General features: G+C 69.9%; 52 protein-coding genes and 1 pseudogene (1 of these 53 only partly in view). 22 read left to right on the top strand and 31 right to left on the bottom strand.

Annotated features, from left to right (window positions below; translation table 11 throughout):
- Nucleotides 1-131 precede the first annotated feature (131 nt).
- The 5 genes from AB0L00_RS31500 to AB0L00_RS31520 form a co-directional block, all read right to left on the bottom strand.
- A complete protein-coding gene (locus AB0L00_RS31500) occupies nucleotides 132-1,091 on the bottom strand; it encodes an LLM class flavin-dependent oxidoreductase (RefSeq protein WP_364440704.1) in 960 nt (319 codons plus the stop codon).
- A complete protein-coding gene (gene asnB / locus AB0L00_RS31505; RefSeq protein ID WP_364440705.1) occupies nucleotides 1,033-2,850 on the bottom strand; it encodes an asparagine synthase (glutamine-hydrolyzing) in 1,818 nt (605 codons plus the stop codon). The genes AB0L00_RS31500 and asnB overlap by 59 nt, the downstream gene beginning before the upstream one ends.
- Nucleotides 2,851-2,862: 12 nt before the next feature.
- Nucleotides 2,863-4,218, bottom strand: a complete 1,356-nt coding sequence (locus tag AB0L00_RS31510; RefSeq protein ID WP_364440706.1) for a hypothetical protein — start codon at nucleotides 4,216-4,218, stop codon at nucleotides 2,863-2,865.
- On the bottom strand, nucleotides 4,215-5,285 hold the full coding sequence (locus tag AB0L00_RS31515; RefSeq protein WP_364440707.1) for a hypothetical protein: 1,071 nt from the start codon (nucleotides 5,283-5,285) through the stop codon (nucleotides 4,215-4,217). The genes AB0L00_RS31510 and AB0L00_RS31515 overlap by 4 nt, the downstream gene beginning before the upstream one ends.
- A 162-nt stretch (nucleotides 5,286-5,447) precedes the next feature.
- On the bottom strand, nucleotides 5,448-6,821 hold the full coding sequence (locus tag AB0L00_RS31520; protein WP_364440708.1) for a DUF6002 family protein: 1,374 nt from the start codon (nucleotides 6,819-6,821) through the stop codon (nucleotides 5,448-5,450).
- Between the two features lie 192 nt (nucleotides 6,822-7,013).
- Here AB0L00_RS31520 and AB0L00_RS31525 point away from each other — a divergent pair, with 192 nt between their 5' ends.
- Complete coding sequence (locus AB0L00_RS31525) at nucleotides 7,014-8,093, top strand: radical SAM protein (protein WP_364440709.1); 1,080 nt, start codon at nucleotides 7,014-7,016, stop codon at nucleotides 8,091-8,093.
- Nucleotides 8,094-8,148: 55 nt separating this feature from the next.
- Here AB0L00_RS31525 and AB0L00_RS31530 read toward each other — a convergent pair whose 3' ends face one another.
- Nucleotides 8,149-8,709, bottom strand: coding sequence for a GNAT family protein (locus AB0L00_RS31530; protein WP_364440710.1), 561 nt, complete (start codon nucleotides 8,707-8,709; stop codon nucleotides 8,149-8,151).
- Nucleotides 8,710-8,936: 227 nt separating this feature from the next.
- Between AB0L00_RS31530 and AB0L00_RS31535 the strand changes: the two genes are divergently transcribed.
- Complete coding sequence (locus AB0L00_RS31535; protein WP_364440711.1) at nucleotides 8,937-9,215, top strand: hypothetical protein; 279 nt, start codon at nucleotides 8,937-8,939, stop codon at nucleotides 9,213-9,215.
- A 204-nt stretch (nucleotides 9,216-9,419) separates the two neighbouring features.
- Here the strand turns inward: AB0L00_RS31535 and AB0L00_RS31540 are convergent, their stop codons facing one another.
- Nucleotides 9,420-9,650 carry a hypothetical protein gene (locus AB0L00_RS31540; protein ID WP_364440712.1) on the bottom strand — a complete coding sequence of 77 codons (231 nt, stop codon included), beginning with the start codon at nucleotides 9,648-9,650 and terminating at the stop codon, nucleotides 9,420-9,422.
- Complete coding sequence (locus AB0L00_RS31545) at nucleotides 9,647-9,952, bottom strand: hypothetical protein (RefSeq protein WP_364440713.1); 306 nt, start codon at nucleotides 9,950-9,952, stop codon at nucleotides 9,647-9,649. The genes AB0L00_RS31540 and AB0L00_RS31545 overlap by 4 nt, the downstream gene beginning before the upstream one ends.
- Nucleotides 9,953-10,083: 131 nt before the next feature.
- Between AB0L00_RS31545 and AB0L00_RS31550 the strand changes: the two genes are divergently transcribed.
- Together AB0L00_RS31550 and AB0L00_RS31555 are read left to right on the top strand one after the other, a co-directional pair.
- Nucleotides 10,084-10,884 (top strand): helix-turn-helix transcriptional regulator, encoded by an 801-nt coding sequence (locus tag AB0L00_RS31550; RefSeq protein ID WP_364440714.1) that lies wholly within the window; start codon nucleotides 10,084-10,086, stop codon nucleotides 10,882-10,884.
- Nucleotides 10,872-10,970, top strand: a complete 99-nt coding sequence (locus tag AB0L00_RS31555) for a DUF397 domain-containing protein (protein ID WP_364440715.1) — start codon at nucleotides 10,872-10,874, stop codon at nucleotides 10,968-10,970. Before AB0L00_RS31550 ends, AB0L00_RS31555 begins: the two co-directional genes overlap by 13 nt.
- Here the strand turns inward: AB0L00_RS31555 and AB0L00_RS31560 are convergent.
- A complete protein-coding gene (locus AB0L00_RS31560; protein WP_364440716.1) occupies nucleotides 10,960-11,541 on the bottom strand; it encodes a TetR/AcrR family transcriptional regulator in 582 nt (193 codons plus the stop codon). The genes AB0L00_RS31555 and AB0L00_RS31560 overlap by 11 nt on opposite strands.
- A 103-nt stretch (nucleotides 11,542-11,644) precedes the next feature.
- Between AB0L00_RS31560 and AB0L00_RS31565 the strand changes: the two genes are divergently transcribed.
- The 7 genes and pseudogenes from AB0L00_RS31565 (at nucleotide 11,645) to AB0L00_RS31595 (ending at nucleotide 18,980) form a co-directional block, all read left to right on the top strand.
- On the top strand, nucleotides 11,645-13,222 hold the full coding sequence (locus AB0L00_RS31565; RefSeq protein ID WP_364440864.1) for a carboxyl transferase domain-containing protein: 1,578 nt from the start codon (nucleotides 11,645-11,647) through the stop codon (nucleotides 13,220-13,222).
- Nucleotides 13,223-13,224: 2 nt separating this feature from the next.
- Nucleotides 13,225-15,210, top strand: a complete 1,986-nt coding sequence (locus AB0L00_RS31570; RefSeq protein ID WP_364440866.1) for a biotin carboxylase N-terminal domain-containing protein — start codon at nucleotides 13,225-13,227, stop codon at nucleotides 15,208-15,210.
- 3 nt (nucleotides 15,211-15,213) lie between these two features.
- On the top strand, nucleotides 15,214-16,143 hold the full coding sequence (locus tag AB0L00_RS31575) for a hydroxymethylglutaryl-CoA lyase (RefSeq protein WP_364440717.1): 930 nt from the start codon (nucleotides 15,214-15,216) through the stop codon (nucleotides 16,141-16,143).
- Nucleotides 16,143-17,291, top strand: coding sequence for an acyl-CoA dehydrogenase family protein (locus tag AB0L00_RS31580; RefSeq protein ID WP_364440718.1), 1,149 nt, complete (start codon nucleotides 16,143-16,145; stop codon nucleotides 17,289-17,291). The genes AB0L00_RS31575 and AB0L00_RS31580 overlap by 1 nt, the downstream gene beginning before the upstream one ends.
- A 96-nt stretch (nucleotides 17,292-17,387) precedes the next feature.
- Nucleotides 17,388-17,510: pseudogene (locus tag AB0L00_RS31585) on the top strand (hypothetical protein); the annotation flags it as partial.
- Nucleotides 17,511-17,559: 49 nt separating this feature from the next.
- On the top strand, nucleotides 17,560-17,967 hold the full coding sequence (locus AB0L00_RS31590) for a hypothetical protein (protein ID WP_364440719.1): 408 nt from the start codon (nucleotides 17,560-17,562) through the stop codon (nucleotides 17,965-17,967).
- Between the two features lie 422 nt (nucleotides 17,968-18,389).
- The gene (locus AB0L00_RS31595; protein WP_364440720.1) at nucleotides 18,390-18,980 is read left to right on the top strand and encodes a hypothetical protein; all 591 of its coding nucleotides are present in this window, start codon (nucleotides 18,390-18,392) and stop codon (nucleotides 18,978-18,980) included.
- A 168-nt stretch (nucleotides 18,981-19,148) separates the two neighbouring features.
- On the opposite strand, the gene AB0L00_RS31600 is transcribed toward AB0L00_RS31595, so the two are convergent.
- The gene (locus AB0L00_RS31600) at nucleotides 19,149-20,234 is read right to left on the bottom strand and encodes an RDD family protein (RefSeq protein ID WP_364440721.1); all 1,086 of its coding nucleotides are present in this window, start codon (nucleotides 20,232-20,234) and stop codon (nucleotides 19,149-19,151) included.
- Nucleotides 20,235-20,910: 676 nt separating this feature from the next.
- On the opposite strand from AB0L00_RS31600, the gene AB0L00_RS31605 reads away from it, so the two are divergent.
- Nucleotides 20,911-21,090, top strand: coding sequence for a hypothetical protein (locus tag AB0L00_RS31605; protein ID WP_364440722.1), 180 nt, complete (start codon nucleotides 20,911-20,913; stop codon nucleotides 21,088-21,090).
- A gap of 71 nt (nucleotides 21,091-21,161) precedes the next feature.
- On the opposite strand, the gene AB0L00_RS31610 is transcribed toward AB0L00_RS31605, so the two are convergent.
- From AB0L00_RS31610 to AB0L00_RS31630, 5 genes are all read right to left on the bottom strand, one after another.
- Nucleotides 21,162-22,331, bottom strand: coding sequence for a zinc-dependent alcohol dehydrogenase (locus tag AB0L00_RS31610; RefSeq protein ID WP_364440723.1), 1,170 nt, complete (start codon nucleotides 22,329-22,331; stop codon nucleotides 21,162-21,164).
- Nucleotides 22,328-23,260, bottom strand: coding sequence for an SRPBCC family protein (locus AB0L00_RS31615; RefSeq protein WP_364440724.1), 933 nt, complete (start codon nucleotides 23,258-23,260; stop codon nucleotides 22,328-22,330). Before AB0L00_RS31615 ends, AB0L00_RS31610 begins: the two co-directional genes overlap by 4 nt.
- Nucleotides 23,261-23,439: 179 nt before the next feature.
- Entirely contained in the window at nucleotides 23,440-24,204 is a 765-nt protein-coding gene (locus AB0L00_RS31620; RefSeq protein WP_364440725.1) for a methyltransferase domain-containing protein, read from the bottom strand.
- Nucleotides 24,205-24,224: 20 nt separating this feature from the next.
- Nucleotides 24,225-25,202, bottom strand: coding sequence for a hypothetical protein (locus AB0L00_RS31625; RefSeq protein WP_364440726.1), 978 nt, complete (start codon nucleotides 25,200-25,202; stop codon nucleotides 24,225-24,227).
- Nucleotides 25,203-25,454: 252 nt separating this feature from the next.
- Nucleotides 25,455-26,303 carry an SAM-dependent methyltransferase gene (locus AB0L00_RS31630; protein WP_364440727.1) on the bottom strand — a complete coding sequence of 283 codons (849 nt, stop codon included), beginning with the start codon at nucleotides 26,301-26,303 and terminating at the stop codon, nucleotides 25,455-25,457.
- A gap of 353 nt (nucleotides 26,304-26,656) precedes the next feature.
- Between AB0L00_RS31630 and AB0L00_RS31635 the strand changes: the two genes are divergently transcribed.
- A complete protein-coding gene (locus AB0L00_RS31635; protein WP_364440728.1) occupies nucleotides 26,657-29,461 on the top strand; it encodes a LuxR C-terminal-related transcriptional regulator in 2,805 nt (934 codons plus the stop codon).
- Between the two features lie 15 nt (nucleotides 29,462-29,476).
- Here AB0L00_RS31635 and AB0L00_RS31640 read toward each other — a convergent pair whose 3' ends face one another.
- The 10 genes from AB0L00_RS31640 to AB0L00_RS31685 form a co-directional block, all read right to left on the bottom strand.
- Complete coding sequence (locus tag AB0L00_RS31640) at nucleotides 29,477-31,060, bottom strand: FAD-dependent oxidoreductase (RefSeq protein ID WP_364440729.1); 1,584 nt, start codon at nucleotides 31,058-31,060, stop codon at nucleotides 29,477-29,479.
- Nucleotides 31,044-31,469 carry a thioredoxin gene (gene trxA / locus AB0L00_RS31645; protein WP_364440730.1) on the bottom strand — a complete coding sequence of 142 codons (426 nt, stop codon included), beginning with the start codon at nucleotides 31,467-31,469 and terminating at the stop codon, nucleotides 31,044-31,046. Before trxA ends, AB0L00_RS31640 begins: the two co-directional genes overlap by 17 nt.
- Entirely contained in the window at nucleotides 31,466-34,063 is a 2,598-nt protein-coding gene (clpB, locus tag AB0L00_RS31650; RefSeq protein ID WP_364440731.1) for an ATP-dependent chaperone ClpB, read from the bottom strand. The genes trxA and clpB overlap by 4 nt, the downstream gene beginning before the upstream one ends.
- A complete protein-coding gene (locus AB0L00_RS31655; RefSeq protein ID WP_364440732.1) occupies nucleotides 34,054-34,368 on the bottom strand; it encodes a chaperone modulator CbpM in 315 nt (104 codons plus the stop codon). The genes clpB and AB0L00_RS31655 overlap by 10 nt, the downstream gene beginning before the upstream one ends.
- The gene (locus AB0L00_RS31660; RefSeq protein ID WP_364440733.1) at nucleotides 34,365-35,339 is read right to left on the bottom strand and encodes a DnaJ C-terminal domain-containing protein; all 975 of its coding nucleotides are present in this window, start codon (nucleotides 35,337-35,339) and stop codon (nucleotides 34,365-34,367) included. The genes AB0L00_RS31655 and AB0L00_RS31660 overlap by 4 nt, the downstream gene beginning before the upstream one ends.
- On the bottom strand, nucleotides 35,323-35,820 hold the full coding sequence (locus AB0L00_RS31665; protein WP_364440734.1) for a nucleotide exchange factor GrpE: 498 nt from the start codon (nucleotides 35,818-35,820) through the stop codon (nucleotides 35,323-35,325). The genes AB0L00_RS31660 and AB0L00_RS31665 overlap by 17 nt, the downstream gene beginning before the upstream one ends.
- Nucleotides 35,813-37,753: a molecular chaperone DnaK gene (dnaK, locus tag AB0L00_RS31670; RefSeq protein WP_364440735.1), complete on the bottom strand. Its 1,941-nt coding sequence runs from the start codon at nucleotides 37,751-37,753 to the stop codon at nucleotides 35,813-35,815. The genes AB0L00_RS31665 and dnaK overlap by 8 nt, the downstream gene beginning before the upstream one ends.
- 67 nt (nucleotides 37,754-37,820) lie before the next feature.
- Nucleotides 37,821-38,273 (bottom strand): Hsp20/alpha crystallin family protein, encoded by a 453-nt coding sequence (locus AB0L00_RS31675; protein WP_364440736.1) that lies wholly within the window; start codon nucleotides 38,271-38,273, stop codon nucleotides 37,821-37,823.
- A 149-nt stretch (nucleotides 38,274-38,422) separates the two neighbouring features.
- On the bottom strand, nucleotides 38,423-38,872 hold the full coding sequence (locus AB0L00_RS31680) for a DUF1931 family protein (RefSeq protein ID WP_364440737.1): 450 nt from the start codon (nucleotides 38,870-38,872) through the stop codon (nucleotides 38,423-38,425).
- A gap of 120 nt (nucleotides 38,873-38,992) precedes the next feature.
- A complete protein-coding gene (locus tag AB0L00_RS31685) occupies nucleotides 38,993-39,838 on the bottom strand; it encodes an LLM class F420-dependent oxidoreductase (protein ID WP_364440738.1) in 846 nt (281 codons plus the stop codon).
- Nucleotides 39,839-40,112: 274 nt separating this feature from the next.
- Here AB0L00_RS31685 and AB0L00_RS31690 point away from each other — a divergent pair, with 274 nt between their 5' ends.
- A complete protein-coding gene (locus tag AB0L00_RS31690; protein ID WP_364440739.1) occupies nucleotides 40,113-40,544 on the top strand; it encodes a DUF2267 domain-containing protein in 432 nt (143 codons plus the stop codon).
- 59 nt (nucleotides 40,545-40,603) lie between these two features.
- On the opposite strand, the gene AB0L00_RS31695 is transcribed toward AB0L00_RS31690, so the two are convergent.
- Nucleotides 40,604-42,250, bottom strand: a complete 1,647-nt coding sequence (locus AB0L00_RS31695; protein WP_364440740.1) for a right-handed parallel beta-helix repeat-containing protein — start codon at nucleotides 42,248-42,250, stop codon at nucleotides 40,604-40,606.
- Nucleotides 42,250-43,383 (bottom strand): polysaccharide pyruvyl transferase family protein, encoded by a 1,134-nt coding sequence (locus AB0L00_RS31700; protein ID WP_364440741.1) that lies wholly within the window; start codon nucleotides 43,381-43,383, stop codon nucleotides 42,250-42,252. The genes AB0L00_RS31695 and AB0L00_RS31700 overlap by 1 nt, the downstream gene beginning before the upstream one ends.
- A gap of 417 nt (nucleotides 43,384-43,800) precedes the next feature.
- Between AB0L00_RS31700 and AB0L00_RS31705 the strand changes: the two genes are divergently transcribed.
- The 4 genes from AB0L00_RS31705 (at nucleotide 43,801) to AB0L00_RS31720 (ending at nucleotide 47,858) form a co-directional block, all read left to right on the top strand.
- On the top strand, nucleotides 43,801-44,727 hold the full coding sequence (locus tag AB0L00_RS31705; RefSeq protein ID WP_364440742.1) for an MEDS domain-containing protein: 927 nt from the start codon (nucleotides 43,801-43,803) through the stop codon (nucleotides 44,725-44,727).
- The gene (locus tag AB0L00_RS31710; protein ID WP_364440743.1) at nucleotides 44,724-45,662 is read left to right on the top strand and encodes an ATP-binding protein; all 939 of its coding nucleotides are present in this window, start codon (nucleotides 44,724-44,726) and stop codon (nucleotides 45,660-45,662) included. The genes AB0L00_RS31705 and AB0L00_RS31710 overlap by 4 nt, the downstream gene beginning before the upstream one ends.
- Nucleotides 45,663-45,799: 137 nt before the next feature.
- Nucleotides 45,800-47,287, top strand: coding sequence for an NAD(P)/FAD-dependent oxidoreductase (locus tag AB0L00_RS31715; protein WP_364440744.1), 1,488 nt, complete (start codon nucleotides 45,800-45,802; stop codon nucleotides 47,285-47,287).
- 133 nt (nucleotides 47,288-47,420) lie between these two features.
- The gene (locus AB0L00_RS31720) at nucleotides 47,421-47,858 is read left to right on the top strand and encodes a nuclear transport factor 2 family protein (protein WP_364440745.1); all 438 of its coding nucleotides are present in this window, start codon (nucleotides 47,421-47,423) and stop codon (nucleotides 47,856-47,858) included.
- Nucleotides 47,859-47,873: 15 nt separating this feature from the next.
- On the opposite strand, the gene tatA is transcribed toward AB0L00_RS31720, so the two are convergent.
- Complete coding sequence (gene tatA / locus AB0L00_RS31725) at nucleotides 47,874-48,170, bottom strand: Sec-independent protein translocase subunit TatA (RefSeq protein WP_364440746.1); 297 nt, start codon at nucleotides 48,168-48,170, stop codon at nucleotides 47,874-47,876.
- Between the two features lie 165 nt (nucleotides 48,171-48,335).
- Between tatA and AB0L00_RS31730 the strand changes: the two genes are divergently transcribed.
- From AB0L00_RS31730 to nrfD, 4 genes are all read left to right on the top strand, one after another.
- Nucleotides 48,336-49,142, top strand: a complete 807-nt coding sequence (locus AB0L00_RS31730; protein ID WP_364440747.1) for a polysaccharide deacetylase family protein — start codon at nucleotides 48,336-48,338, stop codon at nucleotides 49,140-49,142.
- A gap of 167 nt (nucleotides 49,143-49,309) precedes the next feature.
- Nucleotides 49,310-52,537 carry a formate dehydrogenase gene (fdh, locus tag AB0L00_RS31735; RefSeq protein WP_364440748.1) on the top strand — a complete coding sequence of 1,076 codons (3,228 nt, stop codon included), beginning with the start codon at nucleotides 49,310-49,312 and terminating at the stop codon, nucleotides 52,535-52,537.
- 1 nt (nucleotide 52,538) lies between these two features.
- Nucleotides 52,539-53,402 (top strand): 4Fe-4S dicluster domain-containing protein, encoded by an 864-nt coding sequence (locus tag AB0L00_RS31740; protein WP_364440749.1) that lies wholly within the window; start codon nucleotides 52,539-52,541, stop codon nucleotides 53,400-53,402.
- On the top strand, nucleotides 53,399-54,451 hold the full coding sequence (gene nrfD / locus AB0L00_RS31745) for an NrfD/PsrC family molybdoenzyme membrane anchor subunit (protein ID WP_364440750.1): 1,053 nt from the start codon (nucleotides 53,399-53,401) through the stop codon (nucleotides 54,449-54,451). Before AB0L00_RS31740 ends, nrfD begins: the two co-directional genes overlap by 4 nt.
- 436 nt (nucleotides 54,452-54,887) lie before the next feature.
- Here the strand turns inward: nrfD and AB0L00_RS31750 are convergent, their stop codons facing one another.
- The 3 genes from AB0L00_RS31750 to AB0L00_RS31760 form a co-directional block, all read right to left on the bottom strand.
- Entirely contained in the window at nucleotides 54,888-55,295 is a 408-nt protein-coding gene (locus tag AB0L00_RS31750) for a hypothetical protein (RefSeq protein WP_364440751.1), read from the bottom strand.
- A gap of 69 nt (nucleotides 55,296-55,364) precedes the next feature.
- Complete coding sequence (locus AB0L00_RS31755) at nucleotides 55,365-55,559, bottom strand: hypothetical protein (protein ID WP_364440752.1); 195 nt, start codon at nucleotides 55,557-55,559, stop codon at nucleotides 55,365-55,367.
- Nucleotides 55,560-55,598: 39 nt separating this feature from the next.
- Nucleotides 55,599-56,130: the 3' end of an aldehyde dehydrogenase family protein gene (locus AB0L00_RS31760; protein ID WP_364440753.1), read on the bottom strand. The gene runs 842 nt beyond the window's last position; only the last 532 of its 1,374 coding nucleotides appear in the window; its start codon lies off the right edge, out of view; its stop codon occupies nucleotides 55,599-55,601.

Here is a 56,130-nt window from a genome sequence, read left to right on the forward strand (position 1 = left end):
GCTACCCCCGGGGCCCCGCGCCCCCCGCCCGCCGGCCGCGCCCACTCCCCCAGGCCCGGGCCCGGCCGCCGCGCGGGCGTGTCTCGAAGTCCCGCTGTCCTACTGCGCGGCGGGGGACTTCGAGACACGCCCTAGCCGTTCGCGTGCGCGCTCATCGCTTCCTCGAACATGGCGGCGTCGCCGGCGAACACGCCCTCGCTCCGGGGGTAGGCGACCACCACATCGGTGAACCCCAGGCACGCGCAACGCCCTACGAGGTCGCCCAACCGGTCCACGGATGAGTAGGGGTCAGCCACGATCCGGCTGAGGTTGACCAGCTTGCGCAGGTCGGCAGGGTCCCGGCCGACCTCCTCGCAGGCCGCGGCGAGCCGCCCGAGCTGCGACCGTAGCGTACGGAACGCGTCGGCCTCGGGCTGCACGCCGGGGTGTTCCGCCGCACCGATGGTCACCCAGATCTCGCCGAATTCGGCGGCCAACCGCATGCCACGGCGGCCGGTACCGGCGATCGCGAACGGCATCCGCGGCCGCTGCACACATCCGGGAGTCACGGAGGTCTCCCGCGCCGTGAAGTACCGGCCACGGAACTCTGCCTTCCCATGACGCAGTACTTGATCGGTCAGTGTGACGAATTCCGCGAAACGGTCGGCCCGTTCCTCGGGCGACAGCATCGGTCCACCCAAAGCCGTGACGTCCGGTCCTGCCGCCCCACTGCCGATGCCGAGAACGAACCGCCCCCCGCTGATGTGGTCGATGGTCATGGCCTGGATCGCGGTCGTCACCGGATTCCGGAAATTGGGCGAGGACACGAGGGTTCCCAAACCGATCCGTTCGGTGACGGAGGCGGCCGCGGCGAGCGTGGTCATCGCGTCGAACCATGGTCGACCCGTCAACGATCGCCAGGACAGATGGTCGTATGTCCACGCGTGGTGTGCCCCCAGGCGCTCCACTCGTTTCCAGACCTGGACGCCGTCCGGCCCTGTGTGTTCGGGGAGCACCAGAACTCCCAGTCGTGCAGGCAGCGTCATGTCACGTTCACCGCAGGCTGACCCGGTATGCCCGCAGCCATCGGTCCACTTCCAGGAGCGGAACAAGGACGTGTGCTCCACTGACGTGGGTCACGGTGTTGTCGGTGCCGGTCGCGATCTCGCGGACACGGTCGCCGTCCAGCAAGCCGTACAGCGGCGATGAGGTGTCGTTCGGCAACGCCTGTACCGCGCGGCGTACTTCGGCGTCATGTGCCGGGTCGTGCATCGCCGGATAGCCGGACTTGGGGCGGGTGCGCACCTTGGCCGGCACCAAGTCGCCCGCGGCCATCCGCAGGAGGCTCTTCTCCCGGCCGTCGACGACCTTCATCGACCACGGAACGTTCCAGACGTACTCCAGCAGGCGGTGATCGCAGAATGGCACGCGCACCTCGAGACCGACCGCCATGCTCATCCGGTCGGCCGCGTCCAGCAGATACGCCAGGGGGCCGTGCAGACTGAAGAACAGCACCTCCCGCATCCGGGCGTCGAGGCCATCCTCGCCGGAGAGCCGGGGGACCTTGGCACGCAGGGTGGCGTACCGATCCCGCTCAGCCTCGTGCGGCTTGGTCCTCGCCCGCACATCCGGGGCGAGGCAATCGGCGAGCCTCGGTGCGTCGCCCAGCCATGGAAAGGTCTGCCGCCAGATCATCTCCGGGTTGTGGAACCAGGGATAGCCACCGAACAGTTCGTCGGCGGCCTCGCCGGAAAGCGCCACGGTCACCTGCTCGCGTACCGCCTTGAAAAGCAGATAGGCGGAGGAGTCGAATTGTCCGAGGGTCGGCAGATCCCGTGCACGCAGCGGCGCATCCATCCCGCCGGCCACCGCTGCGGGGTCCAGCACGACGTCGTGATGGTCCGTCCCCAGGTGTTCGGCGGCCAGCCTGGCGTACGGCGCGTCCTGCTCCGGTCGCAGCGCCGTCGGCCGGAAATCCGTCCCATCACCAGCGAACTGGACGGCGAAACTGTTCAGCGGACCGCCGTGGGCACGTGCGGCCAACGCCGTCAACACGCTGGAGTCGAGCCCGCCCGACAACAGCGACCCGACCGGGACGTCCGCTACGAGATGCCGGAGGACGACGTCTTCCAGCAGTTCACGGATGCTGCTCACGGTCGTGGACAGGTCGTCGGTATGCTCCCTGCTCACCAACTGCCAGTACGGATACTCGCGGCAGCCACCTCGGCCGATGCGCACGACGTGCCCCGGCTTCACCTCATGAAGCCCGCGCAGCGGCGTCTCCCCCGGCAGGGCCAGCTTCGGGTTGAGCAGGATCGGCAGCATCTGCTCGTCCACCTCCGGCCGGAACAAGGGATTGGCGAACAACCCTTTGGGCTCGGAGGCGAACAGCACACCGTCCGGCAACGGCACGTAGTAGAGCGGCTTGACGCCAAGCCGGTCACGTACCAGCAGCAACTCTTCGCGCGTCGAATCCCAGATCGCGAGGCCGAACATTCCGTCGAGCCGCTCGGCCACGGCCGCCCCCCATTGAAGGTATCCACGCAGCACGACCTCGGTGTCCGACCTGGTGGTGAACTCGTGACCGAGCCCCGCCAGCTCGGCGCGCAACTCGCCGAAGTTGTAGACCTCACCAGAGTGGATCAGCACCACAGGTTGCCGTCGCGGGCCCGCGGTGGCCGCCATCGGCTGCCCGCCGCCGTCGATATCGATGACGGCCAGCCTGCGCTGACCGAGCGCGATGTGCGGGCCGATCCATTCCCCGGCACCGTCGGGGCCCCGGTCGCGCATCGTCTCGACCATCGAGGCCAGGACGTCCCGCTCTCGGGTGAGATCCCGTGAGAAGTCCAGCCAGCCGACCACACCGCACATCAGTGATTCCTCTCATTCCCATGCGAACAGGCAGGTGAGGACGGCGCCGTCGGCGCAGCGGACCACGCCGGGCCTGTCGGCCGGGGCGAATCGGGCCAGACAACCCGCGGGCGCGCCACCCAGGCAGAACGGGCTGACCACGGAGTTCGCGGCGACTCGCACGATCTCGCCGGACTCGAGCATCACGTCCACCGGGCAGGTATCTGATTCGACGACCTCTTGGGCGATGGGATAGCCGGTACGGACCCCTTGCTCGATCATTCGTGCCCAGTCGTCCGGTTCGGTGCGTGCACCGAAAACGACCTCCTTGCCTCCGCAACCGGTGGCGCCTTTGAGGAGGAACGACTCCTGATGCTCGATCAGCAGGCGGGGCAGGTCGTAGCGGCGCCCTCGCCATCGCACGGTACGCGCCCCCATCGTTCTGCTCCACGGCACGTAGCGGTCGACCAGTTCGCGTTCCTCGGCGGTCAGCCACGGCGGTCCCTCGGACAATCGGGCGAGAGTCTTCTTCGAATGCAGCAACCAGGACGTCTGTGAGGGGATCAGCCGGAAGCCCGCGTCGAGCGCGGCCCGCGCCGGGCTGATGTCACAACCCACCTCCCGCGCGTCCTCGAGGTCGAACTCGCCGAGGCCGAGCGGCTCACGCAGCGGTCCGGGGAGGCCGATCCCGTCCAGCAGTTCGTCGAGTTCCAGGTGGCGCGCGCGAATCCCGTGCGCCCGTAGCCCGTCAACCTGCAAGCGCAGTGTGCGGGAGGTATTCGTCGGATCCCAGTCACCGAGGTGGTCGACGACTACCGCCGATGGTGGCACGCCGAGTTCGGCGCATGTCCGCTCGACCAGCGTGGCGAGCCTGGCCCAGACGTCCACGCCGACGAAGGAAGGCCGACCCGCCCGCTCCCTGATCCGCCGCCAGGCGTGCTGATAGGCATGGAAGTCCGCCATTCCGCCGAAGGCACCGCCGACGTTGAACTCGATGAACTTAGGCCCGTTCACTCCGATGACGACGTCGGCCCGGGCCATGTCGGCGCAGTGGCGCAACTCGAAGTCGTCGTCGGGAACGAACATCGGGCAGTCCGCACGATCGATGCCCAGCGCTGCGATTCGGCCATCGCGGTCCTCGGCCGTGTGCAACATCTCCTTGCGCAGCAGGACCAGGAGGTCAGCGGTCGCTCGCAGCAATTCCCAGAACGATTCCATCGGCAGGACGAGCGGTTGCAGCGCCAGCGGGAACACCGGGAGGCGCAGGTCACGTAGTTCGTGCCGCATGATCTCAGCGATCCGCTCGGGCTCCAATCCGATGTCCGGTGGCTGCTCCCAGCGGCCGAACCATGGCGTGCTCCCGGCGTGCGGCCTGATTACGGTGGTCATTCGTCGGCACTCTCCGAGCTTGCGCGAAGCGGCTGTGATCGGTGGGAGAAGAACTCGTCCAGATCCAGGGTGCGGTAGCCGTCCATGCCCTCTCGTGTCCGTGCGAGGTCGAGGCGGGGAGGTCGTCCCTCGTCATGGAAGTACACCGCGCGCATGCGATGGTCGTCCACGAGCTCCACCACGGGGTTGGCGACCAGGAAGTCGCGTACTGCGGGGGTGTCCCGACGTGCATGCCACCACAGCCGCAGGCTGCCGAAGTGGTTGCGGGCCATGATCGCCCTTGACCCGAGCTTTCGCTTCAGCCGGAAGATGCCCTGACTCAGGAAAGGCTCGGTGCCGCCGAAATCGACGTGCTGCACTCCCATTTTGCCGGCCCATTCCAGCAGCAGGTGGTCGGCGGTGCGCAGCGCGCCGTTCTCATAGTGCTCCCGCAGGCCGTCCAGCACTCCGACCATCCGGATAATGAGGAGACGTTCGGCCGGCTCCCACCGGCACACCATGCCGGCCACACGCTTTCGCCTGTGAGTCACGAACGCCAGGACACCATGGCGGAACAAGCATTCTCGCGCGGTGTCCCGCGACTCACTGCGCGCGCGCTCGCCGTGCCGGGCCTGCATGGTCGGGACGTGCATTCGGTCGTAGAAGTAGTCGAAGGACGCAGAGTCCTCAGCCACCTCCAGCGCCCAGGACCCGAGTTCGTGAAGCCTGTTGGACCAGCGTCGTTCGGACTTCGAAATCCGGCTTCGCCAGCCGTCCTCGCCGTCCCCCGTGTACGCCAGTACATGGAGTCGGAACGGCAGAACCAGCGCTGATCGCCGCGGCAGCATCCGAACCTGCGCGCTGGAACCCGCCACCGCGACGAGGTCCGCATCGGGCAGCCACCCACCGCGCAGCAGGGCCGTTCGGTTCGCCCCGCCACGCACCCTGGTGCTCGTGACGGCTCCCAGTGCCTCTCGGCGCTGCTCGAGCATCTGGTGGACCTTGATGATCCCGTACGGCGCACCGACGTAGGCGATACTCGGCGCGTCGGCACCGGCGGCCGATATCACGGTCGCCCACGACGACACCCGAGTATCCACGAAAGAGCGAGTGGCGACGACGTGACGGTTCGTGCTCTGTGACCAGACATAACCTGTCAGCGATCGCCACCGTCGCGTACTCTCCATGACTCCCATCACGGCCGCCTCGAGATCCTGGAATTTCTGGCCGTCAGGCCTGCAACCGGCTCCTCACACGCTCTTTCCTTCCGCCGCGTCAGCGGCGACCTTTGCGAGGTCCTCGACGCTTTCTACGGTTTTGAGGTGTGCATCCGGGACAGGCGTGAAATCGGTGACCTGATAGCTGCCCGAGCCGTGCACGAGGATGTCGGTTTCGCTCACCAGGCCACGATCGATCCCATTGAGAACGCCCGTGAGCGCCATCACCAGCGACCACTCGCGCAGATCATCCGGCACAGTCGGCAAGATGCACCCGGCCGGCTGCAGCATCTCTCGTAGCGCCGAGTAACGCTGGAGGCATTCATGTCGCGATACGACGATTCCGCCTCCTCCCTGTGACCGGATCAACGCGTTCATCTCGGCTGAGGTGGCCGGCTGTCTGGTGTAGAAAGTCGAGTCGAGGATCTCGTCCAGCGCAAACGTCGTCAGTGGAAATCGTGGATCGGTATCTTGCCGGTAGAACCCATTGGCATGATCCAACGTGTACGTGGGCATTGATCGTCGGTTTGTAGAACCGAAATACAGGCTGAGCACCATGTCGGGCGTGTCCAGATGCTGAACCAGAAAATAGCGCGCCGTCGACTCACCATGCCCATCCTCGGCGAATCGGCGTGCGCCGAGAGCATGCCCAAGAAGCCCGAACGCGCTGGACACCGCATGTACGTGAAGTCGTTCCTTCGCATGCGGCAGATAGTCCTGCTCTACGAACGCCCGCACGATGTCTGCCACTCGGTAGTTGTCGAGGTCGAGGGTGTACCACAACCGCACCCCGAAGCGCTTGTACATCTCTGTGCCGAAGCCGTCGACCAGGCCCGCAGCCAGCGTCTTGACCTCGTCGCGGCGCGCGCCGTGATAGACGGCCACCGGATTGCGCACACGTGCTCGCGCGTCCGAGGCCAACGGCGAGGACCACAACTTGGCTCGGGACGCCGTCGGCACGACGACCAGGATCGCCAGTTCCTCCGGCGTGGCCAGGCCCGTCTCATGCGCCGCCGACACGGCGTCGCGCAACGCGGTCGCCTTGTTCCCTGAGGACGGGGAGACGATCATCATCCGCTCGCCGGTCCGGCGAATGTGCTCGACCGCGCGGGCGACGATCAACCGCGAGGCGAACGTCTTGGTGGTGCGGGTGCGCTCGTTGCGCATGAGGTCGAGCAACCGCAGCCGGCGCCCGGCGTACTCGCCGAGGTCGGTGATGGCGATGTTCGAGGCCGCAAAGAATCTTGTCAGGTCATCGCCCGGTGCGGGCAGTACGTGACCCGCCTCGAACCGATCGCCGGAGCGGGATTTCCGGCTGAGTTCTTGGAGCGCGGCACGTATCGGCTCGTCATACCGAACAAGGGGGTTCTCGACGGTGATCGAGGGTTCGACATCGGCATGCCTCATGTCGCCATTGTCATCCACTGGCTTCGCCTGCAGTCAAGCCTCTCCGCGCATGACATTTACTACTTGAGTATCGTCGGGAGCTCAGCTAGATTGAACTCTCGCCAAACTGTTCTGACTCACCTATTGACACTCTGACCAGCGATAAGAGCCCTAGGCTACCGGAGCTAACACCAAGAACCTGTGCGAGAGGCCATGGAACTACTGGACTCGTCCGGACCGCAATTGGCCATACCGATCAGACGGTTCATCTGGGACCTGACCTACGCGTGTCCACTCCGCTGCATACACTGCTATTCCGAGTCGGGACGTCGCCCAGCCCGAACACTCGATCGCGAAAGCATGCTGCATGTCGTTGATACCATCATTGCGGCCGGCCCGGAGCGCGTGTCCTTTGCCGGCGGCGAGCCACTGCTCGTACCCTGGTGGGACGAGGCCGCACGTCTCCTTAATTCTGCCGGCATTCCGGTGACCATCTTCATCAGCGGATGGCTGATGGACGAGGAGATGGCCGACAAGCTCACCACGTCCGTGACCACGGTGACAGTGAGCGTCGACGGTCCGGACAAAGAAACGCACGATGCCATTCGTGGCCGCATCGGCTCCTTCGACCGCGCCATGGCCGCTCTCGATCGACTCATCCGAGTCAAACGACAACGCATGGCACGAAGCGAGACCTGCTATCAGCTCGGCGTTGATTACACGGTTACACGGACCGGTAAGCACAACATCGGCGATTTCGTAGAAAAGGTAACATCGCGTTTCGCGGAGCTCGACTACGTCCGCATTGGCGCGGCAATGCCGGTAGGGCTCGCCCAAGAGACTCAATTCGTGAGGAGCGAGCTACTCAACGACGAAGAGTTGGACGCGCTGGTCGATTCCGAGCCCGATCTCATGTCGCGCGCCAGAAACGGCGTGTCGGTCGAGGTCACGGACGTGCGAACCTTCCTGCCGACTTCACCGGACAGCATCGAAGGCGAGTCGATCGCACAGATCGAGCCGGATGGCGCGTTGCGGGCGTTCGCCATCTACGAGGCGAAGGTCGGCAACATCCTCGACGAGCCCCTTGATGTGCTGTGGGATCGAGCGATCGCATGGCGGAACGACCCGTTCGTGCTCGAGCAGAAGAATTCGATCAAGACTCTCGACGACTGGGCACGCGTCACCCGTGCCCTCGACCGCCGCTATGGCTCAGACGAGGACAAGGCAAGGATCGCCCGTCGAAATGCCGTGGTGCGGCAGTCCGGGAGCGCCGCTCGCCGAGACGGATCGTGACGCGGAACTTCGCCGGCGTACGGTGAGCCTGCCGACCGCAGCATGACGTGACCGGCTATCGCAGTTCGCCGGGCAGCAAGCTGAACACCACGGTGTCGCGCCGTTCGCCCTTGAACTGGATATGCGAGCGCAACACGCCCTCGCGTACGAACCCACAGCTTTCGGCGACACGTTGGGACGCGACGTTGTCAGGGGCGCATGTCAGTTCCAGGCGGGCGAGGGCGAGGCTGTCGAATGCCCATCGCGCCAGCAGGCGCAGTGCCCGCGTGGCGACGCCGCGTCCGCGCGCGTGCGACGCGAGCCAGCAGGCGACCGCCGCACGCGCCTCGCCCAGGTCGACGTCGTACATCGAAACCCTGCCCCAAACGTGATCGGGATCGGTTGCGTCGACTATGGCGAGGTCGAGTTCCTCGCCGCGAAGCCGCGCGTCCTCCTGCTCGTCGAAGGACTCGACCACATGCGCTTCGGTGAACGGCTCGACGAACGGCCAGGAGAAGCGCAGGCACAGCGGGTCGGAGAAGCCGGCGAACCGCTGCGGCGCGTCGGATCTACGCCAAGGGCGCAATGCAACGATGCCATCGGCGAGCGGGGGGTCGGGGAACGACAACGTCGGCACGCATGGAAGTTACACCCACAGGACGGGGCCGCTGAACCATTTCGGCTCGCTGCGGCATAAATGAGGTCCCGTCGACTCAACGGCCCGTAGCCATGTAAGTCTCCCCTGACGTACGCTCACGATCGCGGCTCAAACCGCGATCCTGATCTTCAGGTACCCATGCTGACTTGGGAGGATTCCATGGCCCGCAGCAGCAAGCTCCTGCCCTTCACCTTCAGTTCCGCACTGTGAGCAAGGACAAGGGACGACACAACGACTCCGACGACTTCGCGGGTATCAGCCGCGGGGGCGCGGCCTTCCTCGTGACCGTCGTGGCCTTGGGACACCCCTGGCGGACGCTCAAGGAACTGCTCCCAATGGTGCGTCGGCTGGGCCTTCAGGCGCTCAAACTCCCATTGGTCCCCTTCGCGCTGGTGGCCGCGATGCTGTGGTCGCGCCGAAAGAACCGAGGCCTCACCTTCGAGGACTACCTGCATGGCTTCGGCGAGGAAAGAGACCAGCCGTGACCGAGATCGACGAGCACGGCGCCGTTCGACCAGCAGTTGGTCGGACCCGTATGTCCGGCAGCCTGAGGCGATCACGCTCGCCTGGCTGGATCCGACGGGCATGTCCCCGATCAAGACAGGACGAACGCTGCCTGATGCGGAACTGGGCTCCCGCGTGTTTCCCACTGGATGAGTCTGTTCGGCCTCGGGCCTCCGAACGCGTTCTCAGCCCGAGGGTTGTCCGACTTCCCGCCCGGAACGCCTCTGACACTCGTACATCTCAAGGCTCTTACGGGCGGCATCCGGATATCTGCGGACGAGCCGGTCGAGCTGCGTCAGTTCGCACGCCGCCGTCGCGGCGGACAGCCCGAGCCGGTCGATCGCGGCGTTCAACGCCCGCACCGACTCGAGCGTCGCCCGCGCGATCGGGTCGGTGATCTCTCGCGCCTCCGTCACGGCCGCCGCCGGATCGGGATCGTGACGACCTGCCGGATGACGTCGACGAGGTCATCGACCTCGTCGGGGGTGAGAACGCGCGCCGAGTCGTGCCGGTCCGCGATCGGCTTGCCCCAGGACCACCACCACCGGAGGTTCCCGTCGCCGTCGGGGCGGCATTCCACTTCTTCCGTGAGAAAGTGGCTTTGCGCGATGATTCGGACCTTTGCTCCGTACTGCTCCGCGGTCAGACCGGCCTCCTGGCAGGCCTGCGTGAGCCACTTCGCGAATGCGCTTATCTCTTCGCTCGTGTGCGGCCTCATTGGCTTAATCTCCTAGCGTGAGATTGGTGCTACACAGCGTGGCCGCAAGGGGATAGCCTGGGAAGTGCGAACCCACCGTCGCTTGCGCGTGAAGTCCCGAAAACCATTCACATGAGGATGTGAACCCCCCGATGGCACCGAAACGAGAGACAGCGCTCGACGCGTGGGGTAGAGAGCTGGCCCACGCCTGCGAGGCGGCCGGTCTGACCGGCAAGCAATTCGCCGAGACACTGCACGTCGCCCCGTCGACCGTCAGCCAGTGGATTAACGGCCGCCGCACCCCCCACCTCGACGACGTCAACCGCTGCGACCAGGCGCTACGAACCAACGGCTACCTCGCCCGCTACTTCGATAAGTGGGTGACGCCCGAGATCCCTACGGTGTGGACCGACAGGTGGCTGTCCGCCGAGGCGCACGCCAACATGATCCAGAACTATGAGTTCGCTGTGATCCCCGGACTGCTCCAGACGTCGGATTATGCTCGCGCTGTCATCCAGCACAATCGGCACTCAGGGATCGACGTCGAAGAAATCGTTCGCCGTAGGATTGAGCGGCAGGCGATACTGGACGATGAGAACCCGCCGATGTGTATTTTCATCGTCGATGAGTACGTCCTTCGGCGCCCGATCGGCGGTAAGAAGGTCCTCCATGAACAATTAGTGCATCTTCACGCTATGGCGCAACGGTGGAACATCATCGTCAAGATAGTGCCCGCCGGTACCGAGTACTACGCTGGCTGCCCGTTCATGATCGCAAAGCTGGACGGGTTGGAGATCGCAAACCTTGACACCGCTCTTAGAGGGCAGGTCATCGAGCGGCCTGAGCAGGTGGCCCAGATCGGTCGAATCTGGGAGGATATTCGCGAACTGGCGTTGTCGCCAGAGGAATCGCTCGCGTTGATAAAGGCGGTGGCCCAAGAATGGCAGAATTGAGCTGGCGGAAGTCGTCATGGAGCGGATCCAACGGCGAACAGTGCGTCGAGGTTGTTGTCGTTGAGGGGTGGCCGTCTAGGAGCTGAAAGCGCCTGTCAGGGCGTCGGTGGCCATGGCGTGGAGGAGGGCGGCCATGGTGTCTCGGTTCAGTTCGCCGGTGCTGTGCGGGGTGGAGTTGAGGAGGCCGAACATCGCGTGGGTGGCGGCGCGGGCGCGGTCCTCGGCGGCGGTCGGGTGCATCAGGAGGAGCACTCGGACCCATTCCTCGGCGTAGGCGCGTTGCAGGCGGCGGATCTCGCGGCGTTCCGGCTGCGGCACGTTGCCCAGTTCGCGGACGTGGACGGTGATCAGGGCCGGGTTGTCCAGGGCGAAGTCGATGTGCCAGCGGAGCAGGGCGTCCAGGGCCACCTCCGGGGTGTCGGCGGCGGCGACGCGTCGGCGGCCCTCGGTCAGCAGGCGCTCGCTGATGTCGACGAGCATCTCGACGAGGAGGGCCTCCTTGCCGCGGAAGTGCCGGTACAGCGCCGGGCCGGTGAGGCCGACCGCGCGGCCGAGGTCGCCGATGGACACGCCGTGGTAGCCGCGCCCGGCGAACAGCTCCGCCGCCGCGGACAGGATCTCCAGTCGGCGGGTCGGGGGAGCGCTGACCTCTGCCATGCCACGAGTCTAGACGACTCCTGTTAACGTTGATTAACATCGGACTTGTTAACGATCGTTAACAGGAGGGCCTGTGTCGGAAGCTCCGCGGCTGGTGAGCCGCGTGGACGTGCGCGGTGCGGCGTTCGAGCGCAACGCCGAGGAGAACCTCGCGCTCGCCACCGAGCTGCGCGAGCGCCTGGCCCGCGCGGCCCAGGGCGGCTCCGAGCGCGCCCGCAAGCGGCATGTCGCGCGGGGCAAGCTGCTCCCACGGGACCGGGTGGACGCGCTGCTCGATCCGGGTTCGCCCTTCCTGGAGCTGTCCCCGCTGGCGGCCACGGGCATGTACGACGACGAGGCCCCGGCGGCGGGCGTCATCGCCGGCGTCGGGCGGGTGTCGGGGCGCGAGTGCGTGATCATCGCCAACGACGCGACCGTCAAGGGCGGCACGTACTACCCGATGACGGTGAAGAAGCACCTGCGCGGCCAGGAGGTCGCGCTGCACAACCGGCTGCCGTGCGTCTACCTCGTCGACTCCGGGGGAGCGTTCCTGCCGAAGCAGGACGAGGTCTTCCCCGACCGGGAGCACTTCGGCCGGATCTTCTACAACCAGGCGACGATGTCCCAGCAGGGCATCCCGCAGATCGCCGCCGTGCTCGGGTCGTGCACGGCCGGCGGCGCGTACGTCCCGGCGATGAGCGACGAGACCGTCATCGTCCGGGAGCAGGGCACGATCTTCCTCGGCGGCCCGCCGCTGGTGAAGGCCGCGACCGGGGAGGTCGTCAGCGCCGAGGACCTGGGCGGCGGAGACGTGCACTCGCGCGTCTCGGGTGTCGTCGACCACCTCGCCGACGACGACGCGCACGCGCTGTGCATCGTCCGGTCGATCGTCTCGACGCTGGAGCCGCCGGGCCCCGCGCCGTGGCCGACGATCCCGGCCGAGGAGCCCGCCTTCGACCCTGGGGAGCTGCGCGGTATCGTCCCGCCCGACTCCCGGACGCCGTACGACGTGCGCGAGGTCATCGCGAGGATCGTGGACGGCAGCCGGTTCCACGAGTTCAAGGAGAGGTACGGGCCGACGCTCGTCACCGGGTTCGCGCACATCCACGGGCAGCCCGTCGGGATCGTGGCCAACAACGGCATCCTGTTCAGCGAGTCGGCGCTGAAGGGCGCGCACTTCATCGAGCTGTGCGACCGGCGCTCGATCCCGCTGGTCTTCCTGCAGAACATCACCGGCTTCATGGTCGGCCGGGAGTACGAGGCCGGGGGCATCGCCAAGCACGGGGCCAAGATGGTCACCGCCGTCGCGTGCGCGCGGGTGCCGAAGCTGACCGTGATCATCGGCGGGTCGTTCGGCGCGGGCAACTACGCGATGTGCGGCCGCGCCTATTCGCCGCGCTTCCTGTGGATGTGGCCGAACGCCCGGATCTCCGTGATGGGCGGCGAGCAGGCCGCGTCGGTGCTGGCCACCGTGCGCCGCGACCAGCTCGGCGACGAGTGGCCGGCCGCGGAGGAAGAGGAGTTCAAGAAGCCGATCCGGGAACAGTACGAGCGGCAGGGCAGCCCGTACTACTCGACGGCGCGCCTCTGGGACGACGGCGTGATCGACCCCCTCGACACCCGCCGGGTGCTCGGCCTGGCCCTCGCCGCCTGCGCGAACGCTCCACTCGAACCCGTCGGCTACGGCATCTTCCGGATGTGACCATGTTCAACTCCGTCCTGATCGCCAACCGCGGCGAGATCGCCTGCCGGATCATCTCTACGCTGCGGCGGCTCGACGTCCGGTCCGTGGTGACCTACACCGACGCGGACGCGGACGCCCGGCACGTACGGGAGGCCGACGCCGCCGTACGGGTGCCGAGCTACCTTGACGTCGAGGGCGTCGTCGGCGCGGCCGTGCGGGCGGGCGCCGAGGCGGTGCATCCCGGTTACGGGTTCCTGGCCGAGAACCCCGACCTCGCCCGCGCGTGCGCCGACCACGGGATCGTCTTCGTCGGCCCGCCGCCGGACGCGATCAGCGCGATGGGCGACAAGATCCGCGCCAAGCGCACGGTCGCCGCCGCCGGTGTCCCGGTCGTCCCGGGCCGCGACGAGGCGGGGCTGACCGACGAGGAGCTGGCCGCCGCGGCCATGGAGGTCGGGCTGAACGCCGGCGCGGCCGTGCTGCTCAAGCCGTCGGCGGGCGGCGGTGGCAAGGGCATGCGCCGGGTCGAGGACCCGGCGGAGCTGCGGGACGCGATCGCGGCGGCCCGGCGGGAGGCGCGCGGGGCGTTCGGCGACGACACGCTCCTCGTCGAGCGCTACATCGACCAGCCCCGGCACATCGAGATCCAGGTGTTCGCCGACGCGCATGGGGGCGCCGTCCACCTCGGCGAGCGTGAGTGCAGCCTCCAGCGCCGCCACCAAAAGATCGTCGAAGAGGCGCCGTCCCCGCTGCTCGCCGGCCCGGACGGTGAGCGGATCCGGGCCGCGATGGGCGCCAGCGCCGTCGCCGCCGCGCGCTCCGTCGGCTACGTCGGCGCGGGCACGGTCGAGTACATCGTCTCCGCCGACCGCCCCGACGAGTACTTCTTCATGGAGATGAACACCCGGCTGCAGGTCGAGCACCCGGTGACCGAGGGCGCGATCGCGATCGACGGCCGGCCGGGCCTGGACCTGGTGGAGCTGCAGTTGCGGGTCGCGGCGGGCGAGCCGCTGCCGTTCGGGCAGGACGCCGTGGCGTTCGGCGGGCACGCGGTCGAGGCGCGGGTGTACGCCGAGGACCCCGCCCGCGGCTTCCTGCCCACCGGCGGCCGGGTGCTGCTGCTGGACGAGCCGTACGGCCTCGACGTGCGGGTCGACTCCGGGCTGGACGAGGGCGCCGTCGTCGGCGGCTCGTACGACCCGATGCTGGCCAAGGTGATCGCCTACGGGCCGGACCGCGCGAGCGCGCTGCGCCGGCTCGACCGGGCGCTGGCCGCGTACACGCTGCTGGGCGTCGGCACGAACATCGCGTTCCTGCGCTCGCTGTTGGCCGATCCGGACGTGGCCGCGGGCCGGCTCGACACCGGCCTGGTCGAGCGTCGCCCCGCCGACCCGGCGGACGGCGAGATCCCCGGGGACGTCCTGGCCGCGGCCGCGCTGGAGCGGATGCTCGCGCTGGAGGTGCCCGCCCCCGGCCCATGGGACGTCCTGGACGGCTGGCGGCTCGGCGAACCCGCCTGGACGACCTGGCGGATCGCCGGCCGCGAGGTGCGGATCCGCGGCCGCGCCGCCGACGCGCAGGTCTCGGTCGACGGCGGCGATCCCGTACGGGTCGCGGCCCGCCGCGACGGCGCGCACCTGATCGTCGACCACGCCGGGGACCGTACGCGCTTCACGTGCGTCCGCGACGGGGACGTGTGCTGGCTCGGCCGGGACGGGCGGGTCTGGTCACTGAAGGAGACCGAACCGCTCGCCGCGCGGACCGCCGAGACCACCGCCGCGGCCGGCGCCGTGCGCAGCCCCATGCCGGGCACGGTCGCGGCCGTCAAGGCGGCCGACGGGGACGAGGTCGTCGCCGGCCAGCCGCTGGTGATCGTCGAGGCGATGAAGATGGAGCACACCGTCACCGCGCCGGTCGACGGCGTGGTCGGCGAGCTGACCGTCCAGCCCGGCGCGCAGGTCGCCCTGGACGAGGTCCTCGCCGTCGTCACCCCGAAGGGAGACTGAACGATGCGCGTGCCACTCGACGGGCTGCCCGCCAGGGTCACGGTCTACGAGGTCGGAGCCCGCGACGGCCTGCAGAACGAGTCGGCGGTCGTCCCGGTCGAGGTGAAGCGGGAGTTCATCACCCGCCTCGCCGGGGCCGGGCTGCGGGTGATCGAGGCGACGAGCTTCGTGCACCCGAAGTGGGTGCCGCAGCTCGCCGACGCCGCCGAGCTGCTCGGCGGGCTGGAGCGCGCGGCGGGCGTTCGCTACCCGGTGCTGGTCCCCAACGAGCGCGGCCTCGACCGGGCCCTCGACGCGGGCGTCACCGAGATCGCGATCTTCGGCAGCGCGACCGAGACGTTCGCCCGGCGCAACCTCAACCGGACGGTCGACGAGTCGGTGGAGATGTTCGCGCCCGTCGTCGAGCGGGCCCGCGCGGGCGGCCTGGACGTGCGCGCGTACGTCTCGATGTGCTTCGGCGACCCGTGGGAGGGCGACGTGCCGATCGAGCAGGTCGTCTCGGTCGCCACCCGCCTCCTCGATCTCGGCTGCACGGAGCTGTCCCTGGGCGACACGATCGGCGTGGCCACTCCGGGGCACGTCACCGCCCTCATCGGCGCGCTGCTGGAGTCCGGCGTGGACGCCGGGCGGCTCGCCGTGCACTTCCACGACACCTACGGGCAGGCGCTCGCCAACACCCTGGCCGCGCTCCGCTGCGGCGTCACCATCGTCGACGCCTCGGCGGGCGGTCTGGGCGGTTGCCCGTACGCCAAGAGCGCGACGGGGAACCTAGCCACCGAGGACCTCGTGTGGATGCTCGACGGCCTGGGCATCGAGACCGGCGTCGACGTACGCCGCCTCGCCGAGACGAGCCTCTGGATGGCCGAACGCCTCGGACGCCCCAGCCCGTCCCGCGTCGTCCAGGCCCTGTCCCGAGAACAAGGGAGCGAATGATGATCGGATTCACCCTCGACGAGGAGTACGAGGCGCTGCGCCGTACCGTCGAGACGTTCGCCCGGGACGAGGTGGCGCCGGTCATCGGCGACTACTACGAGCGGGAGGCGTTCCCGTACGAGCTCATCGCCCGGATGGGGAAGATGGGGCTGTTCGGGCTGCCCTTCCCCGAGGAGTACGGCGGGATGGGCGGCGACTACTTCGCCCTGTGCATCGCGCTGGAGGAGCTGGCCCGCGTCGACTCCTCCGTCGCGATCACGCTGGAGGCCGGCGTCTCCCTCGGCGCGATGCCGATCCACCGGTTCGGCACCGAGGAGCAGAAGCGCGAGTGGCTGCCCCGGCTGTGCTCGGGGGAGCGGCTGGCGGCGTTCGGGCTGACCGAGCCCGGCGGCGGCACCGACGTGCCCGGCGGCATGCGCACCACCGCGCGCCTCGAGGACGGGCACTGGGTGATCAACGGGTCGAAGGCGTTCATCACGAACGCGGGCACCGACGTCACCGCCGCGGTCACCGTGGCGGCGCTGACCGGCGACGGCGAGATCTCCACGATCATCGTGCCGTCGGGCACGCCGGGGTTCACCGCGGGCAAGAAGTACTCCAAGGTCGGCTGGTCCGCCTCCGACACCCGGGAACTGTCCTTCGACGACGTCCGCGTCCCGGAGGAGAACCTCGTCGGCGAGCGCGGCCGGGGCTACGCCCAGTTCCTGCGGATCCTGGACGAGGGCCGCATCGCCATCGCCGCGCTGTCGGTCGGTCTCGCCCAGGGCTGCGTGGACGAGTGCCTGAAGTACGTGCGCGAACGCATGGCGTTCGGCCGCGCGATCGGGGAGTACCAGGCGATCCAGTTCAAGGTCGCGGACATGGAGACACGGGCGCACACGGCGCGGCTCGCCTACTACGCGGCGGCGGCGCGGATGCTCGCCGGCGAACCGTTCAAGAAGGAGGCGGCGATCGCCAAGCTGGTCGCCTCCAACGCCGCCATGGACAACGCCCGCGACGCGACGCAGATCTTCGGTGGCTACGGCTTCATGAACGAGTACCCGGTCGGCCGCTTCTACCGGGACGCCAAGATCCTGGAGGTCGGCGAGGGCACCTCGGAGGTCCAGCGGATGCTCATCGCCCGCCACCTCGGCCTCCCCGCCCGCTGACCCCACCGCCGCCGACGCACCCCGGGGGCCGCGTGCCGCCCCCGGGGTTCGCGCGGCTCGGGCGAGCGCTTCCCGCCGTCCGCCGCCGTCTCGCACCCGGTCGACACCGAACTCGCCGAGCTCCTGGCCGGCGTGTTCTGCGACGGCATCATCGCGCCCGGCTTCGAGCCGGGTACGGTCGAGCGGCTCAGCGGGAAGAAGAAGGGCCGTTTCATCGTCATCGAGGCCGACGAGACATTCGTTCCTCCGCCCCGGGGAGGAACGGGAGATGTTCGGCCTGCGCCTCGGCCAGGACCGCGACGATGTCCGGCTCTCCGCCGCCCTGCTGGACCAGACGGACGGCGCGCTGCCGAAGGAGGCGGCGGAGGATCTGCTGCTGGGGCTGGCGGTCCTGCGCTTCACCCAGTCGAACTCCGTGTGCTACCTGCGTGGTGGCATGACGCTGGGGATCGGTGCCGGCCAGCAGTCCCGAGTCGACTGCACCCGCCTGGCCGGGGCCAAGACGGACACCTGGTGGCTGCGCCGCCATCCGGCCGTTCGCGCCCTCGCCTTCCGACCCGACGTCCGTCGCCAGGACCGGATCAACTGGCGGCTCCGCGTCATCGAGGGCGACCTCACCCCGGACGAGGGCGAGCGCCTGGCGCAGGAGCTGCGCTCCGACGACCGCGCCCGGTGACTCCGCCGCCTCGACGGCGCCGCCTTCGCCTCCGACGGGGCCCTGCCGTTCCGCGACAACGTCGACCACGCCCGCCGCCACGGCGTCCGGTACATCGCCGAGCCGGGTGGATCGATCAGGTCGGACGAGATCGAGGCCGCCTGCCGCGAGCACCGGATCACGCTCGTCCGCACCGGCCTGAGACTCTTCCACCACTGACGAGGCTTCCGCGCCCTGCCGATGATCGGTGACCGGTGGCCGGCACGAAGGCTCGGTGAAGCTGATCGACGCGCTCCAAATTATAGTGATTTATGTCGTTTTGTCGGGCTGTCGATGATGCGTTCACCGAGCCTTCTAGCGCCGCCCTCTTCGCGGACGGGCGCGCAAATATACGGATATATGCCTCCATCTTGAGTTGATCTCCGCTTTCGCGGATATTGCCGATGACAGACTCAGAGGAACGGGGTGTCGCCATGGTCATGGCGTACAGGGTCGAACGTGCGGGTGCCTACAAGATCCGAGTCGACGCGAACGGCAAGATCACGACGTTCGACGGGACGAATGACAAGTACGGCATCGACATCAGCTTCGGAACCGCCGACCACTCGACGTACTACGCCGGCGAGCACACGTCCGACCAGGGGCTCCGCGTCGTGACCTTCGAGATGGAGGAGGGCTTCTGGAACGCGATCAAGTACCTGAAGAAGTTCGGCAAGGATTCCGAGAAGAATGCCGGAAAGGTCTGGCTCGAGCAGCGGAAGATCAAGAAAGAGCCGAGCGGGTCGGACGGTGCGAACCTCAGCAGCTTCGTCAAGAAGACCGCGCTCCACTTCGATCGCGAGTGGCTGCCCCACCTGCTCAAATCGGTCAGCGGGAAGGCGAGTATCGAGTACGTCAACGAGGAGACCGAGGTATACCCGGCCAAACTCGATGGCGTGTTCTATGGATTCATGAGTATGTCCGATATCCAGGACGGCGGTTACGAGGTCGATGAGGACGGCTGGGACAAGACCGACGAGGACATCGGGAAATGAGGGGCGTGCCGAAGGCTCGGCGAAGCTGATCGATCAGCCCGAGATTCAGACTGTTCACCCCGGTTCGCCACCGTCGGTCTGAGCCTCACCGAGCGTTGTGTCCGCCGTGCTCCGCGTCGCCGTGCCCGCGGGCTTCCGCGTCACCGTGTTCGGCGGCTCCGGTCAGGGTCAGCGGTCGTCTGGGTGGGGTCGCTCCTCGGGGGGCGGGGGCGGCGCTTGCGGCGGGACGTACGGTGCCTGCGGCGCACGCAGGTCGTACGAGCCCTGGAGCGGGTCGTACCGCGGTCGCGGCGGCGGCAGGGCCGGCGTCGGGCCGGGGTCCGGAAGCGGTGGCGCCTCTCCGGGCGATCGGCCGGACGCGCGCTCCCGATAGGTGTCCTTGAGCCGGCCGCCGAGCCGCCTGCCCATGCCGCGCATCTGGTCCGCGCGTTCTGAGTTCAGGGCGCGCCGCAGGTTCTCCGCCTGAGCGAGGCGGGCGGCCTGCTCGCGCGCCGTGTCCCGGGCGGCCTGCCCGGCCGCCTGGGCGCCGTCCCAGGCCAGGGCGGCGCCCTGCCACGCGGTCGCCGCGACGCGCTGGTACGTGCGGGCGCGGACGACGGCGGTCCGGGCGAACAGGTCGGCGAGCGTACGGCGGCGGCCGCCGAGCAACGCGGGCAGGCTGGTCGCGGCGAAGACGGCGAGGGCGAGCAGCCAGGTGACCAGCGCCAGGAAGAAGAGGCCCTCCAGCAGGAGTATCCAGGCCGCGCAGTAGAGCCCGGTGCCGCCCGCGGTGGTGACGACGGCGCGGCGGAAGGCGTTCCCCCGGCCGGGGCGGCGGTCGTCCCCGGTGACCGCGCGGACGCGCAGGTCCATCGCCGCCTTGCCGAGCGTGCGCCCCAGCCAGGCGTGCATGGCGAACTGGTACAGCAGCTGGATCAGAATGAGCAGGATGAGGGCCTGCTCGACGTCGAGGACGAACGTGTCCCACAGCCCGGTCCCGAAGTCGGTGGCGGCCTTCTCCACGTTCCCACCGGACAGCAGCAGGCCACCGGCCGCGGACAACCCCTTGTAGGGCAGGTCGTCCACCAACTGACCGTGCAGCCGAGCCCATGTCATGACGGCCAGCAGGACGGCCGCGCTCCACAACAGCAGCGTGTCGATGCCCCAGGCCGTCAACCGCCGCACACGCGGAGCGGCGCCGTCGGCCGGCGGTGGCCCCTCCGGCAGCGGCGGAACGGAGTACGGGGACGGCGGAGGCGGGGGAGCGGCGTACACGCGCCGGAGTGTAGAGATCGGTAATGATCATGTCAGGCCTCCAGGCCAAAAACGGCCGGACCTGGCCGAACCGGCCGAATCCGCGGCGGTGGCGCGGTACCGCCGGCGGGTGGCGTGGGCGGCGAGGAGTCGTACGAGGCGGTTGCCGGGCCGCGCGGCCGGAGGTTCCGCCCCGGCTTGCGGCGGTGATGGGCACTCACCGAAAGCTTCGGGTGAGCGCTTCGCCACGCAGGGTAGGGATCTGATGTGGGCTCGGGCAGGGCGCTCGGGCCGAGGGGTCTCCGGGAGGGCGGCGATGGGCGGGATCGGACGTGCGATGCTCGCGGCGGTCGTCGCGCTGGCCGCCACCGGCTGCGGAGGTGGGGACGGCGAGTCGCGTACGGCTTCGTCACCCGGGGCGAGAGGCGGCGCGCCGACGGGCCCGACGTCGCCGGCCGCCATACCTGCGACGCGTCCGGCCGAGCCGATACCGCCCCGTGGAGTCCCCGTACCGCCGACCGGCCCGACGTCGCCGCCCTGGCCGGTGCCGCGGACCTCGGCGGGGCCCGGCACGCGGTTGCCCCGCGCGGCGAATAGCACCGATCTCGGCGCCTGCCGGAGGGGACGATGCGAGGTCCAGGTGTCCCCGCATGATCGCATCCCGGTGCCGGCCAGGCTCGGGGTGGACGAGCTGAGGGTGACCGCCATCACCGGCGAGGGCATCAGTTTGAAAGGGACCGCCCCCGGCACGTCCCTCAGCGTCCAACTGGCAGGGAACGCCGGCGCGACCTCCGTGATGAACGGCCTTGCGATCACCCTCGTCGCGATCGCCGACGGCAAGGCCGTCCTGCGCATCGCTCCGGCTCCAGAGCGGTGACTGAAGAGCCCGCGCATTCCACACTGACCCCGTCAAGCCGGTGACCCGTCGGCGGGCCGCGTTGCGGATGCTCAGGGGTGCAGGACGACCTTGTTGCACTGCTCCTGCTTGTCGCGGAAGATCTGGTAGCCGCGCGGAGTGTCGTCCAGGCTCATGTGGTGGCTGATCACGAAGCTGGGGTCGATGTCCCCGCGCCGGATCCGGTCCAGCAGGGGCCGCAGGTACTTCTGCACGTGGCACTGCGCGCCCCGCATGGTCAGCGACCGGTTCATGAAGGAGCCCATCGGGAACTTGTCGACCAGCCCCCCGTAGACGCCGATCACCGAGATGGTTCCGCCGTTGCGGCAGGACATGATCGCCTCGCGCAGGACGAACGGCCGGTCGGTCTCCAACCGGGTGGCCTGCTTGGCCCGGTCGTAGGCGTACATCGGCGTGGCGTGGTGCGCCTCGAGGCCGACCGCGTCGATGCAGGAGTCCGGGCCGCGCCCGCCGGTCATGTCGCGCAGCGCGTCCGGGACGTCGATCCCCTCCTCGTAGTCGAGGGGTTCCGCGCCCATCTCCTCGACACGGCGCAGCCGGTACGGGAACCGGTCGATCGCGATGACCCGTTCGGCGCCCATCAGGAACGCGCTGGCGATCGTGAACTGGCCGACCGGACCGGCGCCCCACACCGCGACGACGTCACCGTGCTTGATGTCCGCCATCTCCGCCCCGATCCATCCGGTCGGGAAGATGTCGGACAGGAACAGCACCTTCTCGTCCGGCAGGTCGTCCTCGATCTTGATCGGGTTCACGTCGGCGAACGGCACCCGTGCGTACTCCGCCTGCCCGCCGGGGAAGCCGCCGAGCATGTGGCTGTAGCCGTAGATCCCGGCCGGGGCGTGCCCCATGAGCTTCTCGGCCATCCCCGCGTTGGGGTTGGAGTTCTCACAGATCGAGAAGAGTTCGTTCTCGCAGGCCCAGCAGCTCCCGCAGGCGATCGGGAAGGGGACGACCACCCGGTCGCCCGGCCGCAGGTCGCGGACCTCCGGACCGACCTCCACGACCTCGCCCATGAACTCGTGGCCGAGGACGTCGCCCTTCTCCATCGTCGGGATGAAGCCGTCGTACAGGTGCAGGTCGGATCCGCAGATCGCCGTCGAGGTGACCCGCACGATGGCGTCGTGGCTGTTGAGTATCTGCGGGTCCGGGACGTCCCGTACCTGGACCTTCCCGCGGCCCATCCAGCAGTTGGCTCTCATCGGAGTGCTCCTCTCGCCAAGGGCTGGGCCGGACGTTGTCTGAGCTGCCGCTTCGTGAGCGTGCCCTCCGGCGTGCCCTCGGAGCGGACGACCTCGCCGGTCTCCATGACCTGCTTGAACCTGCGCAGGTCGTCACGGACGAGCTGGTCGGGGTGCTCTCCCAGGAGGCGGGTGAACGCCGCGGCGGCCGCTCCTCCGGGCGGCGCGTAGTGCAGCGTGACCCGGACCTCCGTGCCCCGGTCGCCGGGCGCGTCGGTGAAGCGGACCGTACCGCTGTTGCCGGCGATGAGCCCATGGGTCACGTGCCAGGCGATCAGCTCGCTCGGGCGGTCGTCGATGATCTCGGCCTCCCACTCGAGGTTCCTGCCGAGCGGGCCCGTGGCCCTCCAGTGGGAACGCCCGTCGCCGAGGTCACGGACGGTGACGAGGTGGATCATGAACTCGGGGAGGTTCTCCACGTCGTGCCAGAAGCGATAGACCTCGTCGCGCGGCCGGTTGACGGTGATGGCGGCGTGCACGGTGCTCCTGCGGACGCGCTCCAGATCCCGGCGCCGGCTCCCGCGCACCGCGGCGTACAGGTCGACCGCGGTGATCCCGGCGACCCCCATGGTCACCGCCAGGACCCGATTGCGTCGGAGGCCCGTCCGGTTCGAGGCCGCCAGGCCCAGGGTGGTCAGGTCCAGGACATCGCCCGCGACCCGGGTCCACACGAGCGGGCCGGGCAGCCGGCTGCCCAGCAGCAGCGCCGCGTGCGCCAGCTCTCGTACGCCCACCAGGCGCACCATCGTGCGCGCCGTCCTCGAGTCGTCCAGGCCGCAGATCCGGCTCACGACGTCGGAGGCGGTCAGCGGTGCGATGCCCAGACCGAGGCTGGCCAGTCCCAGGGTGCGAGCGAGGCGATTGGCTCTGCGCCGATCTTCATCAGTCATGTTCTTCACCTGCCGATTCGCCGTGATCGCGGCAGGTTCGCCGCGGCCGGCCGCGGCTAAGGTCGTCGGCCCACGGCCGGAGACGCTCCAGAGAAGAAAATGGAGCCTACGAAACCCGGCCCTACCCCCCGTTATGTCGGTTTAGTGGGTGGTTTACGTAAAGATCGGCTGATTCGGGGTCACCGGCGCTCGGCCACCAGGAGCATGAAGATCGCGGTTGGGAACCCCGTCCGCCACCACGGGTCGCTCTCGAGCTGCTCGTCCGTCGGGTGCGGCTCCCGCAGGTCCGCGATGACGAACCCGGCGTCCCGGAGGGTCTTGGAGTAGAACTCCAGCGGGCGGAGCCAAGAAGTGATCTTCGAGGGCGAGCGGAGCCCGTCGACCATGAAGTGCTGATCGATGCCCCGCCCGGCGAAGTACTCCGCCGCGGGCACGCTCGTGCTCGCGCCCCGCTCGGCGTTCCCGGTGTAGAAGCAGGGGTGCAGCGTGAGGATCACCAGCCGCCCGCCGCTCCTGAGCACCCGGCCGAACTCCCGGATCGCCCGGGACGGATCGTGCAGGTGGCTGAACAGGTGGTTGCACACCACCAGGTCGAAGGACTCGTCCTCCAACGGCAGTTCGTCGACGCTCGCCCGGGTGAACGAGGCGGAGCCGGCGCCCTCGACCGGCAGATCGTCCGCTGCGTCGACCAGGCCCTGGCAGGCGTCGACACCGATGACCTGGGCGCCACGGGACGCCAGGGTGCGGGCGAGGTACCCTTCGCCGCAGCCGGCGTCCAGGACCCGCAGGCCCGCGCAGCGGCCGACCGCGTCGAGGACGGCCCGGTCGGTCAGCTCGGTGCGGTACCGGTCACGGCGCTCCCGGATCACCTTCACCCAGTAGTCGGTGTTCGCTTCCCACCGCTCCCGGGTCAAGTCTGCGACGTCTTGGTACGTCCTGCCCATTCGTCCCCCCTCTGGCATGGTCACACCACGCCCTTGAGCTGCCGCACCAGATCATTGCAGGCGGCCCGGATTCGTTTGTCCCGGCAAGCGGCGGCGCGTTGCTGGAGTGTCGTGATCAGTTCGGTGATCCGCCGCCCGAAGGTCGGGTCGCGGCGAAGCGCGAGCGGAAGGTACGTCGACACGAGGTAGTACAGGTACGCGTCGTTGTAGGTCTTGATCTCCCGCAGCACCTCGACCGCCGTGTTCCGCAGCAGGAGCGAGCTGGGCAGGGTGAAGTCGGAGCTGATCCGGCCGTCCCGCGTATAGGTCGGAAAGGACCATTCCTCCAGCGCGGCGTACACCGGTGTGCGCTCCAGCTCCAGACGGTACTTCTCGGCGAGCTCCACGTCATTGGAGCTGATCAGCGCTCCCATCACCACCCCGCGCATCATCAGGGCGCTCTGGCGGCCGGGCGTCTGCAGCCCCAGGTCGGGGTCCGGCGCGCCGGCCACCTTGCTGACCTGGTGGATGAGGATGTTGAGGGTGAGCAGCGAGTGGAACGAGTAGGTCTTGCGGCCCAGCCGCGGGGCCAGGTCGATCGACGCCTCGACGAGACGGCGCGGATCGCCCAGCAGACCCTGTCCCGGCTCTGCGGAGAACAGCGCCTCGAGCGCGCGGTCCTGCTCCCGGCCCCAGAAGCGGGCGAGATACGAGGAGACCCGCTGGCTCGGGCCGTCGCGCACGATGTACAGGGCGGCCTCGAGGGCGTTCAGCAGGAGCTGGCGGGAGACCGTCGAGTTCTCCAGCGCGTCCAGGTTGACGGACAGCCCTTCGGCCTGGAGGTTCGCGATGAGCGTCGTGCGCCGCTTCAGCAGCGCGTGCGCCATCGCGTATTCGGCGATCCCCGGCACCGACGACATCAGGCTCTGCAGCGACCGGCCGCTGACGCGATCCAGCCAGTCGCCGTTGTCCCACAAACGAAAGATCGTGCTCTCGTCGAGCCCGGAGAAAACCGCCACATCGGACATCGTCAGCCCGATGTCCTGCGCGATTTCGGAGAGAGGCTTCGGGTCGCTTTCGGCTGGCATCACGCGCTCGGGAATTCGCACTCGCTGGCGCATCGATCCTATCCGGCATCTGCGGATAGCACGATGAATCCGCCCGGATCACTATTGAGCGCTTTCCGGGGAACCCTCCCACCTGGGCGTTCCCGATGAAAGTCAGGGTGCGCGGCCCCGGCCCGGAACGGCGCCACTTCGGCGGTCCGGTCCTCAACGCCTGCGGCCCACGCAGCCGATGAGGGGTACGGCGTCGGCCGCCTCCGGCTCTCCTCCGGAGCGCGACAGCGGTAGGCCGGCCGGGTAGGGGGCGACCGGATCGAGGCCGTGGGCGATCCGCGCGATCTCGAAGCGGCTGCGCGGGATGAACGAGAGCCCCGCCTCCTCATACAGGTCGGCGACCGCCTCCAGGTCCGGCGTGCGCTCGACGTGGGAGACCACCACGTGGCTGCCGGTGGGCAGGTAGCGCACGAGCTCGTCCACGATCCGGCGCGGGTTCCCCGGCACGAAGGGCAGGACGTTCAACAGGAAGACGGCCACCGGCTCGGTCAGGTCGAGCAGCCGCAGCAGGTCCGGATCGCCGAGCACCGTCGACGGCTCACGCAGGTCGGCCTCGTACACCCCGACACCGCCGTCCACGGCCATCAGGGCACGTGCGTGGGTCAGCACCATGGGATCGTTGTCGACGTAGGCGACACGGCAGTCCGGGTCGATCTCCCGGACGGTCTCGTCCAGGTTGATCTCCGTGGGCAGCCCGCAGCCGATGTCGAGGAACTGCCGGATGCCCCTCTCCGCGGCCAGGAAACGGGCCGTACGGTGCAGGAAGCCCCTGTTCACCTGCACCAGCCTGGCGATGACGGGCGCCTCGCGCAGCGCGCGTTCGGCCAGGTCCCGATCGACCGCGAAGTTGTCCTTGCCCCCGAGGTAATAGTTGTCCACGCGGGCGACGTTCGGCGCGGCCGCGTCGATCCCGCCCGCGGCGGCGTCCTCGTACGCCTCTTCCGGTTCGTACGGCCACGCCCGGTCGAACGCTGAGCGCCGCATGCTGACGACCGATCCCATGACAGACAGCCTTACGCGTCCGAAGAATTCCGTCATGGGTCCTTGCGTGCGTGCAAAACCCCCATGGCACGCTGCGGCTTGACCGGTGTGGGGTCGTTCCGATGAACCGGAGCCGACTGAGGGGCCCGGTAACGGTCTATCTGTGGCTGGAGAAAGGCCGTTACCGAAATACGCGTTTCCTAGGTCCGGTCGGCGCGGATGGCCCGCAGGGTCTGCCGGGCGCGGGCGCGGGCGCGGGCGCGGGCACGGCCGCCGGGTCGGCCGGATCTCACCGGACGAGGGTTCGGCGGCCGCGCCGACCACCGGGTAGCCCCGGTGGTCGCCCGGGCTGCGCAGCGGGTATGCCCAGTTTTATGGCCACTCTGCGCTCGTGGGCCGAGACGCCGCGCCACGTACGGACGGTGCGCGGCCGCGGACGGGCGTGGGACGCCATCACGGCACTGCTGCGGTCGGCCCAGGCCGGGCGGTCCGGCGTCGTGCTCATCGAGGGTGAGGCGGGAACGGGCAAGAGCCTCCTGCTCGCGAGCGCCGCCCGCACGGCCGCCGCGCTGGGGCTCTCGACGGCGGCCGGCGGAGTGGGGGAGTTCGGGGAGGTGGCGCCGCTCGAGCCACTGCTGTCCGCGTTCGTCGGCCTGGCGGTCGTGGGCGACGCCGGGCCGGGCGGCCGGCCGGGCCGGCGGCTGCGGATCGTGGGCGAGCTCCGAGCCGAACTGGAGCGACGCGGCGGCGACGGACCCGTGCTGGTGAGCGTGGACGACCTGCAGCGGGCCGATCCGGCCACGCTCGCGGCGGTGCACACGCTGACGCGGACGCTCGTCTCCTGTCCCGTCGTATGGCTGCTGGCCCGCCGCACGACCGGCGGCGCGCTCGAGGCCGACCGCCTGTTCGACCTGCTCGAGCGCGACGGCGCGACGCGGCTCACGCTCGACCCGTTCGACGACGCGACCGTGCGGGAGGTCGTGATCGACATGCTGGGAGCGGTGCCCGACCCGGATCTGCTGGCGCTGGCGGCGGAGACGGGCGGCAACCCGGCGCTGCTGACCGAGCTGCTGACCGGGCTGCGGGACGAGGAGACGGTACAGGTCGTCGACGGGCGCGCGCGCCTGGTGACGCCCCGGATCCCGCAGCGGATCCGGGCCGACCTCAGGCACCGGCTGGGCCAGGTCGGCCCGGGAACGCGTCACCTGCTGAGCGTGGGCGCGGTCCTCGGGCGCTCGTTCTGCCTGGAGGACACCGCCGAGGTGCTCGGCACGACACCGGCCGCGCTCCTGCCCCAGCTCGACGAGGCGTTCGCCGAGGGACTCCTCGTCGCCGCGCCGGAGGAACTGGCGTTCCGGAACGGCCTGCTGTGGCAGGTCGTCACGGACGCGGTGCCGCCGCCGGTCCGGCGGGCGCTGCACCGGCAGATCGGGGACCTCCTGATGGAGCGGGGCGGGAGCGCGGTCCCGGCCGCCGCCGCACATCTCATGCAGGGGGTCCGGGTCGGCGACCCCCGCGCCCTGGCCGCCCTCGACCGGGCGGTCGCCGAGGTGCTCCTGCAGTCGCCCCGGGCCGCGGCGGCGCTGGCCGCGCACGCCCTCCGGCTCACCGATCCGACCGATCCGGCCTGGCCCGCGCGTACCGTGACGGCCGTCCGGGCACTGAGCATGGCGGGCCGGCTGCAGGAGGCCCTCGGTCTCGTGGACTCGGCGCTGATGACGCCCCTGCCCGGCGAGACGTCCGTCCGGCTGCGGTGCCTGCGATCCGCGATCCTGCCCCTGACGGGCCGTACGAGGGAGGCCGCGACCGAGGCGAGCGCTCTTCTCGCCCTCCCGGGGCTGTCCGGCGAACTCCGCGACGAGGCCGAGCTCGTGCTGCTCAACACGCAGGCGGGGATGGGCGACGACGCCGGCGCCCGCGCCCGCGCGGAACGGATCGTGTCCGCGGCGGGTGGCCACGGCGATGCCCTGCTCACCGGGGCGCTGATCACCCTTGCCCTGTCGGAGTGGGGATCGGGGCGGCTGTCCGACGGCCTGCGGCTGGCCCACGAGGCCGTACGGCACGCGAGGTCGGCGGACGCGCGCCGTCTCCATCCACAGATGATCCTGGCGATGCTGCTGATCGACGTTCTCCGCATCGAGGAGGCTCGCGCGGTGATGGAGAGCGCGGGGGAGGAGGCCGAGACCGCCGGCCACCTGGCCTGGGCGGCGGCGCCCGCGGTCCTTCGCGCCCGCATGCACCTGGCCGCGGGGCGGTTCCACGACGCCGCCGCCGAGGCGGAGGCGGGCCTGGCGATCATCGGCCCGCTCGGACCGCACGTGCTCACCTCGCACCTACTCTCGGTGCTGGCCACAGCGACGCTGCGGGCCGGTGACCTGCGCGCGGCCCGGAGCTACGCCGAAGGAGAGCGGCCGCCGCTGTGCCACTGCGGCTCACCGTACGCCGACGCGCGGCTCCTCCTGGCCCGGGCGCAGGTCGCCGTGGCCAGTGAGGGCGCGGCCGCGGCGGCGGAGACGGTCGGGCGGCTCTGCGACGATCTCGCGACGCAGCGATGGACGCTGATCAGCGAACCCACCGCGGCGCCATGGCTCGTACGGACGGTGCTCGCCCTGGGCGACCGGGGGCGCGCCCGTACGGTCGTCGCGGCGATGGACCGGCTGGCCGGCGACCATCCCGCCTTCACCGGCATCGGTATCACCGCCGCGCACGCCCATGGCCTGCTCGATCGGGACCGAGGAGCGCTCGAGCGCGCCGCCGCCGAGCACGCCGATCCGTGGGCGCGCGCCTCGGCGGCGGAGGACCTGGGCATGTTGATCACGGAGGAGTGCCCCGCCCTGCGTCGGGACGCCGTCGCGGGCCTGGACACGGCGCTCATGGCCTACACGGCTCTCGGGGCGGCCCGGGACGCGGCGCGGGTGCGCCGCCGACTGCGGCGGCTGGGCATCCGGCGCCGGCACTGGAACCAGGCCGACCGGCCGGTCTCGGGCTGGGCGAGCCTCACCGACACCGAACGCAGCGTCTCCGCGCTCGTCGCACAGGGCCTGACGAATCGCCAAGTGGCGGACCAGCTGTTCATGAGCGCCCACACGGTCGCCTTCCACCTGCGCCACATCTTCCGCAAGCTCGAGGTGACGTCCCGGGTCGAGCTGACCCGGCTGACCATGGAGGCGGACACCTGACATCCGCCTCAATGGTCAGCCGCTGAGACGATCGTGGACCAGCCGGACCGCCATGGCGCCCTCGCCCACCGCGGAGGCGACGCGCTTGATCGACCCGCTCCTGACGTCGCCCACCGCGAACACGCCCGGCAGATTCGTCTCCAAGGGCAGCGCGCCGCCGGTGCGGATGAAGCCTTTCTCGTCGAGGTTCACCTGACCGCCGAGCCAGGTGACGCAGGGGTCGGCGCCGATGAAGACGAAGAGAACGCGGGCGTCGAAGACACGCCGCTCGCCGCTCTGGTTGTTCTCGGTGACGACCACCCGCAGCGTGTCGTCGCCTATCAGTTCACGCACCTCGGTGTTCAGGTGGACCTCGATGTTCGGTGAGCGTTCGAGCTGGTCGACGAGGTAGCGCGACATGCTTCTGCCGAGATCGTCGCCGCGGACGAACAGCCGTAGCCGGTTCGCGCGCTTGGCGAGGTACAGCGCCGCCTGGCCGGCCGAGTTGCCGCCCCCGACGATCGCGACGGGCAGCCGCTCACACATCAGTGCCTCGACCTCGGTGGCGGCATAGTAGACGCCGTACCCTTCGAACCGCTCCAGGTTCGGAACGTCGAGTCGGCGGTAGCGAGCGCCGGTTGCGATGATCACTGTGCGGGCCCTGATCCGTCCGCCGTTCCCGACCGAGACGGCGTACTGTCCGTCCAGGATTTCCAGGCCGGTCGCCTCCACCGGGACGCCGAGCCGCGCGCCGAACTTCTCGGCCTGGATGACCGCCCGCTCGGCGAGTTCGGCGCCGGAGACGCCCGAGGGGAAGCCGAGATAGTTCTCGATACGGGATGAGGTGCCCGCCTGTCCGCCGGTGGCGATCGCGTCGAGGACGGCCGTGCGCAGGCCTTCCGACGCGCCGTACACGGCCGCGGCGAGTCCGGCCGGACCGGCTCCGACGATCAGCAGGTCGGCGATGTCCTCCTCGACCGGTGCGGCCGGCCCGACCAGCCGGGCCAGCTCGGCGTTGCTCGGGTTGCGCAGGAACCGATGGTCGTTCAGGATCACCACGGGCGTATCGGCCGGCGTGACGTGCAGACGCCGCAGGGCCTTTTCGGCCTCCTCGTCCTCCTCCAAGTCGATCCACCGGTGTGGCAGCCGGTTGCGCGCGGCGAAGTCGCGTAGCCGCCGGGTGTCCGGCGAGAAGCGCGAGCCGATGATCCGCAGACCGGCGCCCTGCTCGATCAGCAGCGACCGTCGGATGAAGTAGGCGCGCAGGATCAGGTCGCCGAGAATCGGGTCCCGGGCCACCAGCGCGCGCAGGCGTTCCACCGGGACCCGCAGAACCTCGCCGGGTTCGCCGACGACCGCGCCGACCAGTATGGAGTGCCCGGACAGCAGGCTGATCTCGCCGAGAAACCGGCCGGGTCCATGGACCCGGATCACCGCGTCCCCGTCGAGGATCGCGACCTTGCCCTCCAGGACCACGAAGAAGTCGTAGTCGCGCTCGCCCTGGCGGAACAGGAACTGGCCCTGCCGAGTCGGCATGCGCTCCCCGTACCCGGACAGGCGTTCGATCTGCCCGGGGTCCAGGCGCGGGTACGCGCCGTTGAGGTCAGGCGTCTCCTGCAAGGGCCTTCTCCACCCACGCGCGCAGGGCCGGGGCCGGTGCGGCGCCGGCCTGGCGGGCGACGATCTTTCCGTCGCGGAGGATGAGCAGGGTCGGCACGGCCTGGACGGCGAAGCGCTCCTGGAGCTTGGGCGCCCGGTCGATGTCGACCTTCACGAGCTTGATCCGGCCGGCCATGTCGCGGGCGAGCTGTTCGAGCGCCGGGCTGACCATGCGGCACGGGCCGCACCAGGTCGCCCACAGGTCGACCACGACGGGCAGCGAGGCGCGTTCGGCGACGTCGGCGAAGTCGTCGTCGCCGGCGTCGGTGACCCACGGGAGCGGCTGGTGACAGTTCCCGCAGTTCGGGACGCCGTCGGCCACGGCCGGCACGCGGTTCTTCGTGCCGCAGTGCGGGCACTGGACGATCATCTGTCCCCCTCGCGGTTCTCGTAGGAGATGACCAGCTCCTCGTTCTCCAGTCCCACGCGGATGACCGCGCCGTCCAGGATCTCCCCGGACAGCAGCGCCCGCCCGATCCGGGTCTCGACCTCGCGGGCGATGAACCGCCGCAGCGGCCGGGCGCCGTACACCGGGTCGAAGCCCTGCCGGGCGATGAAGGCGCACGACTCCGGCGTGACCTCCAGGGTCATCCGGCGGTCCGCGAGGCGGGACCGCAGGTCGTTGAACATCAGGTCGACGATCTGCTCGATCTCGCGGTGCGTCAGCGGCTTGAACAGCACGACGTCGTCCACGCGGTTGAGGAACTCCGGCCGGAAGTGCGACCGCAGGGCGCCCATCACGGCCTCACGGGCGTCGGGCTTGATCTCGCCCTCCCCGGTGACGCCGTCGAGCAGGAACGCCGAGCCGATGTTCGAGGTCATTATGAGCACGGTGTTGCGGAAGTCGACGGTACGTCCCTGCGCGTCGGTGAGCCGACCGTCGTCCAGGACCTGCAGCAGCGTGTTGAACACGTCGGCGTGGGCCTTCTCGATCTCGTCGAGCAGCACCACGGAGTACGGCTTGCGCCGGACGGCCTCGGTGAGCTGGCCGCCCTCCTCGAAGCCGACGTAACCGGGCGGGGCGCCGACCAGGCGGCTGACCGTGTGCCGCTCCTGGTATTCGCTCATGTCGAGCCGGACCATGTTCTCCTCGGTGTCGAACAGCGCCTCGGCCAGCGCCTTGGCCAGCTCGGTCTTGCCGACCCCGGTCGGGCCGAGGAAGATGAACGAGCCGATCGGGCGGCGCGGGTCCTTGATCCCGGCGCGGGCCCGGATGATCGCGTCGGTTACGGCCTGCACGGCCTCGTCCTGGCCGACGACGCGCTCGTGCAGGACCTCGTCGAGCCGGAGCAGCTTCTCCCGCTCGCCCTCCTTCAGGCGGCTCACCGGGATCCCGGTCCAGCGGGACACGATGTCGGCGATCTCGTCCTCGGTCACGACCTCGAGCAGCAGCCGCCGGCCGCCCTGCTTGTCGGACAGCCGCTCCTCCTCGGCCTGCAGCCTGCGTTGCAGTTCCGGCAGCAGGCCGTGGCGCAGTTCGGCGGCCCGGTTCAGGTCGTAGTTGCGTTCGGCCTGGTCCGCCTCCCGGCGCACCCGTTCGATCTCCGACCGCAGCTCCTGGGCCTTGCGCAGGGTCTGCCGCTCGGCCTCCCACTGGGCGCGCATCGCGTCGGCCTCGGCCTTGAGATCGGCCAGCTCCTTGCGCAGGTTTTCCAGGCGCGACCGGCTGGCCGGATCGTCCTCCTTGGCCAGCGCGGCCTCCTCGATCTCCAGCCGCATCACGCGCCGGGTGAGCTCGTCGAGTTCGGCCGGCATCGAGTCGATCTCGGTGCGCAGTTTCGCCGCCGCCTCATCCACCAGGTCGATGGCCTTGTCCGGCAGGAACCGGTCGGAGATGTAGCGGTGGCTGAGCGTCACCGCCGCGACGATCGCGGAGTCCTGGATCTTCACGCCGTGGAAGACCTCCAGGCGCTCGCGCAGGCCACGGAGGATCGAGATCGCGTCCTCGACGGAGGGCTCGTCGACCATGACGGGCTGGAAGCGGCGTTCGAGGGCGGCGTCCTTCTCGATGTGCTTGCGGTACTCCTGAACCGTCGTCGCGCCGATCATGTGCAGCTCGCCGCGGGCGAGCATGGGCTTGAGCATGTTGCCGGCGTCCATCGCGCCCTCGGCCGCGCCCGCCCCGACGACCGTGTGCAGTTCGTCGACGAACAGCAGGATCCGCCCTTCGGCGGACTTGACCTCGGTCAGCACGGCGTTGAGGCGCTCCTCGAACTCCCCCCGGTACTTCGCGCCCGCCACCAGCGACCCCATGTCGAGCTGGAACACGGTCTTGTCCCGCAGCCCCTCGGGCACGTCGCCCTGGTCGATGCGCTGGGCGAGCCCTTCGACGATCGCGGTCTTGCCGACGCCCGGGTCGCCGACGAGGACCGGGTTGTTCTTGGTCTTGCGGGAGAGGATCTGCACCGTTCGGCGGATCTCGCTGTCCCGGCCGATGACCGGGTCCAGCCTGCCGGACTTCGCCTCGGCGACCAGGTCCCGGCCGTACTTGGTCAGCGCCTCGTACGCGGCCTCGGGCGTGGCGGAGGTCACCCGCTGGCTGCCGCGGACCTTGGTGAGCTCCTGGAGGAACTGGTCGCGGCTGACGCCCTTGATGACACCGTCCTCGATGAGCGCCAGGACCAGGTGCTCGACGGAGACGTACTCGTCCTTCAGCCGCTTGGACTCGCGATCGGCGGTGTCGAGCAGGCGGGAGAGCCGCTGGGTGACGTAGACCTGGCCGGGCGTGGCGCCCGGGCCGGTGACCCGGGGACGTTTGTTCAGCTTGGCCTCGGTCTCGGAGCGCAGGAGGTCGAGGTTCACGCCGGCCCCGGCGAGCAACCGGGGCGCCAGCCCCTCCGGCTGGTCGAGCAGGGCGAGCAGGAGGTGCTCGGCGTCGACCTCGGTGTGCCCGAAGCGCAGGGCCTTGGTCTGCGCGTCGTGCAGGGCCTCCTGGGACTTCTCGGTCAGTCGGTTCAGGTCCATGATCGACCTCCGGTGCGTTGCTGAGCGCGATGTCTCTGGGCCGCCTCCAGGGCGGCGATGCGGTCGAGCAGGTCGCAGACCAGGCCGACCGCCGCGTAGTTGAGCGAGAACCCGGTGCGGAGCCGCTGCACGCGTGCGAGGGCGGCGAGCTGCTCGGGGGAGAACCACAGCCCGCCGGAGACGTCACGGTCGGCGTCGACGATGCCCAGCGCGACGAACCGGCGGACCAGCTCGGGGTGGACGTGGGCGTCGCGGGCGAAGGTCTCCAGATCGACCCGTACCGGCCGCATGAGCGCGTATCTCACGATCGTCTCCTTGGATCGAACGACGACTTGGCGGCCAGCTCCTCGAAGAGCCGTCTCTCCTCGGGACTGGGCTGGGGCGGCACTCTGATCTGGACCTCGGCGTACAGGTCGCCCGGAGTACCTCGGGGGTTGGGTAGGCCGCGGCCGCGCAGCCGCAGCCGCCTGCCGCAGGACGAGCCGGGCGGAACCTTCACCTTCGCCTCGCCGCCCGGCGTCTCGACCGGGACCGTGGTGCCGAGCGCCGCCTCCCAGGGAGCGAGCGGCAGCCGTACGGTGACGTCACGGCCGTCGACGCGGTAGGTCGGGTCCGGCCTGATGCGCACGAGCAGGTACAGATCACCCGGTTGCCCGCCGTCGCCGCCGCGGCCGCCCTGCCCGGCGAGCCGGATCCGCTGACCGTCGGTGACCCCGGCGGGGATGTCGACGTCGATGGTCCGGCTGTCGAGGCGGATCGTGCGATGCCCTCCGCGGTAGGCCTCGTCGAGGCCGATCTCCAGCTCGGCCTCCTGGTCGGCGCCGGGCATCGGTCCCCACCCGAAGCCGCCTGGACGGCGTCCCCGCCCGGTGCGGCCGGCGCGTCCTGCGAAGATGCCGCCGAGCAGATCCTCGAGGTCGACCTCCTCGCCCCCCGTACCGAAGCCGCCGAACCCCCCGGCCCCGGCCCCGGCCCCGGCTCCCGCGCGGGCCCGCCCGCCGGCGCCGGCACGGGCACGTGCCCAGGTCTCCGGGTCGACGTCCGGCGGCACCCGCCGGAAGTCCTCGCCGAAGGCGTCGTAGCGCTTGCGTTGTTCGGGGTCGGACAGCACGGCGTACGCCTCCGAGGCCTCCTTGAAGCGGTCCTCCGCGTCGGGGGCCTTGTTGACGTCGGGGTGGTACTTACGGGCGAGCTTGCGGTAGGCGCGCTGGATCTCCTCCTGACCGGCCGTCCTGGGCACACCGAGGATCTCGTAGAAGTCACGGGCCGGAGCCATCGGCCTGCCGCCCCTTCGAGACCACCACCTGCGCCGGACGCAACTGGTTCTCGCCCTGGCCGTAACCGGGACTGGTCACCTGCACGATCGTCCCTTCCGGGGCGTCGGCGTCGGGAATGGTGGCGACCGCCTCGTGCCGGGTGGGGTCGAACAGCCGCCCCGTGTCGTCCTGGCGGGGGTAGCCGAGCCGTGCCAGCAGCGCGAGCGCCTGGTCGCGGACGGCGCGTATCCCTTCGAGGAGGACGTCGGGCTCCGCGCCGGCGTGCTCGATGGCCCGTTCGAGGTTGTCCACGACGGGCAGCCACTCGGCGGCGGTCCTGGCGCGCTCGTCCGACCGCAGCCGTTCGGCGTCGCGGGCGGCGCGCTTGCGGTGGTTCTCCAGGTCCGCGAGCGCGCGCTTCCACCGGTCCTCCAACTCGGCGAGCCTCGTCGCCAGGCCGGCGTCCTCTGCCACCGGTTCGTCCGGCCGCATGTCACTCATCGGTCGTGAACTCCGCGTCGATCACGTCGTCGTCGCCTCCGGCGGGCCCGCCCCCAGCGGCTCCGCCACCGGCGCCCGGTCCGCCGGGGCCGCCCGGTCCGCCGGGGCCGCCCGGTCCGGCCGCGCCCGGTCCGGCGCCGGCCGTCGCGATGCCGAGTCCGTGGTAGACCTGCTGCAGTTCGGCGGTCAGGGACCGGAGCCGCTCGATCGGCACCTCCAGCTTGATCGCCTCGCGGGCGTCCATCACGAGCATCTCGGCCCGCGCCTTCTCGTGCGCCGGCACGGCGTCCCCGAGCTCCTGGACCCGCTTCTCCACCTGGTAGGCGACCGAGTCGAGCGCGTTGCGAGCGTCGATCACCTCGCGCAGTCGCTCGTCCTCGGAGCGGTGCTGCTCGGCGTCCTGGATCATCCGCTCGATCTCGGACTGGTCGAGGTTGGTGGTCTCGCTGATGGTGACCGTCTGCTCGACGCCGGTGTCCTTGTCCCGCGCGGAGACGTTGAGGATTCCGTTGGCGTCGATGTCGAAGGTCACCTCGATCTGCGGTACGCCGCGTGGGGCGGGCCGGATGTTCTCCAGCCGGAACCGTGCGAGGACCCGGTTGTCGGCGGCGCGTTCGCGTTCGCCCTGCAGGACGACGACGTCCACCGCGGTCTGGTTGTCCTCGGCGGTGCTGAAGGTCTCCGTGCGGCGGGCCGGGATCGTGGTGTTCCGTTCGATGATCTTGGTCATGACGCCGCCGAGCGTCTCCAGGCCGAGCGACAGCGGGGTGACGTCCAGCAGGACGACGTCCTCCACCTCGCCCTTGATGACGCCGGCCTGGGCGGCCGCGCCGAGGGCGACGACCTCGTCCGGGTTGACCGTCATGTTGGGGTCCTTGCCGCCGGTCATCCTGCGGACGAGCTCCTGCACGGCCGGGATGCGGGTGGACCCGCCGACGAGGATGACCTCGTCGATGTCGTTCGCGGTGGTCTTCGCGTCGGCCATCGCCGTCTGCACCGGGCCCTTGGTGCGCTCGATGAGGTCGCCGGTGATCTGCTCGAACGTCGAGCGCCTCAGCGTGGTGTTCAGGTGCTTGGGGCCGGTCGCGTCCGCGGTGACGAACGGTAGGTTGATCGTCGTCTGGGTCACCGAGGACAGCTCGACCTTTGCCTTCTCCGCGGCCTCGAACAGGCGCTGCAGCGCTTGGGGATCCTGGCGCAGGTCGATGCCGGTGTCCCGCTGGAACTCATCGGCGAGGTGATCGACGATCCGGCGGTCGAAGTCGTCACCGCCGAGATGCCCGTCACCGGCGGTCGCGAGGACCTCCACGACGCCTTCACCGATGCTGAGCAGACTCACGTCGAACGTCCCGCCGCCCAGGTCGAAGATCAGCACCGTCTCGTTCGCGCCCTTGTCCAGCCCGTAGGCCAGCGCGGCGGCGGTCGGCTCGTTGATGATCCGCAGGACCTCCAGGCCCGCGATCTTCCCCGCGTCCCGCGTGGCCTGGCGCTGGGCGTCGTTGAAGTACGCGGGGACCGTGATGACCGCCTCGGTCACCCGCTCCCCGAGGAACTTGCCCGCGTCGTCGGCGAGCTTGCGCAGCACGAGTGCGGAGATCTCCTCCGGCGCGTACATCTTGCCGCGGACGTCGAAGCGCACCGCGCCGTCCGGACCGGACACCACGTCGAAGGAGACCGCGTTTATCTCGCTGGCCACCTCGTCGTACCGGCGGCCGATGAACCGTTTCGCCGAGTAGATCGTGCCCTTGGGGTTGAGAATCGCCTGCCGGCGCGCGAGCTGCCCGACCAGACGCTCACCCTGCTCGGTGAAGGCCACCACGGACGGCGTCGTACGCGATCCCTCGCTGTTGGGGATCACGGTGGGGTGACCGTCCTCGGTCGTGGCGATCACCGAGTTCGTCGTGCCGAGATCGATTCCGACTGCCTTAGCCATTCCTTCCTCCTCGACCGGTCCGCCGGGTTTCCGGTCTTCGGCCGAACGCCGGGACCGGCCGCATCGCTCAGTCCGAGATCTCTATTCGTCGTTGTCTCTCCGTCGTCGACCTGGGAACCCGCACGGTCAGCACGCCCTCCGAGAGGCTCGCTTGCACGCCGTCGGGATCGATCTCGCCGGGCAGGTGCGTGCGAAGCTCGAACCGGCCGGTCCGCCGTTCTCTCCGGCGGAACAGGCCGCGCCCCTCCCGCTCGACGATGTCGCCCGTGATGACCAGCTCGCGGTCCTCCAGCTCGATGTCGACCGCGTCCTTGCGCACACCGGGCAGCTCGGCCTCGATGACGTACGCGTCCTTGGTTTCGTACACGTCCGCGAGCGGCACCCAGGGGAGCTCCTCCCCGAGACCGCCGAACGCGGCGTTCAGCAGCTCGCCCATCTGGTCGTAGACGTCGGCGAACTCTCCTGACCTGCCCGAGAGGGCGGTGCCGGGCTGATGCCGGCGTGTCATCGGCGGTGCCATGGCTCAGACCTCCTCGCCTCCTGGCTAAAAGCTGGCCTCCTGGCTGAAAACGCCTTCACCTTCGAAACTCGCTCTTCAAACAGACCGCCACATCCTCCGACCTGGTAGACATCACGCCTCCGGCCGGAGCGGTCGCGGCCGGCGCGGGTCTAGAGCAGGAGATCGAACACGCGGGTGACTCGCTCCCAGTGCTCGGTGTGCGGGTTCTTCAACTTCGTGTCGATGAGCTTGAAAGCGCGGGCGAGCGCCACCGTCAGCCCGCCCGCGAGCTCGGGGAGCCTTCCCTCGGTCTCCTCCGCGACGGCCAGGTCGAGCGGAGGGTGCTTCGCGAGTCGCTCGAGCAGGGACTCGACGTCGATCGCCTCGTCGAGCCTGCGGAACTCGTGGACGCACTCCTGCAGCCCCTTCGTCACGGGCAGGTCGTGTGGCTGGATGACATCACGGGCGTTCGCCTTGGCGTGCGCCTGGCCGATCAGGAGCAGGTCGTGGATCTTGCCGTCGACGAAGTCGTCGTAACGTTTGAGATCGTCCTTGTCGACGTCCAGGCTCGCCGCCGCTCGGAAGAGACGCTGGAACTGGGGTATGCCGGTCGGGGGCATGGATACCACCTCCCAGTGTCGAGCCTGGACCGCGGAGGCCGCGCCCGGCATCCCACATCCGGGTAGGTCGAAGGCGGGTGTCGGGTACGGGCCGGTGCCGGCGTGTCTCAGTTCCGGATCTCAGTCCCGGAACGACCCGGCGACCCGCGCGAACTCGTCCAGGACCCGCCGGGTCTCCTCGGCCGGGACCGTCGGCAGGTCGAACAGCACGCGCTCGACACCGGCCTCCGCCAGCCGGGCGACCACCTCACGGTCGGCGGGCACGGCGTAGACGGACACGGGGAGGTGCCCCCGGCCGACCTCCGTCGCGCGCCGCTCCAGCTCGGCGGTCCTGCGGGTGATTTCGTCGGTGCCCAGCCCGTAGGTCGGCATCCAGCCGTCGCCGTACTCCAGGACCCGGTCCAACGTCGTTGGCCCACTGCCGCCGACCAGGATCGGCGGATGCGGCCGCTGCACCGGCTTGGGCCAGCAGTAGATCGGGTCGAAGTTCACGAACCGGCCGTGGAACTCGGCCTCGTCCCGGGTCCAGATCTCCCGCATCGCGAGGATTCGTTCCCGCAGCAGTTCGACGCGGGTCCTGGGATCGGTACCGTGGTCGCGCATCTCCTCGCGGTTCCACCCGGCCCCGACTCCGACGACGACCCGACCGGCCGAGACACGGTCCAGACTCGCGATCTCCTTGGCCGTCACGATCGGGTCGCGCTCGACGAGGAGGAGGATGCCGGTGCCGACCAGAAGCCGCTCGGTCGCCTCGGCCGCGGACGTGAGGGCCACGAAGGGATCCAGTGTCCGGTAGTACTTCCGGGGCAGTTCGTCGCCCTCCGGCCACTGCGACTCCACCTTCACCGGAATATGCGTGTGCTCGGCGACGAACAGGGACTCGAAACCGCGCTCCTCGAGCACGCGTCCCAGGTCCGCTGGTGCGATCCCCTCGTCGGTGACGAATGTCGCGACTCCGAACTTCATCAGGCCCCCCGTTCCCCTCAGTGAACCTCTTCCAGGCCCGCCGCACCGCAAACGTCGACGAGCCCGCGCGGAGAGGCCACCTGTCCCCGGTGCGCCGTACCTCATCTGCCCGCACTCGTCAGGGCGGACGGATGATCCACTGCGTGGAACGACCACCCGACGGGGAAGTAAAATCCCGGCAAAGGAGGCGATGGCCCACGATTGCCGCAGGTGACCGAGGGCAAGGGCGGCGCGATGGAGGGCGGTGCGACGCCGAAGGAACGGAGGCGCTGCGATGCCCCAGACCGGATACCACTCCATCGACACCACCGTCGACAAGACGAATCGCATCCTGCACCTGATCGAAGAGTCCTACGACTGGCCGAAGGAGCGGCGTAACCAGTCCTACAACGCCTTGCGCGCGGTACTGCACGCGCTCCGCGATCGACTGACGGTCGACGAGGCCGTCGACTTCGCGGCCCAGCTGCCGATGCTCGTCCGCGGGATGTACTACGACGGATGGCATCCGAGCCAGGTGCCGAAGAAGATGCACAAGGACGAGTTCCTCGACCAGGTACGGACGGAGATGCCGCCGTACGAGATCCAGGGCGGCACGGAGGGTCTCGTACGCGCGGTCGTGGAGGCGCTCAGGGTCTACATCACCGACGGCGAGTGGGAGGACATCAAGGCGGAGCTGCCGAAGGATCTCGCCGCCATGCTGCCCTAGCGGACCGGGACGTCCGGTGACCTGCCCGATGTGGGGATGCGCCCGGCGGCCGGACGGGGTCATGCGCCGGCGGGGGGACATCCGTCCAGGCCGTGGTTGTGGTGCCAGCAACCACCGGAGGGCTCGGTGTCGAACTCGACGGCGGCGACGCCGTTCCCCCCGAAGTCGTTGTCGTGGACCCACGCGACACCACAGGTCCCGCGATCGGTGATGACCAGCCCGTGGGTCTGGGTCTTGCGCGGTTCGCCGTCCCATACGCGGTTGTCGTGGATCGAGGGACTGTGCACGCTCGCGGCCAGCGCGATGCCGGCTCTGACCTCGGGTGCGTCGGGCAGCCTGTACGGTGCGCCGGGATTCGGCGTGCCCTCGGACCACGCGGTGGCGGCACCGGGACGGGAGGGCGCGAGGATGAGTTCGGTGGCGGTGTTGCCGATCACGATGGCCTGTTGCCCGCCGGCCGTGACCCACTTGCCGACGTGCCCATCCGCGCGCCAGCCGGCCGAGGTGTCCATCAACGAGCGTGCCGTGTAGAACACCGTGTCGCCCTCGCCTTCGGCCGCTGGTTCGCACCGCCGGCCGTTGCTGCGGATCCGGTTGCCGGCGATGTCGGGATCGGCGAGCGCCGACTCGACGAAGATGCCGTCGAGGCCGTTGTCCCAGAACTCGTTGGCATCGATGATCATGTTGGCGGCCGCCTCCTGAGGGCCCGCGGCCAGGTTGTGCTGCCAGTACCCGTAACGGCCGTTGCCGCTGATGCGGTTGCCCGCCAAGGTGTAGGGGCCCGGGGTGTTGCCGATCGCGACACCGTCCCAGACGTTGTCCTCGATGACGCAGCCGGTGATGATCCCGCCGCGCCCGGCGACGGCGGACGTGCCCAGGGCCGAGACGTCGTAGCCGGCCTGATGGTTGCCGATCAGGGTGCATCCGGAGACGACCAGTCCGTCCGTGCCCCAGTCGGAGAGGCCGAAGCGATTTCCCTCCGAGTGACAGCCGATGACACGTATGCCGCGGGGCGGCGGCCATTCCCGGTTCTGCAGTTCGAAGAAGATGCCGTTCGTGCCGTTGCGCACGGTGGTGCATGAGGAGACCGTGCAGCGTTCGATGGAGCCCCAGCCGCCGGTACCGATGCCGATGCCGGCGCCGCCCAGCCACTCGCCGCTGCGCTCAAGCCGCCCGCAATGGACGACCAGCAGGTTCTCGACGAAGGTGTCCTGCAGGAAGTCGCAGCCGAACCCGGTGGCCGGAGTGTCGTGGATGTACAGGTCGCGGAATCTTCCCCGGAGGACGTACTGCAGGCCGAGTCCCTTGGCCAGCACGTCGTACTCGGAGAGGCTCACGCCGGAGCCGTCGATCTCGAAGTGCGCGAAGGTGCAGTCGGCGACGTGGTTGTGGCGACCGGCGCCGTGTTGCAGCGTGGTGAAGTAGGCCAGTGGGGTGGCGGTGGTCGGGTCGCCGGGGTTCGCCAGGGAGAACCGTGTGGCCGCCGGGCCGGCCCCGATCAGGGAGATGCCGCTCCGCCAGACGGTGCCCCGGTCGCGGATCGAATAGCGGCCCGCCGGGCAGAAGATGGTGCGCGGCTGGCCATCGTCCAGGTAGGCGTCCCCGAGCTTGTCGACCAGGTCCTGCAGGGCGGGCTGGTCGTTGGCCTTCCCGTCACCGACCAGCCCGTGCTCGAGCGCGTTGTGGAAGAAAGGGTCTGTGGGCATCAGGAAACCGGATCCAGACGGTCGATGAGGGTGCGGCAACGCTCCTGGTTCTCCCGCGCGCGCTCGCGCAGGTACTGGAAGCGCTGCCGCAGTCGGTCGGTGCACGCGTGCCGTTCGTCCCACAGCCGGTCGAGCTGGGCCAGCAACGGTCCGGCCTGGCTCTTCGCGATGGCGGTCAGCGCCGGCGCGCCGACCGTCTGCGCGAAGTCGAAGACCTTGCCGGCGTACGGCAGGGGCAGCACCGGCACCCCGGCGCAGGCGGCGAAGATCAGGAAGTGCAGCCGCATGCCGACCGCGAATTCCAGGTGCCGCATCAGCCCGGCGATCTGGCCGGGGCTGTAGGGGCGGTTGAGGATCCGCGCGTTCTCCGGCGCGCTCATCGCCGACAGCACCGCGTGCGCGTGGGCGATGTCGCCCCGCTCCATCGGAACGAACACCGCTTGGGCGTTGTATCTGCAGGTCATGAAGTCCGCGATCTCAGCGATCAGACCGTGGTAGGTCCTCTCGTCCAGGTTGTCGGCCGCGCCGCCGGGTTCGCGCACCGAGATCCCGACGAGGCGCGTCTGGGCGTCGATCCCCTCGCGGATCAGCATCTCCTCCGTGAACTCCTCCGGCTCCAGCAGCACCGCCGCGTCGGCGGTCGCCGAGATCTGCCGGGTGATCCCCATCCCCTCCAGGACGAGGATCGACTCCTGATCCCTGACCGTGAGGTCGGTCATCCGGTCGATGACCTCCCGTACGACGTCGATCTCCTCGTGGCCGGTCAGCGGTCCGGCCCCGATCGCGTAGCCGAACGTGGGGATGCCCAACTGGTGCGCCAGGCGTACGGGCCGCATGACCGAGGCCGCGAGGCCGTTGTGCAGGATTCCGCCGCCGCCGAGGACGAGCAGGTCCAGCCCGGCCTCCGCCTCGAGGAGCTGCCCCTGGGAGACCCCGGCGTAGGCCACCGCCGGGATGCCGAAACGGTTCTGGGTGTGTTCTGGGTGACGGCTGAAGACGACCCTTTCCGCAGCCGGTCGTATCTGCCGAAGGCTGTCCAGAACGCAGGCGAGGATGGCTTCGTCGCCGAGGTTCAGGCCCCCGTACGATCCGAGCACTCCGATCCGGAGTTCGTGCCGGTCATCATCCGACATTCGGTTCACCTCCCCTCAGGTCCGGTCAGCCGGACGAGGGACACGGTGTACTACGAGAGGCGTCGGGAGCGGCTCGGCGGGCGGCCTCCGGCGCCGGGGCCACGGTCGGCGCATGACCGCGCCGACCGGGACGAAATCACACACACCATGGTGACGGCAGCGGTGTGCCGCCACATCCTCACTTCAGGTAGCCCCGCGCTCCGGAGGACGACCGTCGGCGCGGCCGGGCGCCGCGTCGTACAAGAGCCGGTGGGCCGGCGCGTGCGCCGCGCGACGGGAGCCGTACCCGGGCGCTCGTCGAGGGCGTCGCGGGACCCGCGTTCTCGACGCGGCGGAGTCCTGCGAGAGACTAGATTCTTATGGTTTCACCGCGTCAGGGATCGTGGTGGGCCGGTGCACGGCGGAAGAGGTGGGTCGGTGGGCGCGGACACAGAGGCTCAGATCACGGATCTGACCGTCCATGATCATGCCTGCCTGACCTTCGGAGAGGCCGAAGAGCTCGCCGATCTGACCGCCGCGTTCGTCCGCGACGGACTGACGGGGGGAGCACGCGTGATCTGGCTCAGCGATACCCCGCACGAGGCGGTGGCCGAGCTGGGCCGGCGCGGATTCGACCCCACGGATGTCCCGGGCCGGCCGGCCCGGGACGGGACCGGGCCGATCACGGTGGTCGGCTGCCAGGAGGGCCTGACGGCCGGTCGCGCGTTCGACGTCGGACGGGCCGTTGGCTGGCTGCGCGAACAGGTGGAGCTGACCCGCCGGAAGGGCTATCCGGCGCTGCGGATCGCCCTGGACATGGGATGGGCGTTGCGGCCGATCGCCGGCATCGAGCAACTCCCCGCCTTCGAGCAGGAGATCGCCGTGATGGTCGGCGAGCCGGCGAAGCGGACGGCCGACGGCCGCGGTGCCGGGAGCGAGACCACCGGCGCGCTGTCGGTGCTGTGCCAGTACGACCGGGACCGGTTCGACCCCGTCACCCTCGCCTCGGTCGCGCCGTTCCACACGCATTCGGTCGCGGCGGCCACCTACCACGACGACGAACTGCTGCGGATCTGCCGCCAGTACGCGCCACCTGGAATCCGCATCGCCGGCCAGATCGACGTACAGGCCCAGGAGCCGCTCTCGCTGGCGTTGGCCGAGGCGATCCGGGTCGACGGCGACATCACCGTCAACATGGCGGATCTCACCTTCATCGACGTGTCCATCACCCGCCTGATCCTGGAGGTGGCCCGCAGCATCCCGCGATCCCGCCGCATGATCCTGCACTGCCACCCGGCGATCGAGTCCCGGTTCGTGATCCTGGGCGCCGCCGACCTGCCGAATGTCGATGTGAGCCGACGATGACGCACGACGCTCCGCACGATCCCCGCCGCCCCGACCTCGGGAGCGGGGAGAAGAGTGAACCATCGAGCACGATCGGCGCGGCGCCGGAGCAGGCCGAGCCATCAGAGCCGCCGATCCTGGACCAGGTCTTCGACGGCGACTCCCTGTACGCGCTGCGTTCGGCGGTCGAGGCGCACGCGGTCGCGGCGGGCATGCCGCAGGGCCGGGCGGAGGACGCCGTGATCTGCGTGCACGAGCTGGCCACCAACGCCATCCGGCACGGCGCCGGGACCGGACGGGCACGCGTCTGGCACCTTTCCGGGCGCCTCCGCTGCCAGGTCGACGACGAAGGCGCGCCGTCGGCCGCGTCACCACCTTCCGACGGTGACCCCACCGACCGGTGGCCCTATCAGCGCGGGCACGGCCTGTGGCTGATCCGCTGCGCCGCCGACGCCGTCAGCCTCCGCTCCGACCGGACCGGTACCCACGTCGTCCTGACGTTCGCGCTGCCCGAGCCCGGGCCCCGCCCGCCGTTCCGCCTGACCACCCGAGCGGTGCGGGACGGCACACCGGCGGGCCGGCCGCGGCTGATCCTCACCGCGACCGGAGATTTCGATCGGAAGGCGGGAGCCGAACTCCTCGGCACCGCCACCGACCTGATGGCCGACTCCCGCGCGGAGCTGATCCTCGACCTGCGCGCGGTCGCCTACTGGGACACCGCGGGAATCGCCGCGCTGTCCGGTCTGCAGCACCGCGTCGAGCAGGATCCGGCCGCGCGGCTCACCGTCGTCCTGGGGGAATCCTCGCTGCGCGAGTGCCTCCGGCACGCCGGCCTCGCCGACCGGCTCCTCCTCGTCGCCGACCTCGGTGACCTCGGTGACAGCGCCGACCAGGATGGTGCCGACCATGCCGGCGGCCCCGCCGAACCGCCGGAGGACACCGGCCCGGCGCGCTGAACCTCCGGCGCCGGTCGCGGTCGACGGCCGCCGGGAACGCTCCCTGTCACGACGGCTCACGCCCGTCGGCGGGACGTCGCAGACTCGGATATATCGGCGTACCGTGCGGGTCGTACCCCTGGACGGGAGGAGCGGGAATGACCGAGGTCGAGCACGTCGACGTGCTGATCATCGGTGCCGGGCTGTCCGGCATCGGTGCCGCCCACCACCTCCAGGAGGCGTTTCCCGGCAAGACGTACCGGATCCTGGAGGCACGGGACGCGATCGGCGGGACCTGGGACCTGTTCCGGTACCCCGGCGTCCGGTCGGACTCGGACATGCACACCCTCGGCTACCGGTTCCGGCCCTGGGGCCGGGCGAAGGCCATCGCGGACGGGGCGTCGATCCTGCGCTACATTCGCGACACCGCCGCCGAGGCGGGGGTCGATCGGCACATCCGCTTCGGGCACCGGGTCGTATCCGCGGAGTGGTCGAGCGAGGAGGCCCGCTGGACGGTCGAGGCCGTGCACGACGGCGCGCCGGTCCGGCTCACCTGCGGTTTCCTTTACTCCTGCAGCGGCTACTACCGCTACGACGCCGGCCACATGCCGGAGTTCCCGGGCGTGGAGCGGTTCGGCGGCACGGTGGTGCACCCCCAGCACTGGCCGGAGGATCTCGACTACACCGGCAAGAAGGTCGTGGTGATCGGCAGCGGCGCGACCGCGGTCACGCTGGTGCCGGCCATGGCCGAGCAGGCCGCGCACGTGACGATGCTGCAGCGCTCGCCCACCTACATCATGGCGTTGCCGGCCGAGGATCCCATTGCGAACAGGCTGCGGCGTCTGATCGGGAGCCGCCGCGCGTACCCGATCGTGCGGTGGAAGAACGTCGTGGTGATCACGCTGCTCTACCGGCTCAGCCGCCGCCGTCCGCGGCTCGTCAAGTCGGTGATCCGGAAGGGGCTGCTCCGGCGGCTGCCGCCGGGCTACGACGTCGACACCCACTTCACGCCCCGCTACCAGCCCTGGGACCAGCGGATGTGCTTCGTCCCCGACGGCGACCTGTTCCGGGCCATCCGTCGTGGGCGCGCCTCGGTGGTCACCGACCGGATCACGGAGTTCACCCGGACGGGGCTTCGCCTGGAATCGGGCGCCGAGCTGGACGCGGACGTCGTCGTCACCGCCACGGGTCTGCGGCTGCTGGCCTTCGGCGGCGTACGGCTCGCCGTCGACGGCCGCGAGGTCAGGCTGCCGGAGACGATGACCTACAAGGGCATGATGCTCAGCGGCGTGCCGAACTTCGTCTTCACCATCGGCTACACGAACGCCTCCTGGACCCTCAAAGCCGACCTCGTCAGCGAGTACGTCGTCCGGCTGCTGCGGCACCTCGACGCCCACGGCTATGACCAGTGCGTGCCGCGCAACGACGATCCGACGGTCACCCCACGCCCCCTTCTGGACTTCCAGTCCGGTTACGTGCTGCGCTCCGTCGACGAGTTCCCCAAGGCGGGCTCACGTGCCCCATGGCGGCTCGGCATGAGCTACGCGCACGACCTGGTCACCTTTCGGTATCGCGCCATCGACGACGGCGCCCTGCGGTTCTCCCGCCGGCCCGCCGCCTCCACGGCCGGCCGCCGCGCCGGCTGACCTCCCGCCGGCCGGGATTGGCGGCGAACCACGCCGACCGGGTAACGGGATCGCCTCCGACGCAGATCGACCGCAGGAAGGCTCGAATCCACCACTCCCGGCCGGACGGCGGGGAAGCGTTAGGAGAAGACGAATGGCGCTGAGCGCTCAGACGATGACCGATGAACAGCGCAAGGCGGTGGCGCTGGAGTACCTCAAGCGCCTCGACCGCGGCGACGACTTCTTCGACCTGTTCGCCGACGACGCGCAGGTCTACTTCCCCAAGTGGGGCGTCGCGACCGGCATGAAGGAGATCAAGCGGCTGTTCGCCGACGTCGGCGGCATCCTCGCCGCGATCGAGCACGACTACGCCTACCTCAACTTCGCCTACAACGGCGACCTGCTGGTCGTCGAGGGCACCTCTTCCGGGCGTACGGCGTCCGGCGCCGAGTGGCGGGCCGGCGTCACCCACGCCGGCCGCTGGTGCGACGTCTTCGAGATCCGCGACTTCAAGATCCAGCGGCTGTTCGTCTACCTCGACCCCGACTACGCGGACGCGGACACCGCCCGGTATCCGTGGCTGGCCGATTAGGAACGCAGGCTCGGGTCAGGGTTTCCGGTCTCCGCCGCGCGTGGCGTCGCGGTCCGGGGCCGGAAGCTCCTGCGGCCGCTCGGCCTGGCTCTCCAGGCGGGCCGCCTCCTCCCGCAGCCGCGCGGCCTCCTCCCGCAGCCCCCGTGCGGACTCCGGTTCCTCGTCATCGGTCATCAAGCCCTTGGTCTCGGACTTGAAGATGCGCATCGATCGCCCCAGCGACCGCGCGGCCTGCGGCAGCTTGGTGGATCCGAACAACAGGATGACCACCGCGAGCACTATCAGCCAGTGCCATATGGACAACTCGCCCATCGCCCTCTCCTCACTGACCAGGACGCCGGGTCACAACACGCTTGGTTTCGTATCCCCATCGTACTGTCGCGTCCGCTGAAGCTTGAGTCGCCCGCTAGATCCGATTTGACGCCTGTTGACGGTGGGATGGGTACGTACACGACGGAATCGGCGGATGGGGGAGGCATGCGTAGACCGACCAGGCGTCAAGCCCTGCTGGCAGCCGCCGTCGCCGGTGCCGGGTTGGCGGCGGGCGGCGTCCCCGAGCTGCTCCGGCTGGTACGGCCGGACGCGCGGCCCGGGAAGAAGCCCGCGCCGCACGCGCGTCCGTCCGGGGCCGGGCGTCCGCCGCGACGCGATCCCGGCTACGCGCACGGATCGCCGCAGGCGCTGCGCAGGCCGGTGCACAGCCTGCACGACCTGACGCCGGCCGCTCCGCCGAACGCCGTCGCGCTGACCATCGACGACGGTCCCCACCCGCGCTGGACGCCGATGATGCTGGATCTGCTCGCCGAACACCAGGTGCCGGCGACGTTCTCCCTGATCGCGAGCGAGGTCGCGGAGTATCCGAAGCTGGTCGAGCGGATCGTGGCCGCCGGGCACCAGGTCTGCGATCACACCGTCACCCACCCGCTGAACCTGCCAGGGCTCGGCGCCGGCCAGATCAAGGAGGAGATCGGCGGCGCGCACGACCGTATCGCGCAGGCCTCGGGCGTGGCTCCGAGGTACTTCCGCGCCCCCGGCGGCAACTGGTCCGCCCAGGTGATGGACACCGCGGCGGAGCACGGGATGATCTGCATCGACTGGGAGGTCGATCCGCGCGACTGGGCGCGTCCCGGCACGACGTCGATCACCAGGAGCATGCTCGGCAGCAAGGCCGGCGACATCATCCTGTGCCACGACGGCGGCGGGGACCGTTCGGAGACGATCCAGGCGCTGCGGACCGTGCTCCCGGCCCTCAAACAGCGCGGCCTGACGTTCGTGGCACTGTGACGCGGCGCGGGGGCCACGCCGTGACGCGGCGCGGCGAGGTGATGCTGTGACGTGCGCGGTGACTCCATTGCGCGTGACTCCTTCGCGCGGTAACGATCCGCGCTGGGGCGGGTTCTCGTCCGGTAAAGGGACGAATCAACGGGACCGGCCGCGGGCAGGCGGGTGACATGACCTTGCGCGAGCTGGTCGCGTCATGGCCGGTCCTCCGCCAGCTCAGAGGCGGCGATCCACGGGGCGACGCGGCGAAGAGCCGGCGCACCGCCCGGCTGCGCCCCCGGATCCGCGACGCGGACAAGGTGGTCAACTCCGTCTGCCCGTACTGCGCGGTCGGCTGCGCCCAGAAGGTCTACGTCAAGGACGAGCAGGTCATCCAGATCGAGGGCGACCCGAAGTCGCCGATCTCCCGCGGCCGGCTCTGCCCCAAGGGGTCGGCCAGCCTGCAGCTCACCACCGGCTCCTCGCGGATGCACGAGGTCCTGTACCGGAGGCCGTACGGGACCGACTGGGAGCGGCTCCCGCTCGACCGGGCGATGGACATGATCGCCGACCGGATGATCGCCGCCCGCCGGGACGGCTGGGTGTGGGAGCACGACGGCCGGAACGTCCGGCACACGCTGGGCATCGCGAGCCTGGGCGGAGCGACGCTGGACAACGAGGAGAACTACCTCCTGAAGAAGCTGTGGACCGCGCTCGGCGCGCTGCAGATCGAGAACCAGGCCCGTATCTGACACTCCGCCACCGTCCCCGGTCTGGGGACCAGCTTCGGCCGCGGCGGCGCCACGACGTTCCAGCGGGACTTCCGGAACGCCGACTGCATCCTCATCCAGGGCTCGAACATGGCCGAATGCCACCCGGTCGGGTTCCAGTGGGTGATGGAGGCCAAGGCCCGGGGCGCGGTCGTGATCCACGTCGACCCGCGCTTCACCCGGACCAGCGCGCTAACCGACCTGCACGTGCCGATCCGTGCCGGCACGGACATCGCCTTCCTCGGCGGGCTGATCCGCTACGTCCTGGACCAGGAGAAGTACTTCCGCGAGTACGTCCTCGCCTACACCAACGCGGCGACGATCGTCCGAGAGGAGTTCCGGGACACCGAGGACCTCGACGGCCTGTTCTCGGGCTTCGACGAGCAGCACCGGAAGTACGACCCCCGCAGCTGGCAGTACGCGGGGAGCGAGATGCCCGCGCCCGCCGGCGAGGTCGACGAGGAGATCCTGCTGCTGACCGAGACCGCGCGCGTCGAGGCGCACGGCTCCGGCGGCCCGGAGGTCTCCGGCGAGATCCACACCGACGAGACGCTGCAGCACCCGCGGTGCGTCTTCCAGATCCTCAAACGGCACTTCGCGCGGTACACCCCGGAGATCGTCGAGCAGATCTGCGGCGTCCCCCGGGAGTCGTTCGAACGCGTCTGTGAGCTCATCACCGACAACTCCGGCCGCGACCGCACGACGGCCATCGCGTACGCGGTCGGCTGGACGCAGCACACGACCGGCGTGCAGAACATCCGCGCCGCCTCGATCCTGCAGTCGCTGCTGGGCAACATCGGGCGGCCCGGCGGCGGCATCCTCGCGCTGCGGGGGCACGCCAACATCCAGGGCTCCACCGACATCCCCGCGCTGTTCGACCTGCTGCCCGCGTACATCCCCATGCCGCATCTGGGGCAGAACGCCGGGCTCGCGGCCTACCTCGAGGACGAGGCGGCGAGCAAGGGCTACTGGGGCAACATGTCCGCCTACATGGTCAGTCTGCTGAAGGCCTGGTGGGGCGAGCACGCGACCCCCGACAACGACTTCTGCTTCGACTACCTGCCCCGGCTGACCGGCAACCACAGCACGTACCACACCGTCCTTCGGCAGATGGAGGGCGTCTGCAAGGGGTACCTGCTGATGGGCGAGAACCCGGCCGCCGGCTCGTCCAACTCGCGGTACCAGCGCATGGGCCTGGCCGGCCTCGACTGGCTGGTGGTCCGCGACTTCTCCCTCATCGAGAGCGCGACCTGGTGGAAGGACGGCCCGGAGATCGAGACGGGGGAGATGCGCACCGAGGACCTCCGTACGGAGGTCTTCTTCCTGCCCGCCGCGGCGCACACCGAGAAGTCGGGCAGCTTCACCAACACCGACCGCCTGCTGCAGTGGCGGGACCAGGCCGTCGAGCCCGCCGGCGAGGCTCGCAGCGACCTGTGGTTCGTGTACCACCTCGGCCGGCTGATCCGGGAGAGATTGGCGGACTCCGACGACCCGATGGACCTGCCGATCAAGCGTCTGACCTGGGATTACCCGACCGAGGGCACGCAGGGCGAGCCGTCCGCGGCGGCCGTGCTGGCCGAGATCAACGGCTTCGGCCCGGACGGGCGGCACCTGGGCTCCTACGAGGAGCTCCGCGACGACGGTTCCACGTCCTGCGGCTGCTGGATCTACTGCGGCGTCTACGCCGACGGCGTCAACCAGGCCGCCCGCCGCAAACCGGGCTGGGAACAGGACCACGTGGCGCCGGAATGGGGCTGGGCCTGGCCGGCGAACCGGCGGATCCTGTACAACCGCGCGTCCGCCGACCCCGACGGCCGGCCCTGGAGCGACCGCAAGGCGTATGTGCGGTGGGACCCGGAGGCCCGGCGCTGGACGGGACCGGACACGCCCGACTTCCCGCCGACCCGGCCCCCGGACCACCGGCCCCCGCCGGACGCCAAAGGCCCGGACGCGCTCTCGGGCACCGACGCGTTCATCATGCAGGCGGACGGCAGGGCATGGCTGTACGCGCCGGCCGGCATCGTCGACGGCCCGCTGCCCGCGCACTACGAACCCCAGGAGTCGCCGTCCGACAACCTGCTCTACAAGTACGGGCGCAACCCGGCCCGGGAGCTCATCGAGCATCCGGTCAACCGGTACCAGCCCAGCGACGGCAAGCCGGGATCGGAGGTCTTCCCCTACGTCACCACGACCTACCGCCTCACCGAGCACCACACCGTCGGCGGAATGTCCCGCTGGGTGCCGTACCTCGCCGAGCTGCAGCCGGAGTTCTTCTGCGAGATCTCCCCGGAACTCGCGGCCGAGCGCGGCCTGACCCACCTCGGCTGGGCCACGATCGTCTCGGCGCGCGCCGTCATCGAGGCCCGGGTGCTGGTCACCGAGCGGATGACCCCGCTGGTCGTGGAGGGGAAGCGACTGCACCAGATCGGCCTGCCGTACCACTGGGGGAGGAACGGCTACAGCCGGGGCGACTCGGCCAACGAACTGGCCCACCTCTCCCTCGACCCGAACATCCACATCCAGGAGGTCAAGGCGATGGCCTGCGACATCCGCCCCGGACGGCGGCCGCGCGGACCGGCGGCGCTGGAACTGGTCCGGGAGTACCAGCGGCGGGCGGGCATCACCGAACGGACCGGCATGGAGATCTGACATGGCGCAGCGCATGGGCTTCTTCACCGACACCTCGGTCTGCATCGGCTGCAAGGCGTGCGAGGTGGCCTGCAAGGAGTGGAACGGCCTACCAGAGGACGGCCTCAACTTCACCGGGATGTCCTACGACAACACCGAGAGGCTCGGCGCCGACACCTGGCGGCACGTCGCCTTCATCGAGCAGCGCAAGCCGCTGGCCCGGCAGGAGCCGGGAGTGGACCACACCGGCCCAGTCCCCCCGCTGGGCACCCCGCCCGAGGCGGCGCCGATGACCCCGATGACGCCGGGGGAGGGCGGCGACCTGCGCTGGCTGATGTCCAGTGACGTGTGCAAGCACTGCACGGTGGCCGCCTGCCTGGACGTGTGCCCGACCGGCGCGCTCTTCCGTACCGAGTTCGGCACCGTCGTCGTCCAGTCCGACGTCTGCAACGGCTGCGGCTACTGCATCCCGGCCTGTCCCTTCGGCGTGCTCGACCAGCGCAAGGACGACGGCCGGGCCTGGAAGTGCACGCTGTGCTACGACCGGATCGGCGACGGCCTGGAACCCGCGTGCGCCAAGGCCTGCCCGACCGATTCGATCCAGTACGGACCCCTGGACGAGCTGCGCGAACGCGCGGCGGCACGGGTCGCCACGCTGAACGACGCGGGCGTCGACGACGCCCACCTCTACCTCGCGGACACCGACAACGGGATCGGGGGAGCGGGCGCCTTCTTCCTCCTCCTCGACGACCCCGAGGTGTACGGCCTGCCCCCCGACCCGATCGCCACGACCCGCGACCTGCCGGCCATGTGGCGCCACGCCGCGGTCGCCGCCGCGGGCCTGCTCGGGGCCGGCCTGCTGGCGTTCGCGGGGAGGTCGCGATGACCGAGGAGGCGCAGGGACGGGACGATGAGGAGACCGCCGGTCAGGAGGCGATCGATGAGGAGGTACGCGCGCGGCAGGCGCTGAGCCGCGACGACCACGCGCGGGACGCGCTCACCGGCACCGCCGGTCCTCGCCGTCGTCGCCGCCGCGAACGGCCGGTCGTGCCCGAGCCGGAGTTCACGTCCTACTACGGCAGACCGGTGCTCAAGGCGCCCGTCTGGAAGGCGCTCGACATCGCGGGGTACCTGTTCCTCGGCGGTCTGGCCGGTGGTTCCTCGGTGCTGGCCGCCGGCGCCGAGGTGACGGGCCGGCCTCACCTGGCCCGCGGCGCCCGGATCGGCGCCGCCGGCGCGATCGCGGTCAGCATGGTCGCCCTCGTGCACGACCTCGGCCGTCCGGGGCGCTTCGTCAACATGCTCCGGGTGCTGAAGTGGACCTCGCCGATGAGCGTCGGCTCCTGGCTGCTCAGCGCGTACGCCCCGGCCGCCGGGGTCGCCGCCGTGTCCGCCGCGACCGGCCGGCTGCCACGGATCGGCACGGCGGGCGCGATGGCCGCCGCCGTGGCCGGCCCGGCCGTCGCCGCGTACACCGGTGTCCTCATCGCGGACACCGCCGTGCCCGGCTGGCACGAGGCGCATCGGGAGCTGCCCTACCTGTTCGTGTCCTCCGCCGCAGCTGCGGGCGGCGGGCTGGGCCTGCTGGTCGCGCCGCTGGAGGAGACGACCCCCGCCCGCCGGCTGGGCGTGGCGGGCGGCGCCGCCGAACTCCTCGTGGCCCGCTTCATGCGGGCCCGGATGGGCGTCGTCGCCGAGGCGTACGAGACCGGCCGGGCCCGTGTGCTCATGCGCGCGGCCGAGGCGCTGACGGGCACGGGTGCCGTCGCGGCAGCCCTCGGCTGGCGCAGCCGCTGGGTCTCCGCCGCAGCGGGCGCCGCCCTCCTCGCCGGCTCCGCGCTCACACGCTTCGGCGTCTTCGAGGCCGGAATGATCTCCTCCTCCGACCCGAAGTACACCGTCATCCCCCAACGCGACCGCCTCCACCCCCGCTGAGCAGGTGCTGTCCCCCGTCGGACCAGGCGAAATGCTCGGTAAAGCCGTGGCACGTCGATGAAGTCCAGAGCCGAGGGGGTAGCGACGACTTGCACGTCCCAGCCGTGTTTTTTCAGCTGGATCTCGGTCGGCCGTGCTCAAGATAACGAGTACTACCGTCTTGGCGGGCTGCATACCCCTGGACGACCCGACGGGCAAGAGCACTCCTGCGGCGACGTGCGGGCGGGCGAAGCTGTCCGGTGAGTCGGTGGCCACGGCTCAGAGGGCTTTCATGCGCGGGGTCGAAGCGGCCGATCTGCGCTCGTGTCTGCTGCTGGCGGCTCTGTGCAGACGGAGTACCGGTTGTCGGCGCATCGCATCGTTCGCTCATGGTTCTGCGTCACAGGCCGACCCCGATCTGAGTGCGTATTTGAGAAGTTGTTCTGCGTTGGTGTGGTCACAACGCGATCGGACGGTAGGACAGTGCTGCATCAACGATGGTCTCGGCGGAGGCGTCCTGCAGTTCGGCTGGGGGATGGAAGATCAGATCGCTTGCCCTGGGATGGGCTACGTTGACCCCGAGTAGCCGCAGGTAGTAGTCGGTCTCCGGGTCTCCGGCCATGATCTTGCGAACGATTTCGGCGAGCTCTGGCCGGGTGATGTCACTGACCCGTGGTCGTGCCGGGCGAGCGGCCTCGAGAGCGAATTCCTCAAGGCTCCGTGAGGCGTCATACTCGACGAAATCGGGGACTGCGTAGGTGTGCCCGGTTCTGGCGTTGAAGGCTGCCACCGCTTTATCGGCCGCGGATCGCCTGCCTTGACAGACCAGGTCCGAGATCCGCTCGATCTCCTCGCTGATCTCCATGAGACGCTGGTGGCCAACTGCTGGAGGAAGCAGCTCCGGGCGTAGATCCATCACCCCAGTATCGGGCAGTCACCGCAGGTGCGGGCTCGCGCGGAAGCCGGACCAGCAGGAGCTCTCACCCGCCAGCCGTGTTCCGGCCGCGTCGGTGAGGCGTCGGTCGGACAACCCTCCGACGTGCCCTGGGTCGTGCTGGCCGACCGGGAGGGCAACGAGTTCTGCGTCCTGCGCCCAGTCGGGCTTTGTGCCGAGGATTTCCGTCGTCATAGCGACGGAAATCCTCGGCACAAAGGCTCCGCGCAGTGGTCAGTCGCGGATTACGGCCTTCGTTCGCATCAGGAACTCGCCTAGGTAGGCGTCGTGGGGGACGCCGGGGGTCATCCAGTAGGTCGGGTGGTCGCCGATGTAGAGGTTCTTGATCGTGGGGTCGGCGAGCAGCACGTCGAGGAGCTTCTCGTCCTTGGTGACCGCGGTCAGCACCAGCGTGTCGTGGAACACCGCGGGTCCGGCCTCACGGGTCCAGGGGGCCACCCACACGCATGGGAACGCCAACTCGACGCCGGCCTGCTCGGCGAACGGGTCGGCGAGCTCGTGCACGGCCGGGCGGAGCACGGCGCTGCCGTCGGGGAGCTCGTCGACCACGCCGTCGCCGCCGAGGTGGGCCCTGGTGCCGGCGGCCTTGGCCCGCAGGTAGCCCTCGATCCTCCGGGCGGCCGGCATCGAGTAGGCGGTGAGCACCGCCTTGTCGTCCTCCGGCGGCAGGCTCGGGATGGCCGAGAGCCGGGCGGCGATCGCCTCGGCCACCGGGGCCGGGTCGCCCTCGACGAAGACGGCGGTG

The sequence above is a fragment of the Actinoallomurus sp. NPDC052308 genome (assembly GCF_040679195.1).
Taxonomy (GTDB): domain Bacteria; phylum Actinomycetota; class Actinomycetes; order Streptosporangiales; family Streptosporangiaceae; genus Actinoallomurus; species Actinoallomurus liliacearum.

What these genes read in the sequence shown, in the direction of transcription:
- asnB (WP_364440705.1), bottom strand. Translation starts at nt 2,850, where the DNA reads ATGTGCGGTGTGGTCGGCTGGCTGGACTTCTCACGGGATCTCACCCGA.
- AB0L00_RS31510 (WP_364440706.1), bottom strand. Translation starts at nt 4,218, where the DNA reads ATGACCACCGTAATCAGGCCGCACGCCGGGAGCACGCCATGGTTCGGC.
- AB0L00_RS31520 (WP_364440708.1), bottom strand. Translation starts at nt 6,821, where the DNA reads ATGAGGCATGCCGATGTCGAACCCTCGATCACCGTCGAGAACCCCCTT.
- AB0L00_RS31525 (WP_364440709.1), top strand. Translation starts at nt 7,014, where the DNA reads ATGGAACTACTGGACTCGTCCGGACCGCAATTGGCCATACCGATCAGA.
- AB0L00_RS31545 (WP_364440713.1), bottom strand. Translation starts at nt 9,952, where the DNA reads ATGAGGCCGCACACGAGCGAAGAGATAAGCGCATTCGCGAAGTGGCTC.
- AB0L00_RS31550 (WP_364440714.1), top strand. Translation starts at nt 10,084, where the DNA reads ATGGCACCGAAACGAGAGACAGCGCTCGACGCGTGGGGTAGAGAGCTG.
- AB0L00_RS31555 (WP_364440715.1), top strand. Translation starts at nt 10,872, where the DNA reads ATGGCAGAATTGAGCTGGCGGAAGTCGTCATGGAGCGGATCCAACGGC.
- AB0L00_RS31560 (WP_364440716.1), bottom strand. Translation starts at nt 11,541, where the DNA reads ATGGCAGAGGTCAGCGCTCCCCCGACCCGCCGACTGGAGATCCTGTCC.
- AB0L00_RS31570 (WP_364440866.1), top strand. Translation starts at nt 13,225, where the DNA reads ATGTTCAACTCCGTCCTGATCGCCAACCGCGGCGAGATCGCCTGCCGG.
- AB0L00_RS31575 (WP_364440717.1), top strand. Translation starts at nt 15,214, where the DNA reads ATGCGCGTGCCACTCGACGGGCTGCCCGCCAGGGTCACGGTCTACGAG.
- AB0L00_RS31580 (WP_364440718.1), top strand. Translation starts at nt 16,143, where the DNA reads ATGATCGGATTCACCCTCGACGAGGAGTACGAGGCGCTGCGCCGTACC.
- AB0L00_RS31590 (WP_364440719.1), top strand. Translation starts at nt 17,560, where the DNA reads ATGTTCGGCCTGCGCCTCGGCCAGGACCGCGACGATGTCCGGCTCTCC.
- AB0L00_RS31595 (WP_364440720.1), top strand. Translation starts at nt 18,390, where the DNA reads ATGACAGACTCAGAGGAACGGGGTGTCGCCATGGTCATGGCGTACAGG.
- AB0L00_RS31610 (WP_364440723.1), bottom strand. Translation starts at nt 22,331, where the DNA reads ATGAGAGCCAACTGCTGGATGGGCCGCGGGAAGGTCCAGGTACGGGAC.
- AB0L00_RS31615 (WP_364440724.1), bottom strand. Translation starts at nt 23,260, where the DNA reads ATGACTGATGAAGATCGGCGCAGAGCCAATCGCCTCGCTCGCACCCTG.
- AB0L00_RS31620 (WP_364440725.1), bottom strand. Translation starts at nt 24,204, where the DNA reads ATGGGCAGGACGTACCAAGACGTCGCAGACTTGACCCGGGAGCGGTGG.
- AB0L00_RS31630 (WP_364440727.1), bottom strand. Translation starts at nt 26,303, where the DNA reads ATGGGATCGGTCGTCAGCATGCGGCGCTCAGCGTTCGACCGGGCGTGG.
- AB0L00_RS31635 (WP_364440728.1), top strand. Translation starts at nt 26,657, where the DNA reads ATGGCCACTCTGCGCTCGTGGGCCGAGACGCCGCGCCACGTACGGACG.
- trxA (WP_364440730.1), bottom strand. Translation starts at nt 31,469, where the DNA reads ATGATCGTCCAGTGCCCGCACTGCGGCACGAAGAACCGCGTGCCGGCC.
- clpB (WP_364440731.1), bottom strand. Translation starts at nt 34,063, where the DNA reads ATGGACCTGAACCGACTGACCGAGAAGTCCCAGGAGGCCCTGCACGAC.
- AB0L00_RS31660 (WP_364440733.1), bottom strand. Translation starts at nt 35,339, where the DNA reads ATGGCTCCGGCCCGTGACTTCTACGAGATCCTCGGTGTGCCCAGGACG.
- AB0L00_RS31665 (WP_364440734.1), bottom strand. Translation starts at nt 35,820, where the DNA reads ATGAGTGACATGCGGCCGGACGAACCGGTGGCAGAGGACGCCGGCCTG.
- dnaK (WP_364440735.1), bottom strand. Translation starts at nt 37,753, where the DNA reads ATGGCTAAGGCAGTCGGAATCGATCTCGGCACGACGAACTCGGTGATC.
- AB0L00_RS31675 (WP_364440736.1), bottom strand. Translation starts at nt 38,273, where the DNA reads ATGGCACCGCCGATGACACGCCGGCATCAGCCCGGCACCGCCCTCTCG.
- AB0L00_RS31680 (WP_364440737.1), bottom strand. Translation starts at nt 38,872, where the DNA reads ATGCCCCCGACCGGCATACCCCAGTTCCAGCGTCTCTTCCGAGCGGCG.
- AB0L00_RS31685 (WP_364440738.1), bottom strand. Translation starts at nt 39,838, where the DNA reads ATGAAGTTCGGAGTCGCGACATTCGTCACCGACGAGGGGATCGCACCA.
- AB0L00_RS31690 (WP_364440739.1), top strand. Translation starts at nt 40,113, where the DNA reads ATGCCCCAGACCGGATACCACTCCATCGACACCACCGTCGACAAGACG.
- AB0L00_RS31695 (WP_364440740.1), bottom strand. Translation starts at nt 42,250, where the DNA reads ATGCCCACAGACCCTTTCTTCCACAACGCGCTCGAGCACGGGCTGGTC.
- AB0L00_RS31700 (WP_364440741.1), bottom strand. Translation starts at nt 43,383, where the DNA reads ATGTCGGATGATGACCGGCACGAACTCCGGATCGGAGTGCTCGGATCG.
- AB0L00_RS31710 (WP_364440743.1), top strand. Translation starts at nt 44,724, where the DNA reads ATGACGCACGACGCTCCGCACGATCCCCGCCGCCCCGACCTCGGGAGC.
- AB0L00_RS31715 (WP_364440744.1), top strand. Translation starts at nt 45,800, where the DNA reads ATGACCGAGGTCGAGCACGTCGACGTGCTGATCATCGGTGCCGGGCTG.
- AB0L00_RS31720 (WP_364440745.1), top strand. Translation starts at nt 47,421, where the DNA reads ATGGCGCTGAGCGCTCAGACGATGACCGATGAACAGCGCAAGGCGGTG.
- tatA (WP_364440746.1), bottom strand. Translation starts at nt 48,170, where the DNA reads ATGGGCGAGTTGTCCATATGGCACTGGCTGATAGTGCTCGCGGTGGTC.
- AB0L00_RS31730 (WP_364440747.1), top strand. Translation starts at nt 48,336, where the DNA reads ATGCGTAGACCGACCAGGCGTCAAGCCCTGCTGGCAGCCGCCGTCGCC.
- AB0L00_RS31740 (WP_364440749.1), top strand. Translation starts at nt 52,539, where the DNA reads ATGGCGCAGCGCATGGGCTTCTTCACCGACACCTCGGTCTGCATCGGC.
- nrfD (WP_364440750.1), top strand. Translation starts at nt 53,399, where the DNA reads ATGACCGAGGAGGCGCAGGGACGGGACGATGAGGAGACCGCCGGTCAG.
- AB0L00_RS31750 (WP_364440751.1), bottom strand. Translation starts at nt 55,295, where the DNA reads ATGGAGATCAGCGAGGAGATCGAGCGGATCTCGGACCTGGTCTGTCAA.
- AB0L00_RS31755 (WP_364440752.1), bottom strand. Translation starts at nt 55,559, where the DNA reads ATGACGACGGAAATCCTCGGCACAAAGCCCGACTGGGCGCAGGACGCA.